This window comes from Streptomyces sp. NBC_00271 (genome assembly GCF_036178845.1).
In the GTDB taxonomy this organism is placed as follows: Bacteria; Actinomycetota; Actinomycetes; order Streptomycetales; family Streptomycetaceae; genus Streptomyces.
Genome location: NZ_CP108070.1, coordinates 7,689,679 through 7,747,349, shown reverse-complemented (window position 1 = coordinate 7,747,349; position 57,671 = coordinate 7,689,679). Strand labels below are relative to the sequence as shown.

At 67.1% G+C, this 57,671-nt stretch carries 51 protein-coding genes, 1 tRNA gene and 3 pseudogenes (2 of these 55 only partly in view); 12 read left to right on the top strand and 43 right to left on the bottom strand.

The window, feature by feature from the left end; all coding sequences use genetic code 11:
- The 7 genes from rho to OG798_RS35300 form a co-directional block, all read right to left on the bottom strand.
- Nucleotides 1-1,672, bottom strand: partial view of a transcription termination factor Rho gene (gene rho / locus OG798_RS35330; RefSeq protein ID WP_095852583.1) — the 5' portion only. It extends 371 nt beyond the left edge of the window; 1,672 of the gene's 2,043 nt are visible here — the first part of the coding sequence; it begins with the start codon at nucleotides 1,670-1,672; its stop codon lies off the left edge, out of view.
- Between the two features lie 388 nt (nucleotides 1,673-2,060).
- The gene (gene thrB / locus OG798_RS35325; RefSeq protein WP_328758268.1) at nucleotides 2,061-2,990 is read right to left on the bottom strand and encodes a homoserine kinase; all 930 of its coding nucleotides are present in this window, start codon (nucleotides 2,988-2,990) and stop codon (nucleotides 2,061-2,063) included.
- A 468-nt stretch (nucleotides 2,991-3,458) separates the two neighbouring features.
- A complete protein-coding gene (gene thrC, locus OG798_RS35320; protein WP_054233237.1) occupies nucleotides 3,459-4,517 on the bottom strand; it encodes a threonine synthase in 1,059 nt (352 codons plus the stop codon).
- Between the two features lie 6 nt (nucleotides 4,518-4,523).
- Nucleotides 4,524-5,813, bottom strand: a complete 1,290-nt coding sequence (locus OG798_RS35315; protein ID WP_095857774.1) for a homoserine dehydrogenase — start codon at nucleotides 5,811-5,813, stop codon at nucleotides 4,524-4,526.
- A gap of 265 nt (nucleotides 5,814-6,078) precedes the next feature.
- The gene (lysA, locus tag OG798_RS35310) at nucleotides 6,079-7,470 is read right to left on the bottom strand and encodes a diaminopimelate decarboxylase (protein WP_095852584.1); all 1,392 of its coding nucleotides are present in this window, start codon (nucleotides 7,468-7,470) and stop codon (nucleotides 6,079-6,081) included.
- A 17-nt stretch (nucleotides 7,471-7,487) separates the two neighbouring features.
- The gene (nrtL, locus tag OG798_RS35305; RefSeq protein ID WP_328758267.1) at nucleotides 7,488-8,669 is read right to left on the bottom strand and encodes an ArgS-related anticodon-binding protein NrtL; all 1,182 of its coding nucleotides are present in this window, start codon (nucleotides 8,667-8,669) and stop codon (nucleotides 7,488-7,490) included.
- Nucleotides 8,670-8,949: 280 nt separating this feature from the next.
- The gene (locus OG798_RS35300; protein WP_443053910.1) at nucleotides 8,950-9,495 is read right to left on the bottom strand and encodes a response regulator; all 546 of its coding nucleotides are present in this window, start codon (nucleotides 9,493-9,495) and stop codon (nucleotides 8,950-8,952) included.
- Between the two features lie 164 nt (nucleotides 9,496-9,659).
- Between OG798_RS35300 and OG798_RS35295 the strand changes: the two genes are divergently transcribed.
- Nucleotides 9,660-9,731 (top strand) — tRNA-Arg (locus OG798_RS35295).
- 134 nt (nucleotides 9,732-9,865) lie between these two features.
- Here the strand turns inward: OG798_RS35295 and OG798_RS35290 are convergent.
- The 21 genes from OG798_RS35290 to OG798_RS35190 all read right to left on the bottom strand — a co-directional run bounded on the left by OG798_RS35290 (nucleotide 9,866) and on the right by OG798_RS35190 (nucleotide 26,724).
- The gene (locus OG798_RS35290; RefSeq protein WP_240364127.1) at nucleotides 9,866-11,323 is read right to left on the bottom strand and encodes a tyrosine-type recombinase/integrase; all 1,458 of its coding nucleotides are present in this window, start codon (nucleotides 11,321-11,323) and stop codon (nucleotides 9,866-9,868) included.
- Nucleotides 11,320-11,511, bottom strand: a complete 192-nt coding sequence (locus OG798_RS35285) for a helix-turn-helix transcriptional regulator (RefSeq protein WP_267062843.1) — start codon at nucleotides 11,509-11,511, stop codon at nucleotides 11,320-11,322. The genes OG798_RS35290 and OG798_RS35285 overlap by 4 nt, the downstream gene beginning before the upstream one ends.
- 20 nt (nucleotides 11,512-11,531) lie before the next feature.
- Nucleotides 11,532-13,310, bottom strand: a complete 1,779-nt coding sequence (locus OG798_RS35280; protein ID WP_143614482.1) for an ATP-binding protein — start codon at nucleotides 13,308-13,310, stop codon at nucleotides 11,532-11,534.
- Nucleotides 13,307-14,239: a bifunctional DNA primase/polymerase gene (locus tag OG798_RS35275; RefSeq protein ID WP_143614480.1), complete on the bottom strand. Its 933-nt coding sequence runs from the start codon at nucleotides 14,237-14,239 to the stop codon at nucleotides 13,307-13,309. The genes OG798_RS35280 and OG798_RS35275 overlap by 4 nt, the downstream gene beginning before the upstream one ends.
- Nucleotides 14,240-14,341: 102 nt before the next feature.
- The gene (ssb, locus tag OG798_RS35270) at nucleotides 14,342-14,806 is read right to left on the bottom strand and encodes a single-stranded DNA-binding protein (protein ID WP_328758265.1); all 465 of its coding nucleotides are present in this window, start codon (nucleotides 14,804-14,806) and stop codon (nucleotides 14,342-14,344) included.
- A 12-nt stretch (nucleotides 14,807-14,818) separates the two neighbouring features.
- Entirely contained in the window at nucleotides 14,819-16,684 is a 1,866-nt protein-coding gene (locus OG798_RS35265; protein ID WP_328758263.1) for a DNA polymerase, read from the bottom strand.
- Nucleotides 16,681-17,193 carry a hypothetical protein gene (locus tag OG798_RS35260; protein WP_143614474.1) on the bottom strand — a complete coding sequence of 171 codons (513 nt, stop codon included), beginning with the start codon at nucleotides 17,191-17,193 and terminating at the stop codon, nucleotides 16,681-16,683. The genes OG798_RS35265 and OG798_RS35260 overlap by 4 nt, the downstream gene beginning before the upstream one ends.
- Nucleotides 17,190-17,459, bottom strand: coding sequence for a hypothetical protein (locus OG798_RS35255; RefSeq protein WP_328758262.1), 270 nt, complete (start codon nucleotides 17,457-17,459; stop codon nucleotides 17,190-17,192). The genes OG798_RS35260 and OG798_RS35255 overlap by 4 nt, the downstream gene beginning before the upstream one ends.
- Complete coding sequence (locus OG798_RS35250; protein ID WP_143614470.1) at nucleotides 17,456-17,725, bottom strand: hypothetical protein; 270 nt, start codon at nucleotides 17,723-17,725, stop codon at nucleotides 17,456-17,458. Before OG798_RS35250 ends, OG798_RS35255 begins: the two co-directional genes overlap by 4 nt.
- The gene (locus OG798_RS35245) at nucleotides 17,722-18,450 is read right to left on the bottom strand and encodes a DNA methylase (protein WP_328758261.1); all 729 of its coding nucleotides are present in this window, start codon (nucleotides 18,448-18,450) and stop codon (nucleotides 17,722-17,724) included. The genes OG798_RS35250 and OG798_RS35245 overlap by 4 nt, the downstream gene beginning before the upstream one ends.
- 89 nt (nucleotides 18,451-18,539) lie before the next feature.
- A complete protein-coding gene (locus OG798_RS35240) occupies nucleotides 18,540-18,851 on the bottom strand; it encodes a hypothetical protein (RefSeq protein WP_143614466.1) in 312 nt (103 codons plus the stop codon).
- Between the two features lie 96 nt (nucleotides 18,852-18,947).
- Nucleotides 18,948-21,029: a chromosome segregation protein ParM gene (locus OG798_RS35235; RefSeq protein ID WP_328758260.1), complete on the bottom strand. Its 2,082-nt coding sequence runs from the start codon at nucleotides 21,027-21,029 to the stop codon at nucleotides 18,948-18,950.
- Between the two features lie 69 nt (nucleotides 21,030-21,098).
- Nucleotides 21,099-21,518 (bottom strand): conjugal transfer protein TraB, encoded by a 420-nt coding sequence (locus tag OG798_RS35230; protein WP_328758259.1) that lies wholly within the window; start codon nucleotides 21,516-21,518, stop codon nucleotides 21,099-21,101.
- A gap of 10 nt (nucleotides 21,519-21,528) precedes the next feature.
- Nucleotides 21,529-23,478, bottom strand: a complete 1,950-nt coding sequence (locus OG798_RS35225) for a hypothetical protein (protein WP_328758258.1) — start codon at nucleotides 23,476-23,478, stop codon at nucleotides 21,529-21,531.
- 151 nt (nucleotides 23,479-23,629) lie between these two features.
- Nucleotides 23,630-23,875 (bottom strand): carbohydrate ABC transporter, encoded by a 246-nt coding sequence (locus tag OG798_RS35220; protein ID WP_240361329.1) that lies wholly within the window; start codon nucleotides 23,873-23,875, stop codon nucleotides 23,630-23,632.
- Nucleotides 23,872-24,327, bottom strand: a complete 456-nt coding sequence (locus tag OG798_RS35215) for a hypothetical protein (protein ID WP_328758257.1) — start codon at nucleotides 24,325-24,327, stop codon at nucleotides 23,872-23,874. The genes OG798_RS35220 and OG798_RS35215 overlap by 4 nt, the downstream gene beginning before the upstream one ends.
- A 32-nt stretch (nucleotides 24,328-24,359) precedes the next feature.
- Nucleotides 24,360-24,890 (bottom strand): hypothetical protein, encoded by a 531-nt coding sequence (locus OG798_RS35210; RefSeq protein WP_328758256.1) that lies wholly within the window; start codon nucleotides 24,888-24,890, stop codon nucleotides 24,360-24,362.
- A gap of 46 nt (nucleotides 24,891-24,936) precedes the next feature.
- Nucleotides 24,937-25,167: a hypothetical protein gene (locus OG798_RS35205; RefSeq protein WP_328758254.1), complete on the bottom strand. Its 231-nt coding sequence runs from the start codon at nucleotides 25,165-25,167 to the stop codon at nucleotides 24,937-24,939.
- A 29-nt stretch (nucleotides 25,168-25,196) separates the two neighbouring features.
- Nucleotides 25,197-26,087 (bottom strand): DUF2637 domain-containing protein, encoded by an 891-nt coding sequence (locus OG798_RS35200; RefSeq protein WP_443053908.1) that lies wholly within the window; start codon nucleotides 26,085-26,087, stop codon nucleotides 25,197-25,199.
- Nucleotides 26,084-26,416, bottom strand: a complete 333-nt coding sequence (locus OG798_RS35195; RefSeq protein ID WP_328758253.1) for a hypothetical protein — start codon at nucleotides 26,414-26,416, stop codon at nucleotides 26,084-26,086. The genes OG798_RS35200 and OG798_RS35195 overlap by 4 nt, the downstream gene beginning before the upstream one ends.
- A complete protein-coding gene (locus OG798_RS35190; protein WP_328758252.1) occupies nucleotides 26,413-26,724 on the bottom strand; it encodes a hypothetical protein in 312 nt (103 codons plus the stop codon). Before OG798_RS35190 ends, OG798_RS35195 begins: the two co-directional genes overlap by 4 nt.
- Nucleotides 26,725-27,616: 892 nt before the next feature.
- Here OG798_RS35190 and OG798_RS35185 point away from each other — a divergent pair.
- Nucleotides 27,617-28,384: a helix-turn-helix domain-containing protein gene (locus OG798_RS35185; protein ID WP_328758251.1), complete on the top strand. Its 768-nt coding sequence runs from the start codon at nucleotides 27,617-27,619 to the stop codon at nucleotides 28,382-28,384.
- Complete coding sequence (locus OG798_RS35180; RefSeq protein WP_328758250.1) at nucleotides 28,384-28,857, top strand: NUDIX domain-containing protein; 474 nt, start codon at nucleotides 28,384-28,386, stop codon at nucleotides 28,855-28,857. The genes OG798_RS35185 and OG798_RS35180 overlap by 1 nt, the downstream gene beginning before the upstream one ends.
- On the opposite strand, the gene OG798_RS35175 is transcribed toward OG798_RS35180, so the two are convergent.
- From OG798_RS35175 to OG798_RS35155, 5 genes are all read right to left on the bottom strand, one after another.
- Nucleotides 28,845-29,414, bottom strand: a complete 570-nt coding sequence (locus OG798_RS35175; protein WP_328758248.1) for an HD domain-containing protein — start codon at nucleotides 29,412-29,414, stop codon at nucleotides 28,845-28,847. The two genes, OG798_RS35180 and OG798_RS35175, sit on opposite strands and share 13 nt — an antisense overlap.
- Nucleotides 29,415-29,425: 11 nt before the next feature.
- Nucleotides 29,426-29,872, bottom strand: coding sequence for a winged helix-turn-helix domain-containing protein (locus OG798_RS35170; RefSeq protein WP_328758247.1), 447 nt, complete (start codon nucleotides 29,870-29,872; stop codon nucleotides 29,426-29,428).
- Nucleotides 29,873-29,924: 52 nt separating this feature from the next.
- Nucleotides 29,925-30,593: a hypothetical protein gene (locus tag OG798_RS35165; RefSeq protein WP_328758246.1), complete on the bottom strand. Its 669-nt coding sequence runs from the start codon at nucleotides 30,591-30,593 to the stop codon at nucleotides 29,925-29,927.
- Complete coding sequence (locus OG798_RS35160) at nucleotides 30,587-31,177, bottom strand: hypothetical protein (RefSeq protein WP_328758245.1); 591 nt, start codon at nucleotides 31,175-31,177, stop codon at nucleotides 30,587-30,589. Before OG798_RS35160 ends, OG798_RS35165 begins: the two co-directional genes overlap by 7 nt.
- 153 nt (nucleotides 31,178-31,330) lie before the next feature.
- Nucleotides 31,331-33,070, bottom strand: coding sequence for an NAD(P)/FAD-dependent oxidoreductase (locus OG798_RS35155; RefSeq protein WP_328758243.1), 1,740 nt, complete (start codon nucleotides 33,068-33,070; stop codon nucleotides 31,331-31,333).
- A gap of 600 nt (nucleotides 33,071-33,670) precedes the next feature.
- Between OG798_RS35155 and OG798_RS35150 the strand changes: the two are divergent.
- A pseudogene (locus OG798_RS35150) lies at nucleotides 33,671-33,874 on the top strand (transposase); the annotation flags it as partial.
- A gap of 57 nt (nucleotides 33,875-33,931) precedes the next feature.
- Here OG798_RS35150 and OG798_RS35145 read toward each other — a convergent pair.
- Nucleotides 33,932-34,501 (bottom strand): hypothetical protein, encoded by a 570-nt coding sequence (locus OG798_RS35145; protein WP_328758242.1) that lies wholly within the window; start codon nucleotides 34,499-34,501, stop codon nucleotides 33,932-33,934.
- A 239-nt stretch (nucleotides 34,502-34,740) separates the two neighbouring features.
- Nucleotides 34,741-36,489 (bottom strand): HNH endonuclease, encoded by a 1,749-nt coding sequence (locus tag OG798_RS35140; protein WP_328758241.1) that lies wholly within the window; start codon nucleotides 36,487-36,489, stop codon nucleotides 34,741-34,743.
- A 229-nt stretch (nucleotides 36,490-36,718) separates the two neighbouring features.
- Here OG798_RS35140 and OG798_RS35135 point away from each other — a divergent pair, with 229 nt between their 5' ends.
- A complete protein-coding gene (locus OG798_RS35135; RefSeq protein ID WP_328758240.1) occupies nucleotides 36,719-39,409 on the top strand; it encodes a hypothetical protein in 2,691 nt (896 codons plus the stop codon).
- A gap of 267 nt (nucleotides 39,410-39,676) precedes the next feature.
- Here the strand turns inward: OG798_RS35135 and OG798_RS35130 are convergent, their stop codons facing one another.
- Nucleotides 39,677-41,017 (bottom strand): hypothetical protein, encoded by a 1,341-nt coding sequence (locus OG798_RS35130; protein ID WP_328758239.1) that lies wholly within the window; start codon nucleotides 41,015-41,017, stop codon nucleotides 39,677-39,679.
- A gap of 406 nt (nucleotides 41,018-41,423) precedes the next feature.
- On the opposite strand from OG798_RS35130, the gene OG798_RS35125 reads away from it, so the two are divergent.
- Nucleotides 41,424-42,458, top strand: coding sequence for a DUF3883 domain-containing protein (locus OG798_RS35125; protein WP_328758238.1), 1,035 nt, complete (start codon nucleotides 41,424-41,426; stop codon nucleotides 42,456-42,458).
- A 367-nt stretch (nucleotides 42,459-42,825) separates the two neighbouring features.
- Here the strand turns inward: OG798_RS35125 and OG798_RS35120 are convergent, their stop codons facing one another.
- Nucleotides 42,826-43,452 (bottom strand): hypothetical protein, encoded by a 627-nt coding sequence (locus OG798_RS35120; protein WP_328758237.1) that lies wholly within the window; start codon nucleotides 43,450-43,452, stop codon nucleotides 42,826-42,828.
- A gap of 441 nt (nucleotides 43,453-43,893) precedes the next feature.
- Entirely contained in the window at nucleotides 43,894-45,438 is a 1,545-nt protein-coding gene (locus OG798_RS35115; RefSeq protein ID WP_143614434.1) for a hypothetical protein, read from the bottom strand.
- 733 nt (nucleotides 45,439-46,171) lie between these two features.
- On the opposite strand from OG798_RS35115, the gene OG798_RS35110 reads away from it, so the two are divergent.
- From OG798_RS35110 to OG798_RS35100, 3 genes and pseudogenes are all read left to right on the top strand, one after another.
- Nucleotides 46,172-46,921 carry a TIGR02391 family protein gene (locus OG798_RS35110; protein WP_328758236.1) on the top strand — a complete coding sequence of 250 codons (750 nt, stop codon included), beginning with the start codon at nucleotides 46,172-46,174 and terminating at the stop codon, nucleotides 46,919-46,921.
- A 534-nt stretch (nucleotides 46,922-47,455) separates the two neighbouring features.
- Nucleotides 47,456-48,478 carry a DUF6215 domain-containing protein gene (locus tag OG798_RS35105; protein ID WP_328758235.1) on the top strand — a complete coding sequence of 341 codons (1,023 nt, stop codon included), beginning with the start codon at nucleotides 47,456-47,458 and terminating at the stop codon, nucleotides 48,476-48,478.
- Nucleotides 48,479-48,633: 155 nt separating this feature from the next.
- Nucleotides 48,634-49,317, top strand: a pseudogene (locus tag OG798_RS35100) (IS5 family transposase).
- Nucleotides 49,318-49,320: 3 nt separating this feature from the next.
- On the opposite strand, the gene OG798_RS35095 reads toward OG798_RS35100, so the two are convergent.
- The 3 genes and pseudogenes from OG798_RS35095 to OG798_RS35085 form a co-directional block, all read right to left on the bottom strand.
- Nucleotides 49,321-49,863 carry an EF-Tu/IF-2/RF-3 family GTPase gene (locus OG798_RS35095; protein WP_328758234.1) on the bottom strand — a complete coding sequence of 181 codons (543 nt, stop codon included), beginning with the start codon at nucleotides 49,861-49,863 and terminating at the stop codon, nucleotides 49,321-49,323.
- A gap of 180 nt (nucleotides 49,864-50,043) precedes the next feature.
- Nucleotides 50,044-50,883, bottom strand: a pseudogene (locus tag OG798_RS35090) (AAA family ATPase); the annotation flags it as partial.
- Between the two features lie 73 nt (nucleotides 50,884-50,956).
- On the bottom strand, nucleotides 50,957-51,088 hold the full coding sequence (locus OG798_RS35085) for a hypothetical protein (RefSeq protein WP_328758233.1): 132 nt from the start codon (nucleotides 51,086-51,088) through the stop codon (nucleotides 50,957-50,959).
- Between the two features lie 384 nt (nucleotides 51,089-51,472).
- Between OG798_RS35085 and OG798_RS35080 the strand changes: the two genes are divergently transcribed.
- Nucleotides 51,473-52,237: a hypothetical protein gene (locus tag OG798_RS35080; RefSeq protein WP_147474168.1), complete on the top strand. Its 765-nt coding sequence runs from the start codon at nucleotides 51,473-51,475 to the stop codon at nucleotides 52,235-52,237.
- Here the strand turns inward: OG798_RS35080 and OG798_RS56625 are convergent, their stop codons facing one another.
- Nucleotides 52,238-52,381: a CAP domain-containing protein gene (locus tag OG798_RS56625; protein WP_353962283.1), complete on the bottom strand. Its 144-nt coding sequence runs from the start codon at nucleotides 52,379-52,381 to the stop codon at nucleotides 52,238-52,240.
- Between the two features lie 603 nt (nucleotides 52,382-52,984).
- Nucleotides 52,985-53,824, bottom strand: a complete 840-nt coding sequence (locus tag OG798_RS35075; protein WP_328758232.1) for a patatin-like phospholipase family protein — start codon at nucleotides 53,822-53,824, stop codon at nucleotides 52,985-52,987.
- Between the two features lie 217 nt (nucleotides 53,825-54,041).
- Between OG798_RS35075 and OG798_RS35070 the strand changes: the two genes are divergently transcribed.
- Nucleotides 54,042-55,646 (top strand): M1 family aminopeptidase, encoded by a 1,605-nt coding sequence (locus tag OG798_RS35070; RefSeq protein WP_328758231.1) that lies wholly within the window; start codon nucleotides 54,042-54,044, stop codon nucleotides 55,644-55,646.
- Nucleotides 55,647-56,030: 384 nt separating this feature from the next.
- Nucleotides 56,031-57,671, top strand: partial view of a peptidoglycan recognition family protein gene (locus OG798_RS35065; protein WP_097224787.1) — the 5' portion only. It continues 318 nt past the right edge of the window; 1,641 of the gene's 1,959 nt are visible here — the first part of the coding sequence; it begins with the start codon at nucleotides 56,031-56,033; its stop codon lies off the right edge, out of view.

Here is a 57,671-nt window from a genome sequence, read left to right as displayed (position 1 = left end):
CGGCACCGAAGAAGCGCTTCGGCGGGTAGAGGGCCGTCGAGTCGACACCACCGGACAGGATGCGGCCGGAGGCCGGGGCGGCGAGGTTGTACGCACGGCCCAGACGCGTGATCGAGTCGAGCAGGACGACGACGTCGTGGCCCAGCTCCACGAGGCGCTTGGCACGCTCGATGGCGAGCTCGGCGACCGTGGTGTGGTCCTCGGCCGGGCGGTCGAAGGTCGAGGAGATGACCTCGCCCTTGACCGACCGCTGCATGTCGGTGACCTCTTCCGGACGCTCGTCGACCAGGACGACCATCAGGTGGCACTCGGGGTTGTTGTGCGTGATCGCGTTGGCGATCGCCTGCATGATCATGGTCTTGCCGGTCTTCGGCGGGGCCACGATCAGACCACGCTGGCCCTTGCCGATCGGCGCGACGAGGTCGATGATGCGGGTCGTCAGCACGCCCGGGTCCGTCTCCAGGCGGAGGCGGTCCTGCGGGTAAAGGGGCGTCAGCTTGTTGAACTCCGGTCGCCCGCGCCCGGAGTCGGGGGCCATGCCGTTGGTCGAGTCCAGGCGAACGAGCGCGTTGAACTTCTCGCGGCGCTCGCCGTCCTTGGGCTGACGGACCGCACCCGTGACGTGGTCGCCCTTGCGCAGGCCGTTCTTGCGGACCTGGGCGAGGGAGACGTACACGTCGTTCGGGCCCGGCAGGTAGCCGGACGTACGGATGAACGCGTAGTTGTCGAGGATGTCCAGGATGCCCGCGACGGGGATCAGGACGTCGTCGTCGGCGAGCTGCGGCTCGTTGGTGGCGAACTCGTCGCGGCCACGACGGCCCCGACGGTCGCGGTAGCGCCCGCGACGGCCGCGGCGGCCGCCCTCGAAGTCGTCGTCGTCCTGCGGGCCGTTGTCACGCTGCTGGCGGTCCTGACGGTCCTGACGGCCGCCGCCCTGCTGCTGACGGTCCTGACGGTCCTGGCGCTGCTGACCGGCGCCACCCTGGCCCTGGCCCTGCTGCTGCTCGTCGCCCTTGCCACCACGGCGGTCGCGGTCACGGCCGCCACGCTCGCGGTCGCCACGCTCGCCGCGGTCACGACGGTCCCGGCGGCCCTGCCGACCATCGACGCCGTCACCGGCGTCGGTCCTGGTCTCGACGGGGGCCTCGACGGCGACGGCCTTCGGCTCGCTCTTCGCCTCGGCGGTGACCGTCTCGGGGCTGCCGGCCTCGGCCACGGCACGGCGACGGCGACGCTCGCCCGCGGGGGCGTCGTCGCTGGCCGGCTGGCCGGGGATCTCGATCTGCTGCTGGGCCACGGCCTTCTCGGCCGCGGGCTTCTCGGCGGCCTTCTTCTCGGCGGCCGGAGCGGCGTCGTCGCCGGTACGGGCCTTGGAGGTGGCCCGGCGCTTCGGCTTGGTCTCGGTGGCGGCCTCGGCCTTGGCCGGGGCACCCCCGCCCGCCTGCGCCTCCTTGATGACCTCGATCAGCTGGCTCTTGCGCATCCGCGCGGTGCCCCTGATACCGAGGCCGGACGCGACCTGCTGCAGCTCGGCCAGCACCATGCCCTCGAGGCCGGTACCGCGGCGCCGCCGGGAGCCGGCACCGGAGGCAGGCGCGGCAGAGGCGTCCGTGGCGGGCGCGGCAGCGGTCTCCTCGACACGTGCGCCCATCAGATCGGTGGTGTCGCTCACGAAGGGTCCTTCCCTGGAGCGGACGTCGGCCTGTCTGGCTCGGCGACCGGTTGTGCTGTCCGGCATTGGTCCTTGCTGTGTGGACCGTGCCGGGGCGGTGGTCCGCCAAAGAGGCGGAAGACATATCTGGTGATGGCGATTCCGGAGCCGTGGCACTGAATTGCGGTGTCATCGGCACGGTCACGCCGGTTCCGGAGCGTGCTCAGCACTGCTCAGCGCATAGCACCCAATGCATGGCACAAAGCAGTTTGGGAGGCTCCCGGAAGAATGGTTGTCCCGGACGGGGACACGAAGCACCTCGCCATGGTGGGGTCGGGTGCAGACTTGAGGTTAACACTACCGGATCCAACAAACATTCCCCCTCTCCAAATCCGGCAACCGCGCGCTTTTAATGGACGCCCGCCGGGGCGAGCGGCAGGACGCACGCCCCCGCCTCGTCGAGGTCCAGCCGATTGGCGGCCCAGCCCTGACCTGCGAGATGAGCGACCTTGTCGGCGGATTCCTCGTCGGCCAGCGCGAGGACGGTGGGGCCCGCGCCGGAGATCACCGCGGGGATGCCGTCGGCCCGCAGCCGCTCCACCAGCGCCGCGCTCTCCGGCATGGCCGGGGCGCGGTACTCCTGGTGCAGCCGGTCCTCGGTGGCGGGCAGCAGCAGCTCGGGGCGCCGGCTGAGGGCCTCGACGAGCAGTGCGGCCCGGCCCGCGTTGGCGGCGGCGTCGACGTGCGGAACGGTGCGCGGCAGCAGACCGCGCGCGGTCTCGGTGAGAACCGGCTTTTCGGGAACGAAAACCACCGGAACGATGGAATCGGCAGGGTCCATCCTGATCGCCCGCGCGGCTCCGGCCTCCATCCAGGAGAGCGTGAATCCGCCGAGCAGACAGGCCGCGACATTGTCGGGATGGCCCTCGATCTCGGTGGCGAGCTCAAGAAGCGCGGTGTCGTCGAGTTTGCTGTCGCCGCCTATGGTCACGGCGCGCGCGGCGACGATTCCGGCGCAGATGGCGGCCGAGGAGGAGCCGAGACCCCGCCCGTGCGGAATGCGATTGGCGCAGACGATCTCGAGGCCGCGCGGTTGTCCGCCCAGCAGATCGAAGGCGGTGCGCAGGGAGCGTACGAGGAGGTGATTCTCGTCGCGAGGCAGCGTCTCACTGCCCTCACCTGCGATGTCGATGTGCAGCCCGGAGTCGGCCACCCGGACGACCACGTCGTCGTACAGCCCCAGTGACAGGCCGAAGGCGTCGAAGCCCGGCCCGAGGTTGGCGCTGGTGGCGGGGACGCGCACCCGGACGGCGGCGGCGCGGAACGCTGGACCGGCCATCGCTCGATGACTCTCCTTGAGCTGCGTGATGTACGAGATTTTCGATGTGCTGCGAGAGGGACTGCGTGTTTCGGATGAACTCGGATGAACTGCGAGAGGGACTGCGATACGTACGGAAGACCCGGAGACCGCAGTGACTGCCCTGACTGCACTGACGACGCGGCACCGCGGCATATGCGGCGGGCGGGTTCGGTACAGCCTATCGAAGGAAGGTTCCGTGGCGACATAGGGCGCACAGGAGGCGCACGATGCGTGTCGTAAGCCCCCCGTGCACCCCCTGTCGGGTTGCGGTAGGGGTGACCTTGGCGGCGGCAGGATTTCGCCAACTTCTGGCGAATTCCGCCCGCCGCCGATGGCCTCTGACAGGCCCCGACGGCTTTTGGCGGATGTGCGCCAGGCGGCTTTACGCCACTCTGCCCACCCCGCCGTCCGCCGGTCCGAGCCCCTTTGCCCTACGACCCATTCGCCTTACGCCAGTCCGAGCCGCTCCGCCGCCGCGGCCGCGTCCACAGGAACGGTAACCGGCTGCGGGGCGCCCGCAACGGCCCAGTCCGGATCCTTGAGCCCGTTTCCAGTGACCGTGCAGACGATCCGCTGGCCGGGGTCGACCTTGCCCTGCTCGGCGGCCTTCAGCAGACCGGCGACCGACGCGGCGGACGCGGGCTCGACGAAAACGCCCTCCTGCGCGGCCAACAGCCGGTAGGCGCGCAGGATCTCACGGTCCGTCACCTCGTCGATGAAGCCGCCGGACTCGTCCCGCGCGGCCAGCGCGAACTTCCACGAGGCCGGGTTGCCGATGCGGATCGCCGTGGCGATCGTCGAGGGGTCCTTGACGACCTCGCCGCGCACGATGGGCGCGGAACCGGAGGCCTGGAAGCCCCACATGCGCGGGGTGCGCCCGGCGATGCCGTCGGCGGCGTACTCCGTGTAGCCCTTCCAGTACGCGGTGATGTTGCCCGCGTTGCCCACCGGCAGGACGTGGATGTCGGGCGCGTCGCCGAGCATGTCCACGATCTCGAAGGCGGCGGTCTTCTGGCCCTCGATGCGCACCGGGTTGACCGAATTGACCAGCGCCACCGGGTAGTTGTCGGACAGCGAGCGCGCGAGCGTCAGGCAGTCGTCGAAGTTGCCGTCGACCTGGAGGATCTTCGCCCCGTGCACGAGGGCCTGGCCCATCTTGCCGATGGCGATCTTGCCCTGCGGGACGAGCACGGCACACACCATGCCCGCACGCACGGCGTACGCGGCGGCGGAGGCGGACGTATTGCCGGTGGAGGCGCAGATGACAGCCTTCGCGCCCTCCTCCTTGGCCCGCGTGATGGCCATGGTCATACCGCGGTCCTTGAAGGACCCGGTCGGGTTGGCGCCCTCCACCTTCAGGTGGACCTCGCAGCCCGTGCGCTCGGAGAGCACCTGCGCGGGCACGAGCGGCGTACCGCCCTCACGGAGCGTCACGACCGGCGTGCTGTCGGACACCGGAAGCCGGTCCCGGTACTCCTCGATGATTCCGCGCCACTGGTGGGTCATTGCTGGTTACTCTCCTTCAACCCGCATGATGCTGGCGACACCCCGCACGGTGTCGAGGCTGCGCAGCGCCTCCACGGTCCCGTTCAGGGACGCGTCGGACGCTCGGTGGGTGACGACGACGAGAGAGGCCTCGCCGTCCTTGCCCTGCTGACGCACCGTATCGATCGATACGCCGTGCTCGGCGAAAACGGTGGCCACCTGGGCGAGAACACCAGGTTTGTCCGCCACGTCGAGGCTGATGTGGTAGCGCGTCACGACCTCGCCCATGGGCGAGACGGGCAGCTGGGTGTACGCGGAGTCGCCGGGCCCGGTCGCACCGCTGAGCTTGTTGCGGCAGACGGCGACGAGGTCACCGAGCACGGCGGACGCGGTCGGGGCGCCGCCGGCGCCCGGCCCGTAGAACATGAGCTGCCCGGCGGCATCCGACTCGACGAAGACCGCGTTGTACGCGCCGCGCACGGAGGCGAGGGGATGGCTCAGCGGAATCATCGCCGGATGCACGCGCGCCGTCACCGATCCCCCGTCCGCCGCCCGCTCACAGATGGCGAGCAGCTTGATGGTGCAGCCCATCTCCTTCGCCGAGGCGAAGTCGGCGGCGGTGACCTCGGTCATGCCCTCGCGGTACACGTCGTCGAGGCGCACACGCGTGTGGAAGGCGATTCCGGCGAGGATGGCGGCCTTGGCGGCCGCGTCGAAGGCCTCGACATCGGCGGTCGGGTCGGCTTCGGCGTACCCGAGCGCGGTGGCCTCGTCGAGGGCTTCCTGATAGCCGGCCCCGGTGGAGTCCATCTTGTCGAGGATGAAGTTCGTCGTCCCGTTGACGATCCCCATCACGCGGTTGATCTTGTCGCCGGCCAGGGACTCGCGCAGCGGCCGGATCAGCGGGATGGCACCGGCGACGGCGGCCTCGTAGTAGAGGTCCCTGCCGTTCTCCTCCGCCGCCGCGTGCAGGGCGGCACCGTCCTGGGCGAGGAGCGCCTTGTTGGCGGAGACGACGGAGGCGCCGTGCTCGAAGGCGGTGGTGATGAGGGAGCGGGCGGGCTCGATACCGCCGATGACCTCGACGACGACGTCGATGTCCCCGCGTTTGACCAGGGCGGTGGCGTCGGTGGTGACGAGCTCGGGGTCGATGCCCTCGCGCACCTTGGAGGGCCGGCGGACGGCCACGCCCGCCAGCTCGACGGGGGCCCCGATCCTGGCTGCGAGGTCGTCGGCGTGCGTCGTCATGATGCGCGCCACCTCTGAGCCGACAACCCCACAGCCCAGCAGCGCCACCTTCAGCGGACGCGTACGCATCATCCGACCTCGTTTCCTCATACCGTCTACGGTTGGACCAGTCTCACTCACCGGACGGGAGTTTCTATCCATGGTCCGGATCGTGAGACATCTATTTCATTTTTCCGACAGGCGGCGGCAGGAGATCTTCCACCTGCGCCGACCGCCCATTCCGACCTCGATCAGCCGGTCATTCCGACGTGTACCAGCCGGTCGCTCCGACCTGGACCAGCCACGGTCATTCCTCCCTCGACCAGCCACGGTCATTCCTCCCTCGACCGGCCGGTCATCCGACGTCGAGACGCAGGAGGTCCTCCTCCGTCTCCCGGCGGACGATCACCCGGGCCTCGCCGTCGCGCACGGCGACGACCGGCGGGCGCAGGGCGTGGTTGTAGTTGCTGGCCATGGACCGACAGTAGGCACCCGTGGCGGGTACGGCGATGAGATCGCCGGGGGCCAGATCGGAGGGCAGGAAGGCGTCCTTGACCACGATGTCGCCACTCTCGCAGTGCTTGCCGACGACGCGGGCGAGCATGGGCTCGGCGTCGGAGGTACGCGAGACGAGGGCGACGCTGTACTCGGCGTCGTACAGCGCGGTCCGGATGTTGTCGGACATGCCCCCGTCGACGGAGACGTACGTCCGCAGCCCTTCGAGCGGCTTGATGGTGCCGACCTCGTAGAGCGTGAAGGCCGTGGGCCCGACGATGGCGCGCCCAGGCTCGACCGAGATCCGAGGCGTCCGCAGCTTCGCGGCCTCGCACTCCCGCGTGACGATCTCGCCCAGCGCCTTCGCGATCTCGTACGGCTCGCGGGGATCGTCGTCACTCGTGTACGCGATGCCGAGACCACCACCGAGGTCGATCTCGGGCAGCTCGACCCCGTGCTCGTCACGAACGGCGGCCAGCAGCGACACCACCCGCCGGGCGGCGACCTCGAACCCGGCCATGTCGAAGATCTGCGAACCGATGTGCGAGTGGATGCCCACGAGCTCGAGCCCGTCGAGCGCGAGCGCCCGCCGCACCGCCTCCGCGGCCTGACCGTCGGCCAGCGCGATCCCGAACTTCTGGTCCTCGTGGGCGGTGGCGATGAACTCGTGGGTGTGCGCCTCGACCCCCACGGTCACGCGGATCTGCACCCGCTGCCGCTTACCGAGGGACTGCGCGATGTGGGCGACGCGGACGATCTCCTGGAAGGAGTCGAGAACGATCCGCCCGACCCCGCTCACGATGGCGGTGGTGATCTCTTCCTCGGACTTGTTGTTGCCGTGGAAGGCGATGCGGTCGGCGGGCATCCCGGCGGAGAGGGCGGTGGCGAGCTCACCGCCGGAGCACACGTCGAGGTTGAGCCCCTCCTCGTGCAGCCACCGCACGACGGCGCGCGAGAGGAAGGCCTTCCCGGCGTAGAAGACGTCGGCGTCGTGCCCGAAGGCGGTACGCCAGGCACGGGCGCGCTCACGGAAGTCGGTCTCGTCGATGAAGTAGGCGGGGGTGCCGAACTCCTCGGCGAGCCTGGTGACTTCCATCCCACCGACGCTGACGACGCCGTCGTCCGTACGGCTGACGGTGTGCGCCCAGACCTTGGGGTCGAGGGCGTTGAGGTCGGCGGGCGGGGCGCTGTAGTGGCCCTCGGGGAGGACATCGGCGTGACGGGGCCCGGCGGGGTGTGCGGAACGGCTCATTTTTCTCTCACAGACGGTCACAGATAGTCAGGGGCGCTGATGCCGAGCAGGGACAGGCCGCCGGCCAGCACCGTCCCGGCGGCTTCGGCGAGCGCGAGCCGGGCGCGGTGGGCGGCCGAGGGTTTCTCGTCGCCGAGCGGCAGCACGGTGTGCTGGAAGGCGAGGAGGGCGTCGGCGGTGGTGACGAGGTGCCGGGCGAGCCGGTCGGGCGCGCGGTGCAGCGCCGCCTGCGTCAGCACGGCCGGATACCCGGCGAGCGCCCCGACGAGCTCGTCGCCGCCGGGTACGTCTTCGGGTACGTCACCGGGGTCGCCGGTGCAGCCGAGCGCGGCGGCGTTACGGGTGAGGGCCCGGGTGCGGGCGTGGGCGTACCGGACCCGGAAGAGGGGGTTGCTCTCCCGCTGAACCAGGTGATCGGCACTGATCCGCGGCCGATCGTGGGACGCGGGGTGCAGCAGGGCCCACCGGGCGGCGTCGGGGCCGAGGGGGGTGGGGTCTTCGGGGGCGGGGGTGGGGCGGAGGGTTGTGGTCCGGGGGTGCGGGCGCGGGCGGTGGGGGCGCGGGGGATCGGCCTGCGGCGCCTTGGTGCGCGGGGGCTCGGCGTGCGGCGCCTCGGTGCGTGGGGGCTCGGCGTGCGAGGGCTCAGCGCCCGCTGTCTTGGCCTGCGAGAGGTCGGTGCCGGCGGGCTCGGCGCGCGAGAACTCGGTGGCTGCGGGCTCGGCGCGCGAGGGATGGATGTGGTGCACCTCCGCACGGCCGCCCTGGGTGGCCACGATCCGTACGAGCGTGTCGGCGACGACTTCGGCCCGGATGTCGTACGGGATCCGGAGCGGGACGATCTGCCCGGCGAGGACGTCGCCGTGCCCATAGACGTCACGCTGGCGCCGGATCTCCCGTACGAGTGAGGCGCCCGCGCCACCTCCCAGCCGAATGTTGAGGAACCCCGGCCCGGTGATCTCGACGTCGGCGACACCTTCGCTGCGGGTGAGGTGGGGTCGCAGGATCTCCGCGACCTGCTGTGCCGGCCGCCCGGCGGGCCGCGCCAACTGCAACGCGATGTTCGTGGCGTAGTCCCCGCACCCACCCGGCCCCGGCGGCGTCACCACCGCCCGCACCGGTACGACCACGCTCAGCTCTCCCTCGTCCACGGCACGACGCACCGCGCGCAGCACGGTACGGGAGAGCTCGACGGGTGTCACGGGACAAGCGTAGGGGAGGAGGGGGGTGGGTAGGCGACTCGATTTGGCAAGGGTCCGGGATGTGGACGGGGTACGGAGGGCGAGGGTGTTCGGGGTAGGGGTACGGCAACTCGGACGGCGTGCAGGGCCGCCGCGGAAGCAGGGCCGGAGCCGCACGCCGGCCGCATCCGGCCGACGAAACCCCCACCACTCTCACGCAACACCGATCACCGATCACTGATCACCGACACGCGGACGGGCACGCGCCCGCAGGGCCGAGCAACCGCCGGCTCCTCACCCCTCAGCGGCGCGGCGCCCGCTCAATGACCGGCACGCTGGGCCTCCTCGGCCCCGAGCTCATCGGGACCGAACGCCTCCCCGCCAAAGGCCCCGCCACCACCGGCCCCCTCCCGCCCCCACTCCCCCTCCGCTCCATCAACTCCCGTACGAGTCGCACAAGTTCGGCAGGTTCAAAAGGCTTGGCAAGAAAGGCGTCAACGCCGACGTCGAGTCCGCTCTCGACCTCGTACTGCGTACAGGCACTGACGATGGCGAGGGGAAGATTCCGGGTCCGGGGGTCGGCACGCAGCCGGGCGGCAGTACGCAACCCGTCGAGCCGAGGCATGACCACATCCAGGGTCACCACATCGGGCCGCACGTGATGCACGACGTCCAGGCATTCGGCACCGTCGGCCGCGGTCACGACCTCGATGCCCTCCAGCTCGAGATTGACCCTGATCAGCTGCCGGATGACCTTGTTGTCGTCCACAACAAGCACCCGGCCGGACGCGCCTGGCACAACTCGAGAGTAGGTCCGCGCCCACCGCGCCGTCCGGGTTTTCCCCACTTCCACCCCCGTGCGGGGGTGGCGACCACCCCAAGGACGACCCCCGCGGACGCCTCCCCTCCCCCTCCCCCGAACACCGCCCCGCCCCCACATAAACCCATGCCAGTCCCCCACGAAAGAGCTGGTAGGGTTCTACCCGTCGCCGCGAACACCGCGCCCGACACGCCCCCGTAGCTCAGGGGATAGAGCAACGGCCTCCGGAGCCGTGTGCGCAGGTTCGAATCCTGCCGGGGGCACTCGCCTACAACCAGCACAGATCATGCGCTGACCAGGGCGGATGCCGAAATCAAAGAGCCGGACTCAGTCCCACTGAGTCCGGCTCTTTGTCGTTGTTACGCACTGATCGCGATAGACCTGCGATAGAGCCCCGCTACGCCTCAGGGGCGCCCTCCCCGCCCCACCCCATCGTCTGTTCGATCTTCTTGTTGTTCTCCTCCTCGCTATCGTCGATGCAGCCCGCGTAACGGCGGTGGATGACCTCCGGGGAGTTGCCGGCGCGGCGAGCCACCTCAGCCACTGGAAGCCCGGCACGGAGCCAGTTCGTGATGCACGTGGCCCGCAGGTGATACGGCTTGCGGGCCAAGGGAGAGTCCACCTTGTCCGGTGGGAGCGCGAGCGGCCTGGTCTCCTGCCACACCCGCCAGTAGCTGGACGTACCGAGCAACTCCCCCCGCTCGTTGGAGAAGAGCCTCCCATCCTTGGCGGTCCCGAATTCCCTCAGATGCGCGCGGAGCATGGCCACCAGTACGGGAGGGACGGGGACGGGCCTGTCCGTGCCGGCTTCCCGCGATTTCAGCCCCCGCTTGTCGTGACGTTTTCCCGTGTCGGTCCACTTCGTGCCCGAGATCGGCCGCGTCTCGCGTAGGGTGAGCGTGCCCCATCCCTTCTCTGGTAGGTGGCAGTCCGCCAGCTTCAGCCCGACCACTTCCGCCGGGCGCATTGCGGCGTACAGGATGCATCCGAAGAAAGCGACCAGCCGCCGGCCGCGGTTTCGGTGAACAGAGCCTACGTACGAGACGGCGGTAAGAAGCTGTCTTCCCTGCACCTCGTTGACCAGAACTCGGGGGTCTACTACATCGCCCCCTTGAGAGGTGGGCCGCTTCACCCCATTGAGCGGGTTTTCATTGAGGTACCCCTCTTGGATCGCGTACTCCATTGCCGTGTTGAAACCGCGGCGTCTCCGCTTGTACGTGTCCGTTGCCGCGGGGGTGTTGTCCAGCTTGAAGGACAGTCGGTAGTGGACGTCTCGAACGACTTTGGAGTCCGTGAGAGCCGACAGGGGAAGTGCATGAGCAGCGAGCCATGTACAGACTTCCGCCAACTCCTCAGGGGGCTCTTCCTCCTTGTGAGCGGGTACGACGGCCCACCGTACGGCGAGCCGCACGTCTTCCAGCTTCGGCGCCTTGGGATCGTCCCTCATCATGGCAAGGGCCACCGTGGCGAGACTGTCCGCCAGTCCCTCGCGCGTCTTCGCCGCGGCGGTGCGCCAACGGACCGCCATGTACTCGCGAGAGAATGCGAACCATGACAGGTCTTTACGAACCTCGGCTGCGGCTTCGGCCGCTCGCACCTCGGATTCGGGAAGCCCGTCCTCGATGCGGAATGCCTCTCCTTTACGCATGGCCCGCCATAGATCGGATCGGCGACTCTGCGCAAGCGCGGTGGTGGCAAACGTGGCACTACTAACCTTGCCGCCAACCTTCCAACGCAGTTGGTACGGCCGGGTCTTGCTCTGCGCCTTTGTCACGTTCCAGAGGCGCACGTCGAAGGAATACCCCTCCGGGGCCGGGCTGTTGTCCTGCCCGGCCCCTTGGTTGTTGCGTGTCACGCGGCTTCCTCCAACGAGGTCAACCAACGGTCAAGTTCCGAACGGCGAATCCGTACGGAACCGTTCGGGAGTTTGATGGACTTCGGACCTTTCTTGCACGCGCGCCACTGGTAGAAGGTCGCCCGTGGAATCCGTATCTCCTCGATCACCTGCGAAATGGTGAGCATTTCGTCACGCGGCTTGGCCACGGCGTCTCTCCTGTTCGTCGTCAGCAATCGGGGTGCGTGAGATGACCTGCGGCGGTTAGTTCGGGGTCCATGGGCTGCTCGCAGACCGGGCAGCGGAGTCCCGGATTAGAAATGCGGTGCATCTCAGCGTCCGCAGCGTCCGCAGCGTCCGGGATCTTGTGGGAGCGCAGGTCAGGGGCGGTGCCGCGTGCGGACGCTAGTGCGGACGCTGAGGGGTCCCTAGCGTCCGCACGGGCGGGGACAGCGTCCGCATGATCGTCGTGCGGACGCTGTGCGGACGCTGCGACCGGGTCAGCGTCCGGCCTAGTGTCCGCAGGTTCGTGCAGGTCAGCGGGGGTTGCGGACGCTGTGGACGCTGCGGACGCTGTCCCGCACCGCATTTCTGATGGGGTGAGCCGGATGAGCCGCTGACGGGCCCGGTCGGAGGTGCGCTGGGTGTCGTCGTAGGCGATGCCGATCGACCGCAGCAGGGGTGCGATCCGCTTCAGCCGGCCGCTGGCCCGGGTGGCGTCCTTGGGCCACTGCGGGTGATAGCCGTCGGGCGGCGGGATCACGTCCATGAGCTGTGCAGCAGTACCGCACCAGGGGCCCTGGGTGTCCAGGAAGGCGACCAGGGCGGAGCCGAACGGATCGCCCTCCAGGGCGTCGGCGTTGACGCTCTCGGCGGATTCGTCGTAGTCGGCGAAGGTCGACCAGCCGGTGACCCGGTCGATCGCCGCCAGGACCCGGGCGAAGTCGGCCAGGCGGGGCTTGCTCTCCAGCGTCACGCCTGGGAGCTCCCGCAGGACGGAGGCGAGCAGGTCCAGCAGGCTGCCGATCACCGTGGGGCGGGCGACGGCGTAGGCGGCGTCCATTTCTTCCTCGCCGCGGCGGGCGCTTTTGGGGATGGGCTGGAGGTCCAGCAGCATCATCCGTTCGGCCAGGTCTCCGGCCAGGGCGCCGGCGTCGATGGTGGTCATGGCCAGGACCCGGCGGAACGTGAGGACGACGACGTCGTCGTCGCTGTAGAGGGCGCGGTCCACGATGCCGTCACCGGTGACGGCCCGGCACAGGGTGTCGGACAGCCACGGCGGGATCGCGGACACGTTGTCCAGGCACAGCGCCCAGGAATTGAACGCCTGCACCGACCATGCCTTGATGTCTCTGGGCTGGGAGCGCTTGGCGGCCGGCGAAGGGTCGGCCAGGTTCACGATCATCTGCGCGGTGTAGGACTTCCCGGTGCCCTGCTCGCCCTTGAAGGTGAGCACGGGGTGGGGGATGTCCGGCAGCCAGGCGGCGACCAGCCAGGCCACCAGCCGGTGGAACGCGGAGTCGTCCATGTTGACCAGGTCGCGCAGCAGCGCGATCCCGTCCCCGCCCTGCTCCGGGACGGGCAAGGGCATCATCGCGCCGGAGCGGCGGAAGAGGATCGGCGAGCGGTCGGCCAGTGTCCAGCCGTCGGCGGTGACGATGACTGCCTTCCCGTCGGCGGTGCCGAGGTCCAGCACGATGCGCTCGCCGTCACGGGCCACCCGCAGATGCACGCGCACCGGATCGGTGGCATCCGCGATGCCCTCCAGAACGTTCATCGCGTCGGCCAGGGCGCTGGCGGAGGGTACTTGGCCGCCGTTGTCCTCGGTGAACTGTTTGGCGAGCGCGGCCCGCACGCCGCCGCGGCCCTTGAAGGGGCGGGCCACGTTGGGGCCGTTGCGGCGCACGCCGTAGGGGCGGCCGTCGGTGGACATCACGAACTCGTAGCCCGCTTTGGCCATGCTGACGAGCTGGGATGCCTGCGAGGGGCCCTTGTCGCCGCCGCTCATGTGCGGGTCTCCTTGCTGCGTGCGGCGCCCTTGGCGGCGCTGGCGATGGTGCGGCGTGCGGGGGTCTCGGGGTGGCCGCGCTGCACAGCGGCGGCCAGCAGCCGTCCGGTGGCCGTGTCGGGGTCGATGTCGCTGGCTTCGAATGCGGTGCGGCTGGCCCAGTACAGGCGGTTGTTGAGGTCGTTGGGCCCGCAGTCCAGGACCACCCGCACGAGGCCGTCCAGGCGCCGCTCAGGGCTTCCCCCCGCGCTCGGGTGGGGGGAAGCGGGATGGCGGTCGGCGGGTGCGGGCTCGGGTGCGGCTGCGGTGAGCAGGTCCAACAGGGGCGCGGGCGCGGGGGCGATGGGGCGGGGCCCGGAGCCGGGGACGAAGCGGTAGCGGCCCCGGGGGCCGAGCGAGCCGGGGCCGACCAGGTAGCCGCCGGAGCCGCGGACATCGATGCCGCGGGCGATGAGGCTGGCGGAATTCGTGATGCGCACGTGGGTGGAGACGGTCAGCCACAGATGGAGGCCGCCGGACTGGGTGGCCACCGTGGCAGTGGCAGGCATCGAGAAGCCGTGGCGACGGGCCAGGGCGTGCAGGGCGGCCACGCCGTCCACGCCGTTCTTGCGGTCCAGGTCCAGGCCGATCAGGTAGTGCGGGGGCCGCCCGCACGCGATGCCGTAGCCGGCGGCCCACGGGGCCATCGCGAACAGGGCCCGGACCCGGGCGGGGTCGGAGCTGGCGTCGTGGACACCGTGTCCGGCCTGGCCGCACTGCCCGGTGCACGTTGCGGAGGGCTCGCGGTGGGCGGTGGCGATGGCCGGCAACTTGCTGCGGGTGAGGGGGAAGGCCGGGAGGCCGTGGAGGGTGGCGGCGGACAGGGCGTGGGCGCGTGCCGCGGCCCAGAACGGACCGGGCCGCTGGTCGCCGGGGCGCTGTTGGGTCATGCTGAAGTCCCTCCGGGTCGCTGTTTGCGTGGGCTGGAGCAGGGCGCCCGCGGCTCGCCAAAGTCACGCGGGCGCCCAACTCATGAGCGGGATGAAGCGGGCCTAGAACGGGGGCTTGTCGTCGTAGCCGCCGGCACCATCGGTGGCCCACGGGTCGTCCTTCGCCCCGGTCGCCGGCCGGTCGCCCTGGCCGCCGGTGTCCTTCGTGCGGTGGATGGTGGCGGTGGCGTAGCGGAGGCTGACGGCGATGTCCTCCACGTCCAGGCCGAAGCCGGTGCGGGTGACACCGTCGGGGCTGGTGTATTCGAACTGGCGCAGGGCGCCGGTGACGATCACGCGGGTGCCTTTGGCGAGGGTGGTTTCGGCGTTCTGGGCGAGCCAGCGCCAGGCGGTGCAGCGCAGGAACAGGGTGTTGCCCTCGCCCCATTCGGCGCGGGTCTTGTCCCAGTTGCGGCTGTTGGAGGCGACGTTGAACGAGATCCAGGGGGTGCCGTCGCTGGTGTGGCGCAGTTCGGGGTCGGCGGTGAGGTTGCCGACCAGGGTGATGGTGGTTTCTCCGATGGGCATGGTGCGGGCCTCCTAGGCTCCGGCGTGCTCCGGTACGGACGGACCGTCCTGCTCCTGTGGCAGGCGGCCCCAGTGGGTGCCGAGGATCTCGGCGTCCGCGGCGATCGGGACGCCGCGGAACGCGCTGGTCATCACCTTCGTGAGCAGGTCGCGGACGTGTTCGGCGTCCTGCTCGGGGACCTGGACGATGACCTCGTCGTGGACGAACAGCCACAAAGCGCCGGCCAGGTCGTGAGTGGTGGCGAGTTCGTAGACGGCGGCCACCAGCAGGTCACGGGCGGTGGACTGGATCGCGTAGTTGCTGTTGGCGTAGGGCCGGTCCGGATCAGCAGGGATCCTGCGGCCGGAGCCGGTGATGACGGTGGTCGCGTTGGCGATGTCCTTGCCGAAGCGGATCACTTCCGGATAGGTGCGCTGCCAGCGCTGGATCACCCCACGCGCCACCTGCACCGGCACCCCGGTCTGCGCGGCGAGGGCCTTGGCGCCGCCGCCGTAGATCGTGCCGAACGTGGCCCGCTTGGAGACGGTGCGCTGTTCCTTGGTGAAGCCGGGCCCGTACATCAGGGTCGCGGTCGCGTCGTGCAGATCCACCCCGGAGGCGATCACGTCCATCAGCGTCCGGTCCCTAGACAGGGCGGCCGCCACTCGCACTTCCACCTGGGAGAAGTCGCAGGCGACCAGCACCTGCCCGGGGTCCGCGCGGAAGCAGTGCCGCAGCCGCGGGTCGTGCTTCTTCAACGTCTGGAGCGCGGGCCCGGTGATCGACATGCGGCCGGTGCGGGCCCGCAGCGTGTTGATCTGCGGATGCACCCGCCCCGTGGCGTTCGCGGCGGCCAGGAACGATTCCAGGTTGCTGATCGTGTTGGAGGTGGCCGCCAGCCGCTGCCGCGCGGCCACCATCGCGGCGCCCTCCTCCGTGATCCGGGCGGTCCCCGCGGTCACGGCGTCCTGGAGCGCGGTGAGACTGTCGGCGCTGGTGGAGACCTGCCCTCCCTCGGTGCGGGGCAGGGTGAAGCCGTCCACCTGCTGCTCCAGCCACACGGCGAACTTCGGGGAGCGCCCGGAGAATCCGAGTGCCTGGCGGATGGCCTGGTCGCCCTGGTCGAACTCGCCGCGGAACTCCGCCAGCAGGCCGCGGGTGTAGGGGGTGTCCAGGAGCAGGCCGCGTACGGTGATGCCGGTGGACTGCGCGGCCAGCCACGCTTCCATCCGCACCAGGTGCGAGAACGGCGCGCAGCGGCTCAGCAGCAGCGGCAGCAGTCGGCGCACGTAGACGGCGTCCAGACCGGCGTACACGGTGTAGGCCTCGTCGGTGGCCGGCAGGTGGTTCCATCCCCAGTCGATCGGGTTGTTCCCGGCACGGGAGCCGACCGGGGCCAGCTCCCGCATCCGCGCGTGCAGCACCGATTCGGCCTGCTTCAGACCGTCGTCCAGGTAGCGGCCGGTGAGTTCCTTCAGGCCGTGGCCGGCCCGCTCGTCCGGGGCCAGCAGCTTGGACAGCAGATGGGTGTCGACCACCCGGTGTCCGAGCCCGATGCCGAACGCCGACCACACCGCCAGCACGTCATAGGAGGTGTGGGTCACGAAGCGGCGCCGCTCGTCTGCGAGCACTTCCGTGATGGCCCGGTGCTGCTCGGGGATGAGGGGGTTGAGGACCCATGCCGTGGTGGGTGTGCCGAACTGCACCAGGCGGACCCCGGCGTCGGGGCCGAAGTGCCCGGGGCCGCCTTTGACGATGGCGCGGGTCTCCACGTCCAGCCCCACCACCAGATCCGATGCCGCGAAGCCTGCGAACGCTGCCGGATCGAACTCCGCGGCGTCCGCAGGGGCGTTGACGATCATCGTGTGGCCGCCGTGGGTACGGGTGTGGACGGTCACGGTGCACCGCCATCCCGGGGTGCGGGATGCTGGGCGATGACGGCGCAGATCGCCTTCACCGACGGCCCGTCGTGCAGCCACGGCTGTTCCGGCGTCGTGGCCAGGTGCCGCCCGAACAGCCGCACCCTTCCCGGCGCGCAGTCACGGGAATGCCAGGTCACGTTGTAGGTCCACCGGTCTCCGCGGGCGCCGGACTGCTCTCCCGCATGCAGGAGGCGGCCCACCTGGACGCTCACGAACGGCTCGCCTCCGTAGCCGGGTGGCGTCCACTGCACGAGCGTCAGCCAGCCGTGCGCCTGGGCATGTGCGACCAGATCAGCGGCGGCCTTCGGCAGGATGTAACCGGGCGGCGGAGCAGCCACCAGATCACGCAGCCGGCGGTCCACCGAAGCGAGCCGGGCCCTGCTCTCAGGGCTCGCGTCACCTGCCTTGCGGAGGGCTGCGGCGAGCTCGCCGCGCTCGTCGGTGAGGCGCGTGTACTCCTGGGCCAGGGTCTCGAGTGTGGTCACCACAGCGGTTCCTCGGTGATGTCCTTGCCGCAGTGCGGGCATTCGTCGTCGGCGTCGATGTGCAACCGCGACCAGCAGCGCAGGCATACCTGCGCCGCGACCGGTTTGTCCGATCGCTCGATGCGGTGGGTCTCCGGGGTGGTCTGGAACAGCGGGTTGCGCGGCTGCCGGCAGATCTCGCAGCGGGCGTGCCAGCTGCCATCCGGATAGGTGAGCCGGGCCCCGGACGGGGGCGTGGACGCTTCCTCCTTCTTCTTGCTGGTCACGTGCGGTTCCTCCCTTCGTCACGGGTGTCGCAGGGGGCGCACTCCCACAGCAGCGGCACGGTGCCCAGCCGCATCGGGCGGCGGCAGCGCGGGCAGGGCAGCGGTGCGGGCGGCGGCAGGATGCGGGTCAGCCAGGCGTAGCCGTCCCCGGCCAGGGCTCGGCCGTAGGCGGCGGTGTCGGCGGCCTGGTAGCGGACCGCCCCGGGCGTCTGCTCCGGGGCGCTCTCGGTGTCGAACAGGGCCAGTTCGGTGGGCGGGGCGGTCACGCTGCCTCCCGCAGCGCGAGTGCGGCGAGGTAGCCGCGGCCGATCCACTCGGTGTAGGCGGGCGGGATGGCCTCGTTCAGCTCCTCGCGGACGTCGGTCCACGTGATGCCCATCGCCGCTTGCAGTTCGGGGATGGATGGCTTGCCCCCGCCGTTGCCGTACGCGGCCACGTACGGGCCGTCGAAGTACTCGCCGTGTCGCCACCCGCGCACGCGCCCCCGGTGCGGGAGGTGCGCCGGCCGGGCAAGCGTCCAGCCGCCCAACTCGAAGTTGCGGTGGCGGATGACTCCGAGCCCGAACATCTCGCCGCACAGGGTCAGGTCTTTGCGAATCGTCGCGCGGCCGTTGGGCTGCTCGATGACGTACGGCAGCCCGGTCTTGTCGAGCAGGTCACGGGTGGGGGCCACCAGGTCCTCATGGGTGCCGCCCCACCCTTGCGAGCGGTTGGTTCCCACGGTCAGGGCGCACTGGTCCTGGCACGGCGGGGAGGCGTGGACGAGCGTGTACCGCTCGATGTCCCCCATGGTGATCAGGTGGGTGAGGTATTCGAGGGCGTCCCCCCGGTGGTACGGGAAGGGGTAGTTGGGGCGGTCGGCAATGTCGACGCCGTCCACGTCGAACCCTGCCCGCTGGTAGCCGGTACCGGCGCCGCCGGCGCAGGAGAACACATCCAGCACTCGCGGCCGTAAGCCGTGCGCTCGCCGGATGTCGGTGGGTTGGGTCATGCTGGAGGTCTCCAGATCTCTGGGAAGGGACTGGACTGCCGGAGCGGGCCGCGATCTTTTGCCGAGATGTGGGCGGCCCGCTCCGGGCTTCATTCGCCCTTGCCGCGGGCGAGTTTGAGGGTGATGCCGCCGGCCCCGACGGGTCCGGCGGCGCCGGCGATGACGGTGGCGGTGTGGGCGGCGGCGTCCATCAGCGCGCACAGCGCGGCGACCAGTCCCCAGCCTCCGAGGACGACGGCGCCGGCGATGGCGAACGGGACCAGGACCCGGCGCCAGGCGATGGCGTTGGGGTCGGTGGTCTGGACGACGATGACGACGGGCTGTCCGATCGCCTGTGCGCGGTTCCAGGTGTCGGCAGGGATGTGAGGGGCGAGGATGCCCGGCGGGTCCGTCCGGTTCATGACGTGCTCCCTTCGAATCGGGTGGGTGGATCGGGAGAAGCAGGAACCCCTGGGGGTGTGGCCCCTGGGGTTCCGTCCGTTCGTTGGCGTTGCTGGTCAGTCCATGACCGATTTCATGAGCGCCTCGGCCTCGGCCAGCGCGGCGGATCCCGCTGTGCCGGTGCGGCGTGGCCTCTTGCCGCGCCCGCCCGTCTTGGTTCCGGCTGCGGGCTCGATGAGGTCGGGGTCGGGTGCGTTCCAGTCGCCCCACAGGCCGCGCTTGTCCAGCTCGCGGATCTCGTGGTCGGTGAGGTGGGCCACCAGGCCGGGGAAGAGGTGGTCGATGCTCTGGCCGGGGGCGAACACCTGGAGCGTGCGCAGCCGGGGCGCCTCGTTGCCTTCGATGATCCAGCCGACGCCGCCCGTGTTCGGGTCCGCCGGGGGCTCGGCTTCGCCGTTCATGATGCGGTCGAAGCGGCCGGTGGCCTTCAGGCTGGTGAAAGTGCGCGGCAGCGGCTCGGGGATCTTGGCCTTCGGGAAGCCGAGGGCCTTGAATTCCTCGGTGATCCGGCCGGGCGGGGTGCGGAGCAGGACCGGGATGGAGTTCTCCCGGATGTTCTCCGCCATGAGGCGGGTGAAGCCGTCCTGCACTTCGGCGGACTGGGCTCCGACGCCCAGGCCGATGCCGTACTTGCGGCCCTTGACCGTGACCTGCTCGCCGAGGTCGGTGATCTCCGCCCCGTATATCGCGTGGCGGGCCGCGGACAGGAACTCGTCCAGCAGCGCCTTGAGCGGCAGGTAGGGGCAGCCGACGGCGTCCGGGCTCCAGTCGTGGTAGCCGCCATCGGCCCACGGCATCTCGCCGCGGATCTCCATCAGCGCGATGAGCATGCGCAGCAGGCGCACCATGTACAGCGGCCCGTACCCGAGCCGGGCGACGTGCTCGGCGAGCATCCGCGTCTTGCCGTCCGGCGCTTCGGCGGCCACCATCACGATCGCGCCCCAGTTGGCGTAGGCCGCTGCCGCCGCTCCGATCAGCTCCGTCTTGCCGCCGCCGGACGGCGCGATGTACATGTCGTGAGCCGCGCCGCGCGGTGTGTAGACGCGCCCGCGGGCGGGCTGGCCGTTCTCCAGGAAGCCGACCACGTACCGGCCATCGCCTCCTGGCGTCAGCAGGTCCCTGCTCGCCGGGTAGACCTTGGACAGCGGGGAGACGTCCCAGACTTGCGCCATGACCTGGTCGCCGTCGTCGTAGAACTGCACGACGTTGTCCTCGGGCTTGACCCCGAGGACGGCGCACATGGCCGCGGTGTCCCACAGCGGCTCGCCGCCGTCCGTGGTGCGCGCGATCCAGTAGGTGAAGCCGCGCTGCGTATCGCGGCCCTTCCTTACGAACTTTGTGTTCGGGACCGGGCCCTTGGCGTGACCGACCTTGAGGTCCCACCATTCGGCGTCGGTCAGTGCCTGCCGCGGCCGGGCGGCAGCGTCGGGTGTAACGCGGACTTCCGCCCAGCCCGGGCCCGAGGGGCGGCCCGCAGTGCGCTGGGTGCGCAGGATCTGCACCTCTTCCGGCTCGACACCGAAGGCGGCGGCCACGTCGACCTCACTCAGGTGGGTGACGGGGCGGCCCTCCTCGGAGGCGCGCAGCATCATCGTGAAGTCGTGCGGCATGCCCGGGTGGCGTTCGACGTGGGCGACGACCGTGCGGCCCGGCCTGCCCGCGCGCTCCCACAGGTACCGGACGCCCTGGGTGAAGTCATCGGCACCCCAGTCCGCCGGGAGCTCGGGCTCCGCTGCCGGGGCCAGTTGCGGGACGGCGACGTGCGTCAGGACAGGGGTGCGGCCCTTGCGGGAGGTCCGCGACAGCGGGGAGAGCAGCACGCCGAGGGCGGCCCAGCCCGCGGCCAGCAGCGCATCCGGGCCCCAGCCGGACGTCTGCAACGCGAAGACGTCGACCCCCAGGGCCGTCACCAGAGGCGACAGCCGGATCAGCGTGCGGCCGGCGCCGTGCGCGCCGTCGTGCAGCTTCTTGGCGGCCAGCGCCGTCGCGGCGGCTCCGGCCGCGAGGATGGCGCCGTTGACCGTGCCGTCCGGGGAGGCGTTGGGGGCGATGGCCAGCACGGGCGCGCCCGCCGCGTACATCCAGCGCTCCAGGACGACACTGCGGGGCGTGCGCCATGCGATGTCAGTGGCGGACACGAAAAACCTCCTGGTTCCGGGCAAGAGCAGAGGGCGGCCCGGTCCGGGGCCGCCCTCTGGCGTGTTCTGTCAGCTGTGCCGGTTGAATGCACCGGGTTTCGGGGTGCGCTCCTTTCGCCTGGAGCGCACGTTGTGCAGCGATGCGTAAAGCCGCTGATGCGTCGCCTGGGCATCCGCCGCCTTCGCGGAAACCTTGCTGGCCTGCTCCGTCAGCCGCTTGACGTCCACCCCCATGCCTCCCAGCGCGACGGATACGGCGGACGCCAAGGCGACGGGCTGTTTGTCGAATTCGGTGTCGGCGGCGTTGGAAGCGACGTCCTGCGCCCGGGAGGCATTCATCCGGATGCGCGTACTGAGCTGATCCATCAACGTCTTGGCCATGTCCATGCCCTCGGCGAAGCCCTTCAGCCGCTGCTGGAGCCGGTTGTAATTGCTGTCACCGCTGGCAGGCTCGGGTGCGCTGCTCTTGGCGGGCTCGATCTCGCCCACGGGAATCCTCCTAGTGGTGACTCGCGGCCGAAGCCATGGACAGGCCGGACGCGCTCATGGCCTGGACGTCTTCGCCGTAGACCTGGTTGACCCACCGGTAGGCGGTGAAGGCGTATTCGGCGGACGTCTTGCAGCTCTGCGCGAAGTGGACCGCCTGGGCCGCCATATCGGCGGCGGAGTCAGCGAGGTCCGCGACCGCGTCGACCACCTCTTTGACGATGTTGTCGTCAGCGGCGAGTTCAGCGGACATCTGGCGCAGCTCCCGGGCAATCCTGATGAGCGCTTCCGCCAGCTTCTCCGCGATGTCGCGGTCCTCACCTGCCTGGACGGAGATCTCCTCCATCTCGTCCATGAACTCGTAGATGGTGATGGCCGCCCGGTGCTGGGCGGCCATCTGCGACTGACCAGTGGTTGCGCTCATGGCGTTCTCCTGCGGGACTGGGCTGCCGGTGCCGGGTCGCTGTGTGTGCGGCTCCGGCGCGGCCGGCAACCCCTGGGGGCCGGGTGCAATCGGTTCGGCCGACTGCCGGGACTGGCCGCGCTGCCCGGTCGTCGGCGGGGTGTCGGCGCGCTCGACGGTGATACCGGCCTCTTCCGCCGGGATGGGGCCGCGGGGCTTCTCCGGGTCAGGGTTCTTCTTGCCGAACTTCTCCCAGAAACGGCCCCTCTTGGGCCCGTCCTCGCCCGGCCTCGCGGCCTCCTCGGCATCCGGCCCGGCCTTGCCGCCAGCGCCCTTGCCGGGGGCGCCGTCCGGCTTCGTCCCCTCGGGGCCGCCAGCCGCTTCCTCCGGACCGCTCTTGGCGCCCTTCGGCTTCCTCGCCTCGTCACCCTCGGGGCCGCCAGAAGGCGCATCAGGGGCGCCCTTTGGCGCGTCCTTCGGCTTACCGTCCCCCGGCTTCCCGGAGTCCTTCTCCGTGCCGTCCTTCTTGTCGCCCTTACGGAGGTCGGCCTTGCCTGGCTTCTCGCGGTCCGCTTCGCCGTCTTTCCCGCCCTGCTTGCGCTTGCGGTCGGCGGTCTTGTCGGACTGGCGCTCGCCTGCGGCCTTGTCCTTCTTGCGGTCATCACGGGACTTCTCGTCCCGCTTGCGCTGATCGTCCCTGGCCTTCTGGTCGGCAGTCTTGGACGCCTGCTTGTCAGCCTTGCGCTGGTCGGCAGCTTTGCGCAGGTCCTCGCGGGCCTTGTCGTCCGCCCGACGTTTCCGCTCGTTGGCCTTGGCTGCCGCGGCCCGCTCCTGGGCCCTGGCCTTGGTCTTGTCGGCAGCGGCCTTGTTCTGCGCCTTCCTGCGGTCGGCGACCGCCCTCGCCTTCGCCTTGTCGTCTGGCTTCGGCGCCGGCTTGGGCCGAGGCTTCGGTGCAGGCTTGGGCTGAGGTTTCGGCGGGGTCCCCTGCGGACCTCGCTTGGATCGTCCCTTGTCCGCACCCATGCCGGCGGCGGATGCCTTCCCCGCCGCCTTCGCCCGGTCGGCGTCCGCCTTGCCCTTGGCTCCCGCCCGGTCCGCCTGGGCCTTCAACTGCGCCGCGCGGAGCTTGTTCTGCGCTTCCAGCAGCGCCAGGTCCCGCTTGGTCTGCGCCTCCAGCCGGGCTGCCTTGTGGGCAATCTCGGCCTCCCGCAGCGGCGCCTCCGCTTCCATACGGGCCTGTCCGAGGCGGATGCGGTAGTCGAGCCAGGCCCCCAACCGCTCGGCAAGCGGGGCGCGGGGGCTGAACTCGCCCTGCGCTTCGCCACCCGCTTCGCCGTTCCCGCCGGAGACCACGACATTCGGCAGCGTGGAGGCCATCGCCAGCTGGGGGTCCATCGGTTGCGGGATCGCCGGGAGCTCCAGCGTGGTCTCTTCTGGAGTCTCCGGCTGTATCTCGTCGGGGCCGTAGAGACGCCCTAGATCCGGGATCACCGGCGGTCGACTTGTCACATCGTCGCCGGCGGGGAAGTGGATCAACCTTCCCTCGGTGTCGTCGGACACGGATTCCCTCCTCTCAAGTCTTGACGGAGAGTGGTTGGTTCGCGTACGCGCGTGCGCGCCTGGGCGTCTAGGTGCCTGGGCGCCTGCGCCTTGGAGGTTCCAAAGAGGGGCCCCGCGGCAACTGGACCCCTCTTTCGCACGGTCGTGGCGGTTACGCCGTGTGCTTGGTGTAGATCGCGTTCAAGTCGTGGGCGAGCAGCCGCAGCGACTGCACATCGCCCCGCTTGTACGCCTTGCTGCCGTGCGTCTGGAGCAGCATCAGCACGAAGTAGAGGACGCCCAAGTCCTCGCCGTGCCGGTCGATGAACCGCTGCTGCTGCCGCATCAGGTACTCGCGGCTGCGCTGCTTGCGCAGTTCCTCCTTGGTGAGCGGCCGGGCGGGCATCGACGTGCTCACGCGCTCTCCTTTCCGAGATCGAAGACGGAGGCAGGGCTCGAGTAGCGCGGCGACTGCGGCACGGTGGTGCTGTTGACCGCCTGGGCCGGGACGGCGCCCTTCTTGCGGGCCTTCTCCAGGGCCTTCTGCCGGCGCTTGCCGGGCAGGGTCCGCACGTCCTCCTCGAACGCGTGCCGCGCGGCGGTGGCCTTCTCCATCTCGGCGGCAGCCGCTTCGAGGTGTTTCAGGACGCGCCGCATCGACTTCTCGACCTGCGCGGACCGCATCCGGGGGTGGTACCAGCGATCACCGTCCACGCGAGTGTTGCGGCAGTGGACCCTCGCTTCGCGAGCGAGGACGGCCAGGCTGTCCTCCGAGTCCAGAAGGCTGCTCTGGTGGCTCTTCAGGTAGGTGGTGAAGGCGTTCGGGTTGGCCGCCACGTCACGCAGCGGCGCGGGGTTCTGCTCGGTCACGGGTGGAACACTCCTTCGAGAAAAAGGGCTGGTCACGCCTCTGTGTGGACGTGTTGACCGTCGGACCTGCGGATGACCAGCCACGCCACCTGGGCGGCGATGGTGGTGATCAGCCACAGCGTGAGGAGCGGCCCGGCGAGCGGGCCGAACGCGGCGGCCATCGCCAGCCAGGTCAGCACCGACGTGGCCCCCAAGGTCAGACCCAGGCGCCACAGCAGGACGGAGCGGCCGGCAGGTCGGCGCAGCAGGACGAACGCCAGCCACGCTGCCGGGGCGGCGGCCAGCGGGGCGAGGATCAGCCCGGACCACCACGCCCACCAGTGCAGAAGCGCAGTCAGCGGCAGCGCCGCGACGGCGAGGGCGAGCGGAGCAAGCCGGCGACGGTGATCCCACACCATCAGCGCCAGGCCGGCGGCCATCTCGCCGGCCAGGGAGGGCCGTTCGGGTACGACGACGACGAACGACTGAGCGGAGCGGCGCCCGCGCTGGCGCGGGATACGGACAGTGGTGATCCCGGCGGGCACCTTCTGGGTGCGCCTCCGGGCACGGGTACGGCTGGACACAGCGGATCTCCTGGAGAGAATGGGGATGGGGTGGGTGCTGTGCGGGTCAGAACTGGTCGGGTTCGAGCGAGAAGAACAGGACGCTGAAGCGGTTGTGGCCCAGCTCGTCCGCGGCGATGGCGCGGATCTCCTGGTATGCCTGGGACCGGGAGAACAGAGCGGGGTCGAAGGTGGCGACCGACGACACGGTCAGCACGTCGCCCGCGGCGGTCTGGGCGGTCAGGATGTAGTGGAAACCGACGGCCTTACCAGCAGCGACGCTGGTCGGGGTACTCACAGGGCGACTCCTCACGAGGGTGCGGATGCTCAGCCGGCGATCGCCGTGGGGAAGCCGGTCAGGTACGGCTCACGCGCCTTGACCCGGCCTCGTGCGGTGCGGGCCGTCGACTCCGACGCGCCCAATCCCGCCGCGGCCATCGCCTGCGTCATGCGGGCGGTGCTCGGCTGGGTGAAGTCGGTGCCGTACAGAGCCCGGACCAACTGGTCGACGCGGTTCGGGTAGACCACGGGCATGCACAGGTCGACGGCCGTCGACGGCGCGGTGACGGGGGCCGGATCCGTGGCGACGGGCGTCGACGCTTCCTCGGCTCCCGGCACCAGCGCCGGGAGCTCCGGCAGCGGCGCCATCCCGCCCGCGGTCTCCACGGGCGGAGGGGGCGTCGGGCGGTCGACGCTCACCATGACGGGCGTCAACGGTGCTTCGACGCCCGGCGGCGGGGCGTCGACGCCCGTCACCGCGCGGCGGGCGAGGTAGGCGTGCACCTGCCGCATCAGCGCCCCGAACGCCAACAGCGCGGCCACCGGAGGAACCGCGGCCACCACGTAGTTCAGGGCGCTCGCGTCCTGGCCGACGCCGGCCACGTTCAGCCCGATGGAGGCGCCGTCACCTGCGGTGACCAGCCCGATTGCCCACCAGTCGACCCGGTGGGCGAGCGAAGCACGCAGGATCAACAGCTCACCGATCACGATGAACAGATCCACCGTGGCCGGCCACGCCCACGAACGGGCCACTGCTTCCGCCATCCCGTGCGCGGCGGCGACTTCCTGCAAGTGCTCGTACGACAGCCAGAACGCCACCGCGGTGAGCACCACCGTCAGCACACTCGCCAGGGCAGTGATCGCGCGCTCCACACCGACGGGCGTCAACGGCGCTTCGACGCCCGTCGACCGCACTTCGACGCGAGCCGCGGCACTCACGCCGCGCCCGCTTCCACCGACACCGGGACGGCGACGTCGGCGTAGCCGGTCAGGTGTACCGCCGTGCCCGCATAGTCGACCGTCACCTGAAGGACGCGCGTACGGCTGGCGTTCTGCTCGCCGTAGGTCACGGCGTCCGGGGCGATCCCCAGTGCCTCGCGCCACAACTCGAAGCCGGACAGGTCGTCGTAGAAAGTCAGCTCCAGCCGCTCCGGGTAGATGGTGGAGACGTGCACCGACGGCGCCGGCAGGTGCCCGAAGTCCGTGGTCAGCAGGCGCAGTGCGCGCAGCGGCACGGCCAGTTCGTCCAGCGTCAGCCCGTCACTCACGCCGCCACCGCCGTACGCACCGCGGAGCGCCGCACCGGACGGCGTGCCGACGTCCGACGGGGTCGGCGACCGGCGGCCCGCGCGTCCTTCAACGGGCTCGTACGCAGCAGCGATTCGGCGTACGCCGCGGCCTCCGGGTCCGACTCACGGAGCTCCACGAGGACTTCGCGGGCCACGTCCAACCGCGCCGTCCGCTCATTCGCGGACTCCACAACCGGACCGGTGAACAGCTCCAGGTCGATACCGAACGCCAACTCCGCGAACTCCGCCGCGGTAACAGCCTCATGACCAGCAACGATGTACCTCATGGGACGTACTCCTCTCAGATGGGAACGGCCCAAAACAGCGGCCCCGGTGTTCGAGCACCGGGGCCGCGCGCCGTTGTAGAACCAGGGGAATCCGGCTCCCTGCAACCCCGCCCGTACGGCGCCGCGCAGTACGCGGAACCGGACGGGCGAGGGAGGCAACCGGCCGCAGCGCGATCCGCTGCGAGGCCAGCAAGATGCAGACCGGGAAGTAGTTCAGGCGCCGCCGGCCGGTCCATCACGGCGGCGCCTGGGTATGCCGTCGGTTCACACCGACCTCCCGCAGAGAGCAGGGATACGGCTTCACCGGTGCGCGGTTGCCACGGAGCACCGGTCCCGAGCCGGGAACATCGGGTGCGTCATCGTCACTGCTCTGACGCCAGCAGGGCGGCCTGCACGAATCGGTGCAGAGCGGCGTGCCGCCGACGACATCACCCGGTCGCCGCGGGGGCGGTCTCACTCTTGCCGCCACGTGCGTTGGGGCCCCGCTGTACTTCTCCACACCCGAACACCGGGTGGCGCCTGCCAGGCGCGTAGGGGAGAGACGACGTTCATCACGGCGGTTTGCCCCCGGACCCTCGCCCTAGGCACCTCCCGCGACCGCCGACTCGCGTCAGCCCCGCACGATCACTGTTCAGTTCTTCGCAGCGCAAAATCCGGGCCTTGCCATCCGGACACTGCATCAGGAACATGTATTACGTGTTCCTCATCTTGCGGAGGGGAGTGCGCCTCGTCAAGCCCTTCGGCTGTTTGGAGTTCTGCGAGCCCCTCGCGCTCGATGTACCTACAGACTGGCGCGGACGCCTACGACGATCGACTTCGCGGATGTACGGCTCGGGTCGTTCTTGGCTACCGTGAAGTCGAACCAAGTCGTCCCAGAAAGCCGGAGGTTGGAGTGGCGAACGAGCGACTGCGCGGCGCGATAGTGGACTTGGGCCTGACGCTCGACGAGGTCGCCGAACGACTCGGGGTCGCAGCCAAGACGGTCGAACGATGGATCAACGAACCTGAGCGCAAGCCATATCGCCGCTTTCAGTTCGCAACGGCCTCGCTGTTGAAGTGCGAAGTGTCGTACCTGTGGCCGGACGAACGCACATCAGCTGAGGTCGCAGCCGCCGGCAATGCCGAGTTGGTCAGGCTCTATCCGCACCGGTCCGTCGTGATGCAAACCCTCTGGACGAACCTCTACTCCAAAGCGACCCGTCAGTTTGACCTGTTGGTGTACTCCGGGTTCTGGCTCACGGAGGACGCGTCGTTCCACCGCATCGTGAAAGAGAAGTCAGCCGACGGAGTGCCCATCCGCTTCATCCTGGGAGAGCCCACGTCGTCGGCCGTGGCGGTGCGCGGCGAGGACGAAGGGATCGGCGCGGCGATGGCAGGCAAGATCCGGAACGCCCTCATCAATTACGGCCCGCTCTTCGGCCTCCCCGGGGTGGAGTTTCGGTTGCACGGTACGACCCTCTACAACTCGATCTACCGAGCCGACGACGAGATGCTGGCGAACGGGCACCTCTACGGCGTCGGCGCCTACATGGCCCCCGTTCTGCACCTGCGACGCGTGCCCGGCGGCGAGCTCTTCGACGCCTACGTTGAGAGCGTTGAGAAGGTCTGGCAATCCGCCCGCCCGATCTCTTCACCTGCCGATTGGGAAGGCACTGCCTGATGAGCCGTATCGACTACTTCCGCAACCCGAACGCCCCTCGGGCCAACTCGGTGGTGCCCTCGGTCACTGCGGTCGTCCGAGACGACGAGGGGCGGTTGCTGCTCATCCACAAGACGGACAACGATCTGTGGGCGCTGCCGGGCGGCGGCCATGACATCGGCGAGCGCATCAGTGACACCGTCGTCCGTGAGGTCGCGGAAGAGACCGGCATTGACGTTGAGGTAGACAACATCGTGGGGCTCTACACCGACCCTGAACACGTGCTGGCGTATGACGACGGAGAGGTCCGGCAACAGTTCTCCATCTGCTTTCGAGCCCACCCCATCGGGGGTTCCTTGCGTACGAGCAGCGAGTCAAAAGAGGTCCGCTGGGTTAACCCAGCGGACCTTGACGGACTGGACATCCACCCGTCGATGATGCTGCGCATCCGCCACGGTCTCGACGACTCGCGGCGAGAGCCCTACATCGGCTGATCGCCAGCTGAGACCTCCGCCAAGCGGCCCTCAACACGCTTCGCCGCTGCATGGATCTCGGGGGCCGCGCGCTGAATGAACCGCCCGACGATCGTGTCCGGACCGTACCGGTGCACGATCTCGTCCAGCCGCTCAGCCGATGTAGTCTGCGTCCCGTCGGGCGTCGTCGTCATGTCGCAGTACAGCAGAGCGTCGACCAGGTCCGGCTGCTCAAGCTCGAACTCCCCCTCAAGCTCCTGCCTCAGCCCGCGCTCCTCAGCTTCCACCAGGGCGCAAGAGTGGTGAGCCACGAGACGAACGACCCGTTCGTCTACCTTTTCCTGGTCTCGGAGGAACCGCGCGCCGTCCAGCGGGTGAAACCCGGTGGTCGCGATCGCTGGCGAGTACCCGATGTCATGCAGCACCGCGGCAGCTTCCAGCAACTCGGCGTCATCGCCCATGATGGGACTCAAGGAGCGAGCGCGCTTGGCGACCCCCAACGAGTGCGCCCACCGACGCGGGAGCGGATCGGACAGCAGCGATTCGGAGAGCGAGTACGCCCACTCAGTCAGTCCCATAGGGGCCAAGGCTACGGCCGGACGGTAGGAGTCGGGAGAGCGCGTACGGTTCGCCCCTTGCCGTGAACCGTGGCAAGTAGGCCGTTTCCCTCCATCTGGGCAAGGACACGGCGCACGGCAGTCCGGGAAGCTCCGAATCGCTCACACAGCTTCGCTTCGGATGGGTAAGCGTCGCCCACTGAGAGTGAATCCTCAGTGACCAGATCCGTCATCCTCTCTGCAAGCGAGCGTCGGTCACCGTCCCGGACAATGCGCCAGCCGATACCTGGAGCCGATGCAACAACGCCGTCGGCTTCCAGCACCTTGAGGGCACGGCGCACCGTGTTGCGGGAGACCCCGTGAGCACTCATCAGAGTGGCCTCTGACGGCAAGGCATCGACGATGTCCCCCGACTCGATCTTCTGGCGCAGAGACTCAGAGACCTGCAAGTACGTACCCCGCGGACTGGCCTGCGGCACGTTATTTATTTCCCTTCTTACATTCAGAGTTCATCTCACGGAGAGAGGCCCCTTATCCCGATACAGGGAAACGAAGAGCTTCCGCAAGAGCCATCTCTAGTTCTACGGGAGTATCCCACTCACGCCATCCAGCCACCCACATGGGAACACTGGCTTCACGGTACTTTTCCGCACGCTCTATTACAGATAGAGGCACCTTTGCGTTGGTCACAACCAAAGCGACCGCAGGCGGGCTGTTTCGTCGAAGCCCTCGCAGGTACGCCTCCACTTGATCAAGCGTGGAGGTATTAAGTGGTCGCTGCACATCTCGATAATGCTTGGCCTCGACCAAAAGCAAGCGATCCGGCAACTGAGCGAGGAAATCAATCTCGCGGGCCTCTCCGAGTCGCGCATTCACCTCAACGCCACCAAGCCACTCAGGGACATGTGCATGCAGGATTTTACTCAATACGCGAGACAAACTCTCTTCATACCGTGACGCCTGAACCCAAGCCCCCGGCGGGCTTTGCCCTTCTGGCTGCTGAGCAATCTCAAGAGCGCGAGGAGGAAATGGCAGGACTTCAGTGCTTCCGTCCCCCAAGTCCACTTCGACCAGAACTCGGAGACCGAGCCCCTCACCATACGCCCCTACAACAGTTCCTTGGACGAGGTCAAGCCCCCACGGCACCGTGATCGCATCGCCGACCTGATACTCACGACTAGTCATTTCATCCCTCACCATGGCCGCGAAACCCCCAACAGAGTCCCGAGGGATAGGCCAACCACGTCATCCATCACGGTGGCTACATCATCTAAAGTGGTCTGCCACGATTTCAGGGTGGGATCATTTAGAAGGTAGCCTTCACCCGCCAATTTGCCCATCTTCGCCGTGTCGTCATGCGCCACGCCATTGCGCATCTCGGTAAGTTTCCTGATTTCATTGGCCCAACCCCCGGCGCGACTATCCGCCGCCGTCATAGCAGGCCAAAAGATGAATCCGAACCGTGCGAAATCGCGTGCAATTGCTTCGTTGTGCGCGTTCCCTTTGTCAACGTCTCGGCCCTTAGTGAGCATCTGACGCAGCGTGCTTTCGAGTTGCGGATTCCCATTAGCTACGGTCATTGCGAAGAACTCGCTCGCTTCGTCGTGCAGTGCGCGACAGAAGCCTTGAAATTCGGTCGCTATCCGCTGGAGAACGACTGCCAATGCCTGATCGACTTGCCACCCTGCCGTGGTGGACGCCACCTGCCCCGAGTGCATCTGCCAAGCGAGGTCGATACGCAATGCACGCTTGGCGCTCCAGTCGGCCAGGGCTTGAGAGGTCACCCGTTGAGCATACGCGCCCGCCTTCCGCCAACACAGGTACGAACTACCGCTGTCGAGAGGAGGCGAACGTGCCGACAGCTTCGCCCTCAGGATCCCCGCACGACGTCGTTGACGTGGTCCACTTCCAGGGCGGGTGCGTCAGAGTCCGTACGTTCAGCCGGAACCGGCGCCAGACGATCTGTCTTCCACCGCCTTCACCGCCAGGCGCCAGGTGCGCCAGTGGCTGGTCCCGTCGTCCAGGACATTTTCCCAGGTATAGACACCGTTCGAGCCTTTATGGTCCAGATATTCCTCCATCGCCGCCACCGCCGCCACGCCCTGCCCCACAGCCTGTCCCACCCGCCGGCGTGCTAGGACTCGTACGTCCCCGGCAGCGAAGATTCCTGGACGGCTGGTACAAAACGGCAGGATACGAGAGGGCTCACCCACGCAAACGGGACTCGCAACGTGTCTATCGGTTTTGATGAACTTACCGTCCATCTCCACGGTATTGTTCAGCCAATTCGTGTTGGGTGTACCGCCGATCAGTACGTGCACACGGTGAGCGAGAAGCGGGCTGTTTGCCGCTCCTCCCGGAGGTCGCACTACAACTTCTGCTTTCCCCTTCCGGTCGACGATATCGACCACTTCCTCGATAATTTCCGGGGTGATTCCTTTCATGCGGAGCTCGGCGTTGAGCGGCCCGGACATGAGGTTCCTGTCGGTTACCAATCGTAGCGATTGGCACCCAGCCATACGATAGTGAAGGGCGGCACGTCCGGCTGTGAGGCCGCCGCCTACGATGACAATGTCCTTGTCATTCGCGTCGGTCACGTGGTGCTTCTCCACGACGTACCTGACGTCCAAGCCGACTGGAGCCTCAAGCACCGTTTTCGTTCCGTCGGCTAGCACTTTGGTGAGCTGATTGTATACTTGCCCGCACGCGATGAGAATCATCCCAGCAGACACGCACTTTACTTCCTTGGTGCCGCTTACCGTGATGCGGTACCGGGAACCTTCCTCTTTGATTCCCTTCGCTTCAAGCGTGGGGCGTAGATCGACAGTCGTGACATCCTCCAACTGCTCGACCGCCAGCTTGGCTAGCCTGGTGCCAGTGACGCCACCAGGAAAGCCGAGATAGTTCTCGATTCGGTTGATAGACATCGCCGCATTTCCGCCAGGCCGCTGACTCTCGATGACGAGTGTGCTCAGGCCAGCAATACCCGCACTCAACGCAGCAGAAAGGCCCGCCGGACCGGCACCCACAATGACCAGATCGTATCTATGCTTGAGTTTGTAGTGAAAGTCTCTGACGATCAGGCGCTCAAAGAGTTGACCTAGTGTGGCCGGATAGCGAATCTTATCGATCTCCGCTGTGATTCCAGGTTTACCTGGTGGATTGCCGGTTTCCCATTTGTAAGGAATTCCGTGCTGGAAGAGCCATTTCTGCATGTACGCCGCCCGACAGCCCTCCTTTCCGGTGAAGGTAACCTCACTGTCGGGCGGGCTCCAGTCGTGAAACAGCGTCTCGACGTTTTGCTGGAATTCCCATGCGTCTGACTCGGCGACGAAAATATTCTCCCTCTTTTTCGGGGTCGACTTGAACTTGCTATCTGCCGGCAATTCTGCCAGGCTCGCCGCCGGGTACCATTCCTTGAGGAAGTCATCAATCTTTTGTTGGACGTTACCGTATCGTGCGATGACGGCAACCAAACGCATATAGGCTTCTCCTCGATCCTTTTTCAGGATCTCATCAATTAGCGTCTTTTCCAGCTCTGCGAAGTTCATCACCCCGATTGCCTCGATGCCGCCGTCGCACCAGTCTCGGATTGACTCGGTAATCCGTTGCCGCAAAGGAGCGTCTTCATGCATTACCAACATCACCGGGGGCGCAGGACGTTCCTTGGCTAGCATGCATGCCTCCAGCCGGGTGCTCCGATGGGCCCAATCCACAATGCGGACACTGAGCACGGTGGGCACGGCGCGGGACTATGGCTCCTTCTCATGAACTCATGCATCCCCCCCACGCCCCCCACACTCCACATGGAGTACCGCGATCTGGCCGAACCCTCAGAAATTCCTCCGCGGAGACCGCTCTCTCACCCTGGGCGGCTTGTCGCGACAATGCAACGATGGGAGCTTCCGCTCATGGCTGGTCGGCGCGAGGCGCGTACGAGCAACGAGACGACACAGGTCCGCGGGGTGACCCAGCGGACCTGGTGAAAACCGTGTACCCCTCCGGACGACCGTACGGGAAACCCCGATGGCCCTGGAGCACGAGGAGTCGAGTTGCGGAGGCTGCCGTAAGCGACGATCGCGGTCGGCGGCCCGCAGGTCCAGGTGAGATTGCCTGCTATGGATCACCGCTAGCACTGTGGGCTGTGACCCTTAGCCTCGCGCTTTCATGGGTTGGGCTGTCCGAGGCTTGATCAGAAACGCGGAAAGTGCTCCTGACCTGCAACGGTAGGACTTGCTGAGGGTCCTGTTGGCTGCAAGGAAAGAAGCATTTCCCAGGTGAAGAAGCGTATCGGGTTGTACCCGCGTGTCCGTGTCGAGGGCGGCGGTCGCGGGGTCGTCTCGCAGGCCGGGGCCGTGCTGCTGGTCGAGACGGCCCGTAAGACCGGCCTGGATCAGGCGATATCGGCGGCGCTGATGCCGTGGCGCAAACCGCGGGCCGTTCACGACCCGGGGAAGGTCCTCCTGGACGTCGCCCTCGCGGCAGGAGCCCGGGCGCAGACAGGATGGGGGCTGGGGTAAGTGGCGGGCTGAGGTTATCTACTCCGCTCCCCTGGTTCGCCTCTGGATCATGGCCTCACGCTCCTCCGGAGTGAGGGAGCTCAGGTACGTCTCCCACCTGAGCTGGGCCTCATTGCTGATGTCTCCAGGGAGGGTCGCAAAGGACCACACGAGAAGCTGAACTGTGCAATCCATCAGCTCTTTCGAAAGCTCAGTCAGAGCGGCATGGCTGACGGGGGACTTGACCCAATCAAACTGGCGATAGCGACTGTTGTGAGACATGACCGCCCCGCCCGGATCTACGGCCCATGTGCCGTGAGCGAAGTCATTTCGTCGCTTATGTGCCACCTTGGCTCTCGATAGCAGCTCCGCCAACTCGGCACGCTTCTCGGGTGAAACTTGATCATGGACTTTGCTGAGAGCGCTGATTGTCTCCAACAGGCTGGACGTCGGCTGACCTGCAACAACGATTGCGGCATACTTCGAACCGATCAGAGCCGCCGCCAGCGTTCTCAGGTGGGATTCAAGAGCGGCAGCGTTCTGCACAACTCGCCCGAGGGCTTCTGCAAGCGACCGGGACTGGTCATTCTCTGGACTGCTTTCTTCCATATGGCCAGGTTCCCCGACCTCGGTAGCCCGGATCAAGACGCTTCGGCCACCTCGCCCCCGAACGAGGAGTACGCCACCGCGCGCCCGCGCGGGCCGTCCGGGTGGGCCAGCGATGACCAAGGGCAACCGTAGCCGTGCAGGAGCAGTGCCACGATCGACTCCTCAGAGATCCGCCGTCCGCTGAGATCGTCGAGCCAGTCCCCAATGAGAGCGAGCGCCACAGCCTCGCGCCAGCGCGGTCAGTCGTGATCTCTGCCGCACAGCGCGCGGTGGTAGCGGAGGTGCGCTTCGTTGATCGGGTGGGCGGGGTGCCGGCGGAGCTCTCCTACAAGGCTGTCGTCTGCGGTCGCGCGCACTGTGCCGTCAGTGGTGATGTAGATCGCGAGTGTGTCGAACTGGACGTGATGGTTCGGGCACAGGACGAGCAGGTTCGACAGTTTGTCCGGGCCGTGGTGGGGGCGGCCGAGGCCGCGGATGTGGGCGGCCTCGCTGTAGGTGCTGAATCGGGTCGCCAGCTGCAAGCCGCAGACCTGGCAGCGGTCGCCGTGCAGCCTCTTCACCTCGGCCGTCAACTCGGGGTCGCGGACGATGCGAGAGAGGGTGGCCGTGCGCCGTGAGGCAGTGCCTGATCCCGTGTCCTGGTCCTCTACATCGTCAGGGATGCTGCCGGCGGTTTCGTAGCCGGCCAGCCCCAGCCGGTCCATCAGCGCATGGTGGTCAACGTCGGCCAGGTAGGTCTCCCGTAGGACAGCGACCGCTTGAATCCGCACGAACGGATCGCTCAGCAGGCGCGCCGCCTGCTCGTTCATGCCGGCCTCGGGGTTCAACTTGTCGAGTGTCGCGGCATGGGGCTTGGCCGACTGCTCGGGCGGAAGGCCGTGGACGTCCCACAGGCGACTCGTCTGCAGATGCAAGAACGGGTACTCAGGGGTGACCGAGGACTCGGGAAGGCCGAACTCGGCCAGCAGCCCGCCCACCTCGTCCTGGAATTGTCGCCAAGGCGCAAGTCGGGCCTGTCCGGCGGCGATCCTGGAGATAGACCAGAGCAAGGCCAGTGGCTTGTGCCTACTCGGCCGGCCGTTGTGCTGGTGGACCTTGAGGCTCCCGAGCCTGTCCACCAGCATGCTCGCGGTCAGCTGCCCCAACGGTTCAGCCGGTCCAGGGGACGCTGAGGCCGTGTCGTCCGGCTGGCGAGGCGCGGGGAACAGCCCTGGGGACTGGCGGCTGTCCCCGGTCGAGTACGGGCGAGAGGTGTTGCCTCCCTCGGGAATTGGAGTCCGCCGTCGCACCTCGGGCAGCACTGAATGACCGTGCTCAACCCACTGGCGCCAAGAGCGTGGAGCGTGCTCGAGCACATCGCCGGCCGGGAGCCTGGCGTTGCCTCGGGCTTCGATCCAGGCCCAGTCGACCCGATCGCTTTCTGCGCTCAGGTCCAAGACGGCCAAGTCGTAACGGTAGTTGGGGAAGGGCCTTCCCTTCGCCTCCTGCTCAATCTGCTCGACGCGCTCGATGACCGCGACGCCGCAGAACTCGACGTACCCCTTGGGCGTCTTGTTGCGAGAGACCGCCGCGAACACCAGCAGCGGCACGGCCAGGGCCCGCTGTGCCGCGGTGGAGGCTTCGTGCTCCGTGAAGGCCTCAAGCAGCACCGCATTGCCCTGGGTGCTTCCCACCGGGACCGTGTGGTCGACCCTGTGGTCCCCGAAGTAGCTGATGTGGCCGTAGTCCAGGTCGAACACGTCATGCCAGGGAGTCTCCGCCGTCCCCGCCTTCCACGGACTGGAACGGATCAGAATCGCCGGACGACGTTGCGCGCCCGACGCCTTGACCTTGGCGATCGGGTTGATCCCTTTGCTCAGTTGGATCTGAGCGAGATCTTGGGAAGCCGTGACGTGGTGGATGTTCCGGTACCCATCCATGACCGGTGTCTCCGGGTCCCTGTTCTGAGCGGACCGCAGCACCTCACCGACACGCAGCTGGCTTCCCACCGGGCCTCCCCCTGACGCCTTTGCTCTGCGTCACCGATCTTGCCAGGTTTGATGAGCCACCGTTCCCTCACTCTCTCTGCCGACTGACGACCGTGCGCCGAGATGGCCGTTGCCGCTCGAACTCGGCATCGGCTACGGGCTGATTCGGTGAACTGAGCTACTTGTGCAGCCCGTTGTCCTGTAGACCGGTGCGACGCAGGCTGGCATTGCAGCACCGGGTAGTTGTGCCATGGCGCGGGTGGTCAACGTTCATGGCATCGGGCAGGAGTTTCTGGGGCCCGAGTTGATGGGACGGGATGTGAGGCCGGCGCTCCGCGACGGTGTGCGGCTGGCCGGCGGGCCGCGGCTGGAGCCGGAGGACGTGGCGTGCGCCTTCTACGGGAACCTTTACTTCGAGGAGGGGACTCGCTCCCTGGACATCCCGCCGTGGGACGAGACGGACGTCGATGAGGGGCTGGAGGCCGAGCTACTGGAGGCCTGGTGGGAGCAGGCCGCACGGGTCGACCCGGAAGTTCTTGGCCCCGATGCGGTTGGTTCCCGGGGACCGGTCGGTTTTTCGTGCCTCCGGCTGCTGCTCTCGGAGCGCGTGCGGGCGGCCATCGAGGCCCTGAGTGGTTCGAGCTTCTTCGCGAAGGTGTCCGACCGGCTCATTGTCTTCGCCCTGAAGCAGGTGCGTCGGGTTCCTGGCGTAGGCCGGCAACCGCGCCAACCACCGCAGCGCAGTCTCCACACACACGTCCGACACTGGCCACTCCGCCTACTGGCCACCAACTTCTGTGCGGGCCGGGGTGGCGTGGAGTCTCAATCGGGCACTCTCGTTCCAGCACTGCTACTTGAGGACCCATCAGGGCAGAAGTACCTTCAAGTGTCGTGTCACGTGGGGGAGTATGGTGGACCTCGCAAGGGCGCTCGCTCTTGCGCATTTTCTAGGGCGCTTGCTCTAGGAAGCCCAAGGAGAAAATCAAATATGGCTCGACGAGTCCACGTCCCGGCGGATGCGGTAAAGAACCTCATTCGTCAGGCGTACGAAGCTGGCGGCCCTTACCAGTGGGCGCGAGAGGCTTGGCGCAACTCGGAAGAGAGCGGCGCCTCCATCATCCATTTCGGGATCGAGGAACAAGCCGCGCGCAATAAGGGTGTCCTTCGGCGCACCATCATGGACAACGGCTCCGGAATGGTTCCCGACGACCTTCTGGTGTTCCTGTCTTCCTTCGGCGGCGGCGGTAAGCCGATCGGCGTCGATGGCAACTTCGGTCAGGGATTCAAGTCTTCGGTGCTTCCCTGGAATCCCTACGGTGTCGTCGTCATCAGCTACACCGAACAAACGCCCGACGGCGCCATGGTTTGGATCCAGCGCGAAGGCGACAGCTACACGTTCAAGGAGTGGGACGTCCAGGACGAGGACGGAATGTACCTCGGCCGCGACGACGTCATGCTTCCGTACGAGGACGACGAGCACGGCTGTCATTGGGGAGAGATCCGTCCTGACTGGATGACGACCGGGACGATCATGGTGCTACTCGGCGCTTCGGCTGAGAGCGACACCTGGCAGGGAGATCCTGAACCTGCCCGGCACGAGACCGTGGACGGCCTCGTGCGCTACCTCAACGGTCGCGTCATCGAGGTTCCCGAGCGGCAGGGTAAGCCGCTGGAAACGACGGTCGTCGATCTCTACCGCAAGGGCGAGACGGACCGTCGGGACACCAAGGACAAGACCGTCGAACTGCCTAACGGAACGCTGATGGTGTGGCGGCCCAGGCGTGTTTACGGCCTGCGGCACTACATTCCCGACACGCTCCTGACGGGTACCGTCCAGGTTGATGACCACGGGACCGTCGTCGAGTGGTTCTACGTTCCGGAGCCCGATGCCCCGGTGAAGGGCACCAACGACTACGTCGCCCAGCGGCCCGTTGTAGTGGTCGACTACCAGGGTGAGGCATACCACGCAGACCACACCAAGCACCGGTATCGGCAGTTCGGTATCACGGACGAGATCAAGGGCCGTACATGGGTAATCCTGCGTCCGCCCGTGTTCAGCGACAGTCGGCCGACCCAGTGGGGTGTGCTCACCCAGGCTTCCAGGCACATCCTCATCACCAAGGGAGGCGGCGAACTTCCCTGGGAAGAGTGGGGTGATCGATTCTTCGCGGACTTTCCAGAACCTCTCAAGAAGGTTCTGGACGACATCCGCAGCCAGAGCGGAGCACGTGCAGACGCCTCGATGGGGAAGAACATCTCGCGCATCCTGGACCGGCTGAACGCTCGTTTCAAAGCCTCGCGTCTCACCACCTCGGCCGCCGGGCGGATCCTCGGGATCCCGGCGGGAACGGCCATCGCAAGTCGCCGCGAGGGCACGTCTTCCACCGGATCGGGAGGAAGTGGTTCCGCAGGCCGAGGCTCCTCCGCCACGCGGCAGTTGCTGCAGCCGGCGCGGGGCGGAACCCTGACTGGCGCTCCTAGCGCTACGCGTGGCGGCTACCCGGCGTTCGACTGGGCCTCCTTCGACATGGAAGAGGCGAAGTACCTCGCTCGCTACGTGCAGAACGAGACGCGTGAGATTGACGGCCAGGAGCACCGTGGGGTCGTTTACCTCAACACTGATCACCCCGTGTTCCAGCAGGAGTTTAGCTACTGGGCGAACGAGGTTTGGCCGAAGCCTGATTCCGCCCAAGTTCGTGGCCTGGTCCAGCGCGTGTACGGCGAGGAGGCTGTCGCCCACGTCGTGCACGCTCAGAACCTGAACGGCACGCTCGTCGCGCGAACAGCGTCGGGCGAGCCAGTCGCCATCGGCAAGGAGGACGTCAGTCAGCTGCTTAGTCCTCAGGCTCTGTCAGCAGCCCTGCTCGGCCTCGTCAACGTAGAGCAGCGGATTCTGACTCAGGGCGGCGGCCTCTTCGGCGGCAAGGCAAACGGCCGTTAGTGGACGTCCCCCCGAAGGGGGTGTGCGCGAACAGCTCGGTGTCACGCGCCGGGTCTGTTCGCCGCATGGTGCCTGCCTCTTCGGCTCGGCCGTGAACGTGTCTGCGGTCTCTATGTCGCCGTGATCGGCGGCCCGGGGGTGTCAGGGTGGCTCGCACAGCGGGCGGCCTGTCCAGCCCAGCACGGCTTCATGCACGACCCACCTGCTCTTGCAAGGATGCAGGGCATTTCCTAACGCACCCATCGAAGCCGCCGTCACAAGCCAGCATCAGCCCTGCGCATCTGAAACGGTTTCCAGAGCCAGGAACCGCGCAAGTGCAATGTCAGGCTTTAGGGCGTTAGCTTCCACGCTCCGCGGAAGAAGCTGTGGCGTTTCCGCATATTTGGGATCGTCCTTGGCGTGAACAATTCTGTTCCTCAATGCATACACACGCTTCGCGGTTTGCACCGCGATGGTTTCGTTTGTCGCCTTCAAGTTCACGGCAGGGGCGCCGGCTATCGGCCCATTCCGCGAGAAATGCACGCCGTAACGGGGCGTCTGGAAGAACTGCGTGAGCATATCCTCGCGTACGCAATCACGAACCAGGATCTTAAGCGTGTCTTCTTCGCTCAACCCCTTGGTCCTTTCGACCGCGTTGAGGACCCTCAAGACCGAGGCGTCATCAGAAATGTCAAATGAGAAATCTCTGACCTCTCGCCTAATCCGCCTAAGAGCATCCCGCCTTGATGTCAACGGCATATAGTATTCAAGCACCTGATAGTAGGAAAGAAACGCGAAGAGTGGATTATCCTTCGCTTCGGCAGCGAAAGCGAATAGGGCTGCCACCTCCCGCGGCACCGAGGTGGATGGGAATGCGACATGCGGCCTACGGGGAACTCTCGTAGCAGACACGCGCGCCCTATCCCAGGGCAGGAGATGAAAATTCACACCATGTTTTGCATCGAGCTCAAACAGTAGGCTATCAGCTGCTTGCTGAGCAAGGCTCAGCCCTGACACGATATCCTTTGGCGACGAGACCATCACCTTCAGCGTATAGTCAACGATATCCGATCCGACAAACCCGCCGTTGGATATCTTGAAAATAGCTACGGGGCTAATTTCAGAAAGCTCCAAACAGACACCCCCTGACGGAGCGGTCAAATGGAACCCAGGGGAGTACTCCTCTTCCCCCGTCCGAATTGTGCAGGGGCGAAATTTATGGCCGCATTCAGCTTGCCGATACTCCCATTCCACACGTTCCACAAAGTGGCCGAACGGAAGAAACGACGGTGAGTCGAGCGCGTACTCAACATACGAGCCATCGTTTTTAACGATCGCTCTATGAGCGCTGACATCCTGATAGCTGGACAGCGTGTCGGCAACTTCCTTCAGCATGTCCCGGGTCACGAGGTATGTGCGGCGCTGTGCCAACCTCCGATCTACGTCGGAGTCCCTGAATTTCAAGTAGTCGTATTTCGAGGCAGCAAGACTGTAGCCCAAATTCTCGATTTTTTTTACGCTATCGATTTCCTCGGGCGTTAGGGGTGCACCGCTCTTCTCCGCCTTCGCCTCCTCGGCGTGGATGGAAAGAAGCGTTTCGAACTCGAAATCATCGTCGTGCTTAGACACGCGCCCCACCCTCCGGTCACTCTCTCCCAAGTGCACTAAAAGCTACTACAAACGTATGCGTAAAAGTCATGTTTCCGTCTTCCAGGAGTCCGAGCAACTACCGCGGGCGCCAGTCTGACGCGGTTGACCGGCCAGAGCCCAGAGCTGGCAACGCCATGCACCAGCCAGCAGCAGCAAGGGGGGCCAAACGCGGCAGCGAGCCCAGGGATGTGTCGGACAGTCACGGACTTCGTGGAACCGCACGAGCAGGTCGGGGCCACGGCCCGCTGCCGCGACGGAGCCTGATCGCGTTCGGGACGAAGAGGTTCCTCCGCCGATCGCTGTAAGAGAGGCACACTTCCGAACCACTGGATCCACCTGACCTGACAGGATCAGCAGTGGCCGACGTCGAGAGTCAGGGGGGATCATGGCCGTGAACAAGTGGTGGGGACACGACCCGAACGAACGTTACTGGCTGGAGATCACGAACCGCGAGGACATCGGGACCAACTTGCTCGCACCCAAAGTGAACGATCGGGGTGAGCCGTACTGGTCCTATGCGCTCGTACGCGAGGTGCGACCCGGGGATCTCGTTTTGCACTGGGACAAGAACCATGGCCCAGGCATCGTGGGGTACTCCCACGTTCGAGCTGAGGCCTTCGCATCCACGATCACCTGGCAGAGCCGGGGAACCTATGGTCGGAAGCGGGGTGAGTCCCGTCCAGAGGCCGCTTGGGAAGCTCCTCTTGGCGGGTACCGAAGGTTGAAGCACCCTGTGACTCAGGCTCGGCTCCGTGAGATTGAGCCGACAATCCGAGCCTTGCGGGATCATCTCACAGAAGAAGTCGGGAGCCCCATCTACTTCCCCTTCGCACTGTCAGACGCGCGGCCTGTTCGTGCTGCACAGGGCTACCTGACCAAGCTCCCACGGGCACTAGTGGAAGAGCTCCCCGAGTTGCGGCAGCTGCGCCAGACCGCCGTCTCTGAGCCGCACGAGCCAGAAGCCCCCGACCTACCAGCGCTTTCGCTGCCCAAGCCGCGAAGGTCTACCGGTTACGGCCGGCAGCGCGATGCGGAGCGGCGGCAGGCCGTCGAACGGTATGCGATGAATCTCGTGCTCAGTCACTACCGCGAACAGGGCTACGAGGTTGAAGACGTAGGTGACCACTCACCGTGGGACATCACCGCGCGCAAGAACGGATCCGAGGTCCATGTAGAGGTGAAGGGGAGCACCACCACCCGCGAGGCGATCGACCTGACCGAAGGGGAGGTTCGCCACGCTGAAGGCGTCCCCACCTGCCTAGTCGTGATAGACCAAATCGATCTCAGTGACGACCTCCAGGGCCATGGGGGACGTTGGCGCATCTGGAACGAGTGGGCACCAGCACGGGAGGAGCTCGTTGCCACTGCATACCGCTACCCACTGCCAGAGGGAGGGCGCGAGGGTCGCCCTTCTGCCTGAGTCGTCCCTCGGAGGTCGCGTGGACGCCCCCAGACCAAGATCGGACAACTCGTAATGCGTAGATCTCGGCAGAGCGCCTGAGGGCGCCCATGGCCAACCTGCGGCCAAAATGTAGGGCGGCTGGTCTGTGAAAGCGGCGGGTGACAAGGTCACAGACCTGGTCGGCGACAGCTCGCGGGCGGTCTTGAAAACCGTCGTGCTCCGAGCGACGAGTGTTGCGCTTGGCACACCCGCCCTGCGACGCCCGCACCTTGCACCCCTGCCACCTGCGTTCCACGTCGGCTCGGACGTGCGTCCGGTCTGCTACCCGGTGGCGGTGCCACGTGTGACGGGTGGATGACTGGCCTCGGTATGGACGCGGTGACTGTCAGACAGCGATGAACAGTTGCGGCAGGGCGATCACGGCTTCCCACGCGGACTTCCGGGTGGCGTGTAGGACTCTTTCCTGCGCGATCTCCTCAGTGAGATCTGCGCGTGCCTTCTCCAGCATTGCGACTGTTGCGCACTCATGGCCTATCTCCCACCCGCGCTTCGGTGCGGCGCCAGTGCACCTCACACCGTCCTGCTGGAAGGCGAACTCGTCGGACCGACGGCTGGTCATCCAGGCTGGCATCTCGTGGTTATTGGTGCAGTAGCCGGCCTGCACGATTAGGTCTGTCGTGTCGCTCCAGACGCCGTAGTAGGGAGGCCGGTAGGCGAGGATGCGGCTTCGGCGGAGTTCATCGCCCTTCTGCCAGACCACGTGCCGGTGCTCGGGGCCAGTAGCGCAGTCGATCATCTTGCCGGTGACGATGCCAGCGACCTTCTTGTCAGGGCAGTGGTTGATGTAGCCCCACGGCTGCCCTCGGAAAGAGCCGTTGTCGTCGATCAACCGTTCCTCGACGAGCTGCCGGAAAACGGACTGGGTAATCTGCCTCCTGCCGAGGGTGAGGGTTCTGACCTCGATCGTGGCGGTCGTGACGGTGACGTTCTGCGGGGTGAGTCGGTCGGTCACTGGGTCTCCCTGACGTTCAGGTGCCGGGAGGACCAGTCGCCCAGCAACTTGCGCTGTTGCGGTGCGGCGACCATGGCCACTCCTGAGCAGTGTGCGGGGATGCCTTGCTTCGCCAACCTCCCCAGGCGGGCTCCAGCTCGATGCGATATCCAGTTAATTTGGCTGATCTGTGGCTGCGGCTGGCGCTGTACGGTGTGCCGTTTGGCGGCCATCTGCGGCCAGGCGATGGTCCATCGCCCGCGTCCATGAGTTGGCGGGGCAGACCATGCTGATCAGGTTGGTTGCTTCGGCGCTTCCCCCAGGCGTCCCCCGGTAAGGCTCCCTTAGCGAGGCGGCGCAGGTCAGTGGAGGTAAGGGGAGCCCGCTGTAAATCTGCCACGCCAAGAGGGTTCGTCACTTCCTGATCGACAAGCAAAGGGCGGAGATCGAAACTCGACGTCCTCACGACTGATGGTGATGCAACTGGCTTGCCATACGCCTGACGCTGACGGTGATCGGATGCGTGGCCGACAGATGGGTGCAGTCGGGTTCGAGCGCAGTGAGGCGCTCTAGTGCATCGCGATTTCGCCCCGCCTTCATCAACAGCTGGACCACGCACTTGCGTCGGTCCAGTACGGTCGGGTCCTCTGCCCCGAGCGTACCGATGCTCTTTAGTACGGCGGCTTCGAGGAGAGGTAGGCCCTCGTCCTGGGCTCCCGAGGCAAATATGCTACTTGCGAGTCCAAATTCCAGACCCAGGACGAGGCGATGATTGTCCCCCAGTACGGAGGTGGCCCTTCCTATCAGTTGCTGGTAAAGAACAATGGCTTCGGAGTGATGGCCACAATGGAGAGAGAAGGATGCGATCATACTTTCCGCCATTAGAGTTTCTTCATGGTCGGCGCCTAACTCGCGTTGAAGAGCTCGCGTCCGTTGCTTGGCAGCGATCAAACCTTCCTCCGCCGGCCGCATGGGCGTGTCCAGTTCCCATAAAATTGCCTCGGCTTGGCCGATTCCTGCTTCTGCTGCACGTCGGAAAGCTGGGAGAGCGAGCGTGAAATCGCCGTATAGATACACGTTGCAGGCAATCGTGTAAGCCTCATGGGGCGAGGCTAGGTCCATGACTGCAACCCAGACGGGTTCTGGTATGGCTTCCTGTGCGGGGAGGTCGATCAAATAGTCAAAAGCTAGGAGTCCGTTTTCGACGTCGCCTAGTAGCAGGCTGTTAGCCCCTGCCGGGACTGTGGGTGTCAGAGCCCAGTTCAGCGCATCTTGGAAAGTCTCCGGACGCAATTCCACCCCACCGCGCCGAATCAGGTAGCCCGCGTGAAGTTGCTGGAGAACCTCCACAGGTAATGGGCCATGGTAGCCAGCGCGTCGGGCATCAACAGCCGCAGCAACTAGTGCCGCCCCGCGAGGGTGGTTTCCTGGGACCCACGCGTGTTTCCAGCCTTCGACAAGTTCCGGGCCGGCCGCTAATAGTTCGGCCACCCCGAAGCGCTGATCGCCAGCCAATGCGCGGACGAGTCGGGGATCGGTCGTCAATGCACGAGCGCGTTCGCGCTCGGTGGCTGTCCATCGTCTTTCGACGTGGACCACTTGAGCTTGCCTCAGCACGGCCCGGCCTTGACGCCAAATTTCTTGTGCGGGCCCGGATATCTCGATCTCCGCGCGATCACGGTAGCGGTCGTACTCGTGACTGCGCATGGTGGCCAGAATCAGCATTTGGGGGTGCGAGATCAGCAGCCGGTGCAGCGTGGACGTAGTCAGCCCTCCTGGTCCCAGGAAACGTTCCAAGTCATCCAGCCACACAACACAGCCGTTTGATGCTTCCCATTCGTCCAGAAGTACAGCAATGGCCTCGCGCGTAGAGGGAGCTACGAAATCCTGATCTGGATGCAGCATCCGAATCGCCTCGAAAGCAGCTCGCGTCTTACCCGCGGTGGACTCGCCGACCAGCAGCACGAAGCCCCCACGTCGCAGGGCCGCGTGCAGGTGTGGCTCCATGTCGCGAGTGACATACGTCGGAACCCGATCGAGTCTGCCCTCTCGCTCAGTGGTCTCGGCCGGGTGCACTCCCACTGCGATGGGGTCACGTAGATCTCGCACGAGCGGGAAGCGCCTTCGCGGTGAGGCGATCTCCAAGGCTTCAGGCCGACGACGAACCGCGTCAGAGTGCCGTTGCCACTCCGATTGAGCGCCTACTGCAAGCACGCTCACTACGGCTGCGGCCGCGGCCCCCAGCACTCCCGTCGATGCCTCTGGCCCCAACAGCGCTGCGAGCAGTCCGATCGCCGCGCTGACGGTCAGCACGGCGACTAGCCGGGCCCACGGTCGGTTCTGTCTCCCAGTAACTCCCACGGTTCTTCCCACCTCCGACGGCAAGGAACTTCCCGGAGAAGCCTTCCCCCCAGTAGTTGGAACCGAACTGGTAGGGGTGGGGCTTCACTGGTCCCTTCGAAGCGCGCCGTTGAGTACCGACGCCCCCGACAGAGGGATGGCTTGCACGCTCCGTGGGGCACGCCTGGGGCAGGGTGCATAGGGAGGCGCTGAAGAGCTCGTCACGGAGGGCGCGGCATGCGGCCTGTAAATCTGCCGTCCGAGGTTTCCGTGGACGTCGTCCGTCTGCTGGCCCGAGCAACGGGCCCACGGTCTCGCCCACCCGTCCCTCCATTCCCCCACAGGTCACAGCCCTGTTCACTGCTGACGCGATCACTCTCTTCTAACCACCCTCCACGACGTGCGGCTCTACGATCCGGTTGTGGACCACGCCTACGCAATAGAGACGCTCACCAAGTTCCTCGACGGGGTCAATCAGCACCTGTCCGACCTGGACAGCGCGAACATGAGGGAAGGGGTAACCCCGACTGATGCGCCCCAAGAGTTGGAGCTTGAGGAGGTACGGGCACGGCTGATCGAAAGTACCTACGTGCCCAACCTCGGAGGCTACGTTGTCGACGAGTGGAGTCAGCGTGAGCGCTGGTGGATAGCCCGGGAAGCCGCCATCCAAGCCCTCGGCCGGGCCCAGTCGGCTGAAGAGATAGCAGTGTTCCTGCGGCCTGCCTCGCCCTCGATCGCCGCTGACGACCTTCACCCCTGGGTATGGGAGCCGGCCGCACAGCTCTGGGCCGCTGGGGCCCGTCAGGACGCCGTCCTCACGGCAGCCCGCACGGTCAATCGTCGCCTCCAGCAGAAACTGAATCGCCATGACATCGGCGAGACAGACCTCTGCATGCAGAGCTTCGACATGAAAGCACCAGCCGCGGGCAAGCCCCGCCTGCGATTCGACGGGGACCGGAGCACCCCAACCTGGAAGGCTCGACAGGACGGCGCCAAGTACACGTCCGCCGGGGCTTTCCTGGCCATCCGGAACCTCGCTGCGCATGAGGACGAGGTGAGTTGGACCCAGCAGGAAGCACTGGAGTATCTGGCGACCTTCTCCGTCATCGCGCGGTGGATCGAGGAATGCATGGTCGAGACGGCGCCCTAACGCCACACGCTACGCACGGTATGCGATAGAGCCCTGTCGCAGCGACGTTCTCTTGGAGCATACGCGCAGGTCAACAGCACTATGCGAGGTCATCTCGGCATGCCCTCCGGAGCCGTGTGCGCAGGTTCGAATCCTGCCGGGGGCACAGAAGCCGGATCAGCGCGATCAACCCGCTGACCAGCCAAAGTGCCAGACATCAAGAGCCGGACCCAGTCCTAATGGGTCCGGCTCTTTGTCATGGTTGCGCACTGATCGCGAGTGAGCAGCGAGTGGGTTTCAGGAACCTAAAGGCCGGTAGCGGACGGCGGGGCATGGGCGTGCCGTGGGTGTACGAGCTCAGGGCAGTGAAGCTCAGGGCAGTTGAGTGGTCCAGAACATCGGGCAGCTTTGGCTCAGCCCTTGCACCCGTTGTCGTCCCGATAGCCGATCTCGGGATCGTCGGCTTGGCGTCTCTTGCTTCGGCAGGCCCTTCACGTGCCCGGAACTGTGGCTTCCATCATGGCGGATGTGATCTTGTCCTGGTGAGATCGGCGGATGCTCGGTTTCCTCCTCCGTCTCCTGCCGTTCTGGGTCCGCGAGCCCCTGCTCATCGCGGTGGGGTCTGTTCTCGGCGTACGCATCATGTATCTCGCCGTCCGCGATCACGATCGGGTCGCGGCCGGTCTCGGCGTGGTGTTCCTCGTGTTCACCGCAATACGCGTCTACGCGGTGATCCGGGCCCTGCGCGCACGCCGGAACCCGAGTCCGACAGCCTCCGCAGACGGGGCGGCAGTCGATGCTGCCGCCCAGCCCCAGCCCCAGCCCCAGGCCGAAACCGGGCCGCGTCCCGGCCCGGACACTCCGAAGAAGGAGAAGGAGGAGGAGCACAACGCATGGGGCCAGGCCTTCGCGGCCGTGGCCGTGTTCGGGGCACTCGCGGCCGCGCTGTGGCTGGCCCCACGCTTCACGCCGTCCGACGACAACATCACCCGGCCCGCCTCGTGTTCGGGCGGGACACACGAGGAGCTTCCGAAGGCCTTCAAGGACACGCCCCGACCTGTGACCGGTGAAGAGCTGTGCAAGGCGCTCAACCGGCCAGAGCTGGCCAAGCTCCTTGGAACGCCTGAAGAGACCGCGACCACTGCTTCCAGCAGCAACAACACCGCTCCTCTGACTGATGGGAAGGTCGCCGAACCGGAGGCCGAGGTCACGTTCGACACGTACACCGTGAATGTCTCGGCCACTTACAACAAGCTGTCGATCGACCAGTACGTGAAGCTGATGAAGTTCGGGGATGAGAAGGACATCAAGACGCTTACGGTTCTCGGTCGGCCCGCGGTCCTCGCCTCGGATCACACCATGAGGCTCGAGATCAATCTCGGGAGTGGCGGATCCGGCGGACCGGTCGAAGAAGGCCCCCTGGCCAGGACGCTGTCCGTGGCCCTGGACCGTAATGACCGAGGCGGCTACTGCGAAATCACCGTGTGGAGCACGTCCGGAGCCCTCCCGAACGACAGCGCTCTCCTCGACATCGCCGAGAAGGTTCTTCCGAGGATCCCCGAACGACCTGTCCGCTGAGACGCCGCAGACATCTCGGCGAAAAGATCGGTCCAGTCGCGCCGCCGGCGACGGCATCAGTCCAGGTCGGTCAGCTGCGCGGCCCCGAGACCGAAAGGAATCGGGGCTTGCCTTAGGGCGCGTCCGATGAATCGTGTGACAGACGGTCGTTCGGGTTGTCGGGTCGTTCTGTTCGGTGTGGGCGGGATGAGATCTCTGACGCGGAGTGGGTGCTGCTCGAACCGCATCTGCCGAAGAGCACTGGCCGAGACAGACGCTGGAAGAGCCATCGCGTGGTAATCAACGGAATCTTGTTCCGGCTGCGCACAGGCAGCCTCTGAAGAGACATTCCTGAGCGGTTCGGGAAATGGAGACGAGGCTCTGGGGCGTTCCCGGGATGGACTCACCACGAAGATTCACTTGGTTGGTGAGGGCGGTCTGCGGCCCCTTGCCTTCTTGATCACGCCGGGGCAGTGGGGTGACGCGCCGCAGATGATCCCGGTTCTGGAGCGCGTTCGAGTACCGCGAGTGGGAGGTGGGCATCCGCGCACGCGGCCGGACCATCTGAGCGCGGACAAAGCGTATTCCTCACGCAGCAACCGCCGTTACCTCCGCCGGCGCCAGGTCAGCCACACGATCCCGGAGCCTCACAACCAGCGGGCCAACCGGCGCCGCCGCCAAAGTGCGGGCGGCGGGCCACCGGCTTTGACCAGGAGCGGTATGCCCATCGGAACGAAGTCGAGCGACTGATCGGCAAGCTGAAGATCTACAGGGCTGTTGCAACACGCTTCGACAAGCGGGCGTTTGTCTTTCAAGGCACGGTCACCCTTGCAGCGATCCGGCTCTGGCTCCGTTCGTGAAGCTCAGCGCGGGAGTCGAGTCACGGTGCCGGAGCCAGCGGCACGACCGCGCTGACGGAATGCGAAAGGCTGGGCTTCCTCCAGGGCAACGGGTTCTTCGAGGGTGACTGTCACTTCGGCCCCGTGAAGGGGCCGCACCACATCCACCCCGTGAAGCGTGACAGTGCCCCATACTGCGGCGCTGCGGCTGTGGAAGCGAAGGCGATCGCCGGACACTACGTCCGCACCGCCCTGTTCCTCGGACAGCAGGGTGATGTCCGCAGCGAAGCAGGCGTGGGCGCTGATCGAGCCCGGTGTCGCAAGCACGTGGCCCCGCTCAACCGCGTCCGCTGCTATGCCACGCAGCAGCACCCCCACGTTCATGTCCGCACCGGCCTCGTCGATACGTACGTGACTCGCATCGATGTCCGCCACACGGGCGGTTGCGCCGCCCCCCAGGCCGACGATCTCCACCTCGTCACCCTTGCGTACCCGCCCACGCTCGATCCGGCCCGTCAGCATGACCATCCTGCCCTGTTGCAGGCAGAAGACATCCTCGACAGACATCAAGAATGGCTTCTCCACCGCATTCACCACTGACTGACCTATAGATTCACCCATGGTTCCCCCGTGGCCCGTACGTGACTGCACACGCAGCGACTACCACGGGCTGAGGCTAACAACGCGTACTACCCGTACAACCGAGGGGCTCCGACGCAGTCCAGACTGCGACCTACCGGACACGCTCTAGTCGCCTTCTCCCCAGCCCATGGCTTTCTCGATCTTGCTATTGTTCAGCTCCTCGTGGCCAGTTGGTGAGGCAGGTATGCCGCAGGTCGGACGGCCGCTTGCCGAGCGGGGAAGCCGCCTTGTCCGGTGGGGGGGGAGACCGATCGGCCGGGCCTCCTGCCAGACGCGCCAGTAGCTGGAGGTTCCGAGCACGTCTCCGCGCTCGTTCTGGAAGATCCTGCCGTCCTTGGCCTTGCCGAACTCCTTGATGTGCGTGCGAAGGATCGCAACCAGCAGGGGCGGTGCGGGGACCGGTCTATCTGAGTTGACCTCGCGGGCTTTCAAACCCCGCTTGTCGTGGGGCTTCCCTGAGTCGGTCCACTTCTTGTTGGACACAGGCAGCAAGTGCCAGGCGCCGGAGGCGGGTTGGAAGCTGAGGGCGTATTCGGCTTCGTCGACGTCGCGGCCGGTGACGTGCAGGATGCCGTCCGCCTGCCCGCGTGCCCGTTTCAGTACGAGCGTGGCGTCTGCCGCGCCCGCGATGCCGTTGGTCCCGGAGACCTCGGTCAGGAAGTCGTCCGAGCCTGCCTTGCGGACGTGGTGGACCATGACGACGGCGATGCCGTAGTGGTCGGCGAGCCGCTTGGCGTAGCCGACGGGGACGTCGTCCGCGTTGTACGCGGACACGCCTTGCGGGGCTTGGCCGCGCATCTTGGCGAAGACGTCGATGACGACCATGCGGGCGTCGGGGTTGCGGTCCAGCCACTGTGCGATGGCTTCGGTGCCGCCCTGGGGTAAGGGTGGGCACTCGGTGACGAGGGTCAGTCCGGCGGGCGCCTGCTGGCTTCCCAGGAGCTTGCGCCAGGACTTGCCGACGCTTCTGGTGCGCATGCTGGACCGAAGACCTCACCAAGACAGAGCGGCCGGCCTTTCACAGCTCCTTCGACGCCCACTCGGTCGGCCAGGCGGACCGCTGGATGGCGATCGCGCTGCGCACCATCACGCCCGCGCTGGACCGCAGGGCTTCCGACGAGGCCTGGGAGTGGCTGTACGAGGGCCGCATCGAGACGAGAGGCGCTCTCCTGTGCTCGGATGCTCGGAGCCCTGCGCGGTCACGATCAACCAGGGCGTCACGCGCATCACTTGGACGACCCGACGCATGCTCTTCCTACCCATGGCGCACCCGCGGAGTCTTGAACTTCCCTCCTGCGCGTACGAGGCCCATGCCCGTACGGGATGGGAGCTGGGGTGAGTGGTGGGTTGAGACGGCGAAAGCCCACCAACGCCTGCATGGTCAGTAACGCGTGCGGTTCCACTTGACGCCGAACCGCTCTCCCGAGATGCACCAGAGTTGCCGAAGTGAGATTCTTATGGCACGGGGCCGTCAAATGCCCTCGCCAGCGATGCGGAGCCCACCGAGTGGCTTCAAGATCCGCGAGGTGTCGACATGAAAAATGGACACGTCATAGCGGCCGCAGTTCTACTGGCTCCCATCCCGTTCATGGGCATGACGGAGCCTGCTGCGGCAAATGCGATTCACACTGTCGTCGTCAAAGGAACTGTTCGCGCATACGACGGCGGGCCAGTCTTCGGCGGCTCCCACAACGTTACTAAAACCATCAGCAGAACAGTCGACCTTAGACATGGGGGACAAGACCGGCACTTGCGGTTCACGGCGTGCGCAGGCGGTGAGACCAGGGCTGATCTGATCGTCGACTTGCGGCTCAACAGCGCGGAACAGATCGTTGCCGACTCAACGCTGTACCTCTTCGAGGGGTCGTCGTGCAACTCCGACGATCAGGACGGGTCTCAGAGCGTCAGAAATCCAAAACCGATTTCCATAGATCAATCGCGACACCGGTTCCTTAAGGTTTTCAACAACGAGTTCCAGTCGTTCGACTTCGTTACAGCAGACTTCACCGTGACCCATAACGTCCAACCACCGAAGGAGCCCTCGGGTCTGGTCGCCACTCATGTCCAGGGGGACATGCACACCATTCACCTGGCGTGGGAGGACAACGCTACCGATGAAACCGGGTATGAAGTCCGCAATACCACCACCGGCGCAACTGCTCGCATAGCGCCAAACAGAACAACAATTGCATGGCCTAGCCCCCTGAGGTTCAAGCAGTGCTTCCAAGTCCGGGCGCTCGGCAACCCGAAGCCATCGAACTGGTCGCCCGCGAACCCCCAAGCGGCGTGTGGAATTTGATCAACAGCACGCGTGGTGCAGGCTGCCGCCCGCTGTGGATGCCGGGGCGTCGGCCCAGGCCTGGGCCGCCTTGGCAAGCGAGTCGCCCCAGGTCAATGGCGACTGGCCGACCTGTCGGCGCACGCCGTTGGTCTCGGAGAGGATGGCCTGTTGGATCGGAGGGGCCGACCTCGGAGACGGTCGCGGAAGCGCCCCTCGTCAGTATCGTGCCACCGGTCGACAGCGCCGCCGCGACGATGGTCGCGGCGCGACGGTGCAGCAGAGTGGGGTTCTCCATTGCGACTCCCTGGGCGCACGGAAAACAGCAGTGACGAGAAGGCCTGCTGGGGAGTTTCGGCGTGGAGCACGGCTGCCACGGAAGCGGGCCACACCGCCAACTCATGCCGTGGCCAGACAGGCATCGGCGACAAAGTGGTCTCGTCGGCGGCCGCATGGCCGCATGGCCCCATGGCCGCACTCGGTACGACCAGCCTATGACGGGGGGCCCGTGCAGCGACCAGGGTCACCGCGGCGCGGGGCCAGGGATCGTGGGTTCACATGCCGCCGTGGCGAGGGGGCACCGCCGTAGGGGAGGTAGGGAGGGAGGTGTGGGGAAGTGGTTGTGGTGGTAACTCCGGTGGGGTCGCGGTTAGTTCAGCGGGGACGGAGTACGGTCGGGATGCTGCGTCGCGCAATCGTCCGGTCCCGAGCCCCAGTTGGCATCGAGTGATCGCAGTCTCCCGACCCCGATCTCGAACTCGGCGAGGCTCAGCCGTGCCAGACGGCTCGGACCTCTTCGGCGTACTCGGCCGCTTGGCGCAGGCCTGCCTCGGCCGCGCCCGGGATGCGGGACGCGTCCAGCGCGTTGCGGCCGAACGCGCGGCGGGCCGCTCGGTCCGGGACCAGCAGGGCGGCCCGGGTACCGCCCGCCTCGAGGGAGGCCACCTGATCGAAGGCGCTCGGGGTCGCGCCCGGCACGTCGGGGATCGGGGCCAGGACCACAACCCGTCGGCAGTCGTGCGCCAAGTCGGCGTTGGTCGTGGAGCGTACGCCCCCGTCCATCCAGCGGCCCGCCCCGATCGTGATCGGCGGGAACAGTGGTGGCAGTGCGCACGTGGCCGACATCGCCGTCACCAGGTCGACGCCGCTGTCGGCGCTGAAGCCGGTCGGTTCGCCGGTGAGCGCATCCACCGCGAACAGCCGCACGGGCCGATCCGGCCAGTCCTGAACCGGCAGTTGGGGGCGGATCGCGTCGAACACGTCGGCCTCCGTCACGTCGCGCACGTTCAGGGAGAGCCGGCCCAGCCGCTTGACCACGGTCGCCGGATCGCGCGAACCGAGCGCGGCCCACAGGTACTTGACCGTCATGAAGAAGGTGAAGTCCACCTCCATCATGGCTCGCTTCCGGGCGACCTGTACCTCGTACAAGTCGGCGGGCGCCGCTCCTGCGGCCAGTTCCACGGCGATCAGCGAGCCGGCCGACGTGCCGGCGAGCACGTCGGCGTCGCCGAGGTGCAGCCCCGCGTCGGCCAGCCCCGCCAGCATCCCGACCTGCCATGCGTACGCGGTCAGGCCGCCCCCGCCCAACACCAACGCCGTATCGGCCACGTCCACCCTCCCCACCAACGGGGACCGATCCCCGTTTCGCGCCTTGACGCTAGCACGTAACCGGGGAGCGATCCCCGTTTCTGCAGTACCCAATCGCAGCACCCAATCGCAGTAACCAGTCGCAGTACCCAGACGAGGTGACCGGGCATGAAGTGACCGACACGGATGCGCCCCGAAATAGGCGGTTATGGGCTGCTCCTGCTGGCATAGTGCGGCCATGGAGATCCACGACCCCCGGCAGCCGAGTCAGTTCCATGGCCTGCGCGGCCTCCGTGGCCTCCGTGGTCTCCCGGGCCTCCGTGGTCTCCCACGCCCCCGTACCCGCCGTACCGCCCTCCTCCTCACCCTCACCGGCGCCGTCGGGATCGGCGGTGCCGTCGTCCTCGTCGGCGCCCTCCCCCACGGAGACCACCCCTCCCCCGCCCGCCCAGGAACCCTCGCCACCACCGCCCCCGCCGGATCACCCGGCGCGGCCCCCTCCCCCGGTGCCCCGGGTATCGGCGACCCGCTTCTGCCGCTCGACGGCAACGGGGGGTACACGGTCAGCCGCTACACGCTCGCCTTCGACTGGCGGGCGCCCAGGACGCGCTTCGAAGCCAGTACGACCATCAGCGCGAGCGCCACGCAGGCCCTGTCCCGCTTCGACCTCGACTTCGCGGGCAACACGCTGCACTCGGTCACCGTGGACGACGTACCGGCGGGGACCACGCGCGACGGTGACGAGCTCGTCGTCACGCCCGCGAAGCCGATCCCCCAGGGCAGCGCGTTCACCGTGCGGGTCACCTACACCGCCGACCCGACACAGCGAAGGCACCGCGGCGACGCGATCGGAGACTACGGCTGGGTGCCCACGCCCGACGGCACCGTGCTCTATCCGCAGCCCGACGGCGCCAAGATGATCTTCCCGGCGAACGACCATCCGAGCCTGCGGGCGCCGGTCACCTTCCTCATCACCACTCCACCGGGTGTCAGCGCGGTGGCCAACGGGCGGCTCGTCGAGCGCGCCCCGCGGCCCGACGGACGGGTCCTGTGGACGTACGACTCCGAGCAGCCGGTCGCGGCGCAACTGGTGCAGATGGCGATCGGGAAGTTCACGTTCGTCGAGAGCACCGGTCCGCACGGGCTGCCCGTCCGGGACGCGGTCCCCGGTGACCTGGTCAACGGGACCAAGGCCTATCGCTCGCTCACGCCCGAACACCTGGCCTGGCTGGAACAACGGCTCGGCCCGTACCCCTTTCGCCGTTACGGCGTGCTGGTCGGGGACACCGACCTGCCGGTGGCGCTGGAGTCGCAGTCGCTGTCCCTTGTGCCGAAGGGCGACCTGCAGGGTGACCGGGTCGACGCCGAGCGCGACCTCGTACACGAGCTGACCCATCAGTGGACCGGCGACAGCGTGGCCATCCGGCGGTGGTCCGACCTGTGGCTGAGCGAGGGGCACGCCCGTTTCTACGAGCGTCTCTACTCCGAGGCGCACGGCGGCGACAGCATCGAGTCCGCGATGCGGGCGGCGTACGAGCAGCACGACCAGTGGCGTCACGACGAAGGGGCGCCCGCCGAACCCCGCACCGAGGCAGCCCTGTTCAAGCAGGTGCGGTACGACGGCTCGGCGCTGGTGCTCTACGCCCTCCGGGAGAAGGTCGGCGAGGGGACCTTCGAGAAGATCGAGCGGTCCTGGGTGACGAAGTACCAGGGGCGGGTGGCCGGTACCCAGGACTTCGTCGCGCTCGCGTCCGAGGCGGCGGGCGAGGACCTGAAGCCGTTCCTGACGCCGTGGCTGTACGGGGACCGCACCCCGCCCATGCCGGGACACCCCGACTGGTAGGTGGACCCGGTCCAGGACTGAGCCGTCACCTCCCTCGTACGACGGGACTCCCGTGCACCCCGTACGACGGCACTCGCGCGCCGTACGACGGCACTCCCGCGCGTCCGTACGACGGCACTCCCGCGCGCCGCGGCGGGCTCGCGCCGACTCCCCGCCGTGGCGGACGTTCTGCCGCCGACCGGGTGGCCTCTGCCGGGTGGCTGGGCCACACCAGTGACGCTTGGCGCGACGGGGCGTGTCGAGCACGGAAACGTACGGGGGGTGATGCAGAGGGCAACTCCTTTGTCCTGATTGCGACGAGCATGATTGGAGACCCTTGCGATGAGAAGACGTGTCGCCCCCCGTGTCCCCAACTCCCCACGTGAGCACCGTCGTACAGTCCGCATGACCGCCTCCGCGGCGCTCCTGATGCCGCTGCTGGCCGGCCCGGCGGCGTGCGCCGGAGGGACATCGGCCGACCGCCAGCTTCAGAACGTCTTCACGAACGCCGCGAACGAATACCACGTGCCGCGCAGTGTGCTTCTGGGCGTGTCCTATCTGCAGTCGCGATGGGACGCCCGGCCGGGCACCCCGAGCGTCGTCGGCGGCTACGGGCCGATGCACCTGGTCGACGCCCGCCAGGCCAAGGGCAACTCCCCGACAACGGCTCCGTCGCAGTCGCACCGCGGAGGTGCCGAGCCGCCCGCGGCCGCGGCGGGGCCCTCGGCCTCGCCCGGGGCGGGCTCCCCGGGCGGACACTCCGCGCAGCCCGCGGACCTGCGCCGGGCCGCAGGCCTGATCGGAGCCCCGGTGGCGCGACTGCGCACCGATGCCGCCGCCAACGTACGCGGAGGTGCGGCGCTTCTCGCGGAGACACAACGACAGCTCGGCAAGCCGCTCAGCGCCAACCCGGCGGACTGGTGGGAGGCGGTGGCACGCTTCCCGGGGACGGGCGACACCGCGTCGGCGGCGGAGTACGCGAACAACGTCTTCGCGCTGATCCGCAAGGGCGCGCACCGCACCACCGACTCCGGACAGCAGGTCACCCTCCCCGCCAGCCCGGGCGTACACCCCCGCACCTCTCACCCCGAGGCGGCACGGCGGCCCAAGGAGGTCGAGTGTCCCGCGGGGCTGACCTGCGACTGGCTCGCCGCGCCGTACGTCGAGTACAACGACAACGGCGACTACGGCAATCACGACCTGGCCGACCGGCCCAGGGACCAGAAGATCGAGTACATCGTCATCCACGACACGGAGGCGGACCTGCCGTCCATGCGTCAGACCGTGCAGGATCCGACGGAGGCGTCCTGGCACTACTCGATCCGCTCCAAGGACGGCCATGTCACCCAGCACATCAGGACCAAGGACGTGGCCTGGCACTCCGGGAACCAGTTCGTGAACGCCCGTTCGATCGGCATCGAGCACGAGGGGTTCCTCAGAAAGCCCGACGCCTGGTACACGGAGCAGATGTACCAGGCCTCGGCCAAACTGGTGCGTTACCTGGCGAAGAAGTACGACATCCCGCTCGACCGTCAGCACATCTTCGGGCATGACAACGTCGCGTCGCCGACCGCCTCGAGCATCCCCGACATGCACGACGACCCCGGCCCCTTCTGGGACTGGCGGCACTACTTCGACCTCCTCGGCGCGCCCCTGCGTGCCACGGCCGGGCCCGACAGCGACCTGGTGACCGTGCTGCCGGACTTCGGCACGCACAAGCCGGTGTTCACGGGGTGCACCAAGAGCGGTGTGAAGTGCGCGCCGCACGGCTCCAGCGCCGTCCGCCTGCACACCGAGCCGGACGAGCACGCGCCACTGATCCAGGACCCGGGCCGGCGCCCCGACGGCGAGGACTCCACGGAGGACGTCAACGACCTGGGGTCGCGGGTCTCCGCCGGCCAGACCTACGCGGTCGCCGGACGCAGAGGCGACTGGACGGCGATCTGGTACCTGGGCCACAAGGCGTGGTTCAAGAACCCGAAGAACCATCCGACGGCCGTCGGCGCGAGCGGCCGGTTCGTGACTCCGAAGGAGGGCTTGAGCGAG

Bases quoted from the DNA above. Each gene is read 5' to 3' on its own strand.
- thrB (WP_328758268.1), bottom strand. From the start codon at position 2,990: ATGGCCGGTCCAGCGTTCCGCGCCGCCGCCGTCCGGGTGCGCGTCCCC.
- thrC (WP_054233237.1), bottom strand. From the start codon at position 4,517: ATGACCCACCAGTGGCGCGGAATCATCGAGGAGTACCGGGACCGGCTT.
- OG798_RS35315 (WP_095857774.1), bottom strand. From the start codon at position 5,813: ATGCGTACGCGTCCGCTGAAGGTGGCGCTGCTGGGCTGTGGGGTTGTC.
- lysA (WP_095852584.1), bottom strand. From the start codon at position 7,470: ATGAGCCGTTCCGCACACCCCGCCGGGCCCCGTCACGCCGATGTCCTC.
- OG798_RS35280 (WP_143614482.1), bottom strand. From the start codon at position 13,310: ATGAGCGGCGGCGACAAGGGCCCCTCGCAGGCATCCCAGCTCGTCAGC.
- OG798_RS35275 (WP_143614480.1), bottom strand. From the start codon at position 14,239: ATGACCCAACAGCGCCCCGGCGACCAGCGGCCCGGTCCGTTCTGGGCC.
- ssb (WP_328758265.1), bottom strand. From the start codon at position 14,806: ATGCCCATCGGAGAAACCACCATCACCCTGGTCGGCAACCTCACCGCC.
- OG798_RS35245 (WP_328758261.1), bottom strand. From the start codon at position 18,450: ATGACCCAACCCACCGACATCCGGCGAGCGCACGGCTTACGGCCGCGA.
- OG798_RS35240 (WP_143614466.1), bottom strand. From the start codon at position 18,851: ATGAACCGGACGGACCCGCCGGGCATCCTCGCCCCTCACATCCCTGCC.
- OG798_RS35190 (WP_328758252.1), bottom strand. From the start codon at position 26,724: ATGAGGTACATCGTTGCTGGTCATGAGGCTGTTACCGCGGCGGAGTTC.
- OG798_RS35180 (WP_328758250.1), top strand. From the start codon at position 28,384: ATGAGCCGTATCGACTACTTCCGCAACCCGAACGCCCCTCGGGCCAAC.
- OG798_RS35175 (WP_328758248.1), bottom strand. From the start codon at position 29,414: ATGGGACTGACTGAGTGGGCGTACTCGCTCTCCGAATCGCTGCTGTCC.
- OG798_RS35165 (WP_328758246.1), bottom strand. From the start codon at position 30,593: ATGGTGAGGGATGAAATGACTAGTCGTGAGTATCAGGTCGGCGATGCG.
- OG798_RS35155 (WP_328758243.1), bottom strand. From the start codon at position 33,070: ATGCTAGCCAAGGAACGTCCTGCGCCCCCGGTGATGTTGGTAATGCAT.
- OG798_RS35145 (WP_328758242.1), bottom strand. From the start codon at position 34,501: ATGGAAGAAAGCAGTCCAGAGAATGACCAGTCCCGGTCGCTTGCAGAA.
- OG798_RS35135 (WP_328758240.1), top strand. From the start codon at position 36,719: ATGGCGCGGGTGGTCAACGTTCATGGCATCGGGCAGGAGTTTCTGGGG.
- OG798_RS35125 (WP_328758238.1), top strand. From the start codon at position 41,424: ATGGCCGTGAACAAGTGGTGGGGACACGACCCGAACGAACGTTACTGG.
- OG798_RS35115 (WP_143614434.1), bottom strand. From the start codon at position 45,438: ATGGAGCCACACCTGCACGCGGCCCTGCGACGTGGGGGCTTCGTGCTG.
- OG798_RS35105 (WP_328758235.1), top strand. From the start codon at position 47,456: ATGCTCGGTTTCCTCCTCCGTCTCCTGCCGTTCTGGGTCCGCGAGCCC.
- OG798_RS35095 (WP_328758234.1), bottom strand. From the start codon at position 49,863: ATGTCTGTCGAGGATGTCTTCTGCCTGCAACAGGGCAGGATGGTCATG.
- OG798_RS35085 (WP_328758233.1), bottom strand. From the start codon at position 51,088: ATGCGGCCCTCGTACAGCCACTCCCAGGCCTCGTCGGAAGCCCTGCGG.
- OG798_RS35080 (WP_147474168.1), top strand. From the start codon at position 51,473: ATGAAAAATGGACACGTCATAGCGGCCGCAGTTCTACTGGCTCCCATC.
- OG798_RS35070 (WP_328758231.1), top strand. From the start codon at position 54,042: ATGGAGATCCACGACCCCCGGCAGCCGAGTCAGTTCCATGGCCTGCGC.